This window comes from Blautia wexlerae DSM 19850 (assembly GCF_025148125.1).
GTDB classification, from domain to species: Bacteria; Bacillota; Clostridia; order Lachnospirales; family Lachnospiraceae; genus Blautia_A; species Blautia_A wexlerae.
This window is the reverse complement of the sequence record NZ_CP102267.1, coordinates 990,001-1,047,671: the sequence shown is the minus strand read 5'-3', so window position 1 is coordinate 1,047,671 and position 57,671 is coordinate 990,001. Positions and strand designations below refer to the sequence as shown.

48 protein-coding genes, 6 tRNA genes, 1 rRNA gene, 1 pseudogene and 1 riboswitch (2 of these 57 only partly in view) are annotated in these 57,671 nt (G+C 41.4%); of the genes and pseudogenes, 11 read left to right on the top strand and 45 right to left on the bottom strand.

Annotated elements, in window-relative coordinates; all coding sequences use genetic code 11:
- The 6 genes from NQ550_RS04870 to NQ550_RS04845 all read right to left on the bottom strand — a co-directional run.
- Window positions 1–487, bottom strand: partial view of an AraC family transcriptional regulator gene (locus NQ550_RS04870; protein ID WP_025580572.1) — the 5' portion only. 449 nt of this gene lie to the left of the window's left edge; 487 of the gene's 936 nt are visible here — the first part of the coding sequence; the start codon lies at window positions 485–487; its stop codon lies off the left edge, out of view.
- 87 nt (window positions 488–574) lie between these two features.
- On the bottom strand, window positions 575–1,630 hold the full coding sequence (locus tag NQ550_RS04865; protein WP_259839399.1) for an ABC transporter substrate-binding protein: 1,056 nt from the start codon (window positions 1,628–1,630) through the stop codon (window positions 575–577).
- 210 nt (window positions 1,631–1,840) lie between these two features.
- The gene (locus NQ550_RS04860; RefSeq protein ID WP_025580569.1) at window positions 1,841–2,950 is read right to left on the bottom strand and encodes a glycoside hydrolase family 172 protein; all 1,110 of its coding nucleotides are present in this window, start codon (window positions 2,948–2,950) and stop codon (window positions 1,841–1,843) included.
- 34 nt (window positions 2,951–2,984) lie between these two features.
- The gene (locus NQ550_RS04855) at window positions 2,985–3,842 is read right to left on the bottom strand and encodes a carbohydrate ABC transporter permease (protein WP_025580568.1); all 858 of its coding nucleotides are present in this window, start codon (window positions 3,840–3,842) and stop codon (window positions 2,985–2,987) included.
- 13 nt (window positions 3,843–3,855) lie between these two features.
- A complete protein-coding gene (locus NQ550_RS04850) occupies window positions 3,856–4,752 on the bottom strand; it encodes a carbohydrate ABC transporter permease (protein ID WP_044996795.1) in 897 nt (298 codons plus the stop codon).
- Between the two features lie 107 nt (window positions 4,753–4,859).
- The gene (locus NQ550_RS04845; protein ID WP_025580566.1) at window positions 4,860–6,095 is read right to left on the bottom strand and encodes an ABC transporter substrate-binding protein; all 1,236 of its coding nucleotides are present in this window, start codon (window positions 6,093–6,095) and stop codon (window positions 4,860–4,862) included.
- A 273-nt stretch (window positions 6,096–6,368) separates the two neighbouring features.
- On the opposite strand from NQ550_RS04845, the gene NQ550_RS04840 reads away from it, so the two are divergent.
- From NQ550_RS04840 to NQ550_RS04820, 5 genes are all read left to right on the top strand, one after another.
- Window positions 6,369–7,424, top strand: coding sequence for a hypothetical protein (locus tag NQ550_RS04840; protein WP_025580565.1), 1,056 nt, complete (start codon window positions 6,369–6,371; stop codon window positions 7,422–7,424).
- 268 nt (window positions 7,425–7,692) lie between these two features.
- A complete protein-coding gene (locus NQ550_RS04835) occupies window positions 7,693–8,898 on the top strand; it encodes an IS110 family RNA-guided transposase (RefSeq protein WP_172678354.1) in 1,206 nt (401 codons plus the stop codon).
- Window positions 8,899–9,121: 223 nt separating this feature from the next.
- On the top strand, window positions 9,122–9,832 hold the full coding sequence (locus NQ550_RS04830; RefSeq protein WP_326929080.1) for a sensor histidine kinase: 711 nt from the start codon (window positions 9,122–9,124) through the stop codon (window positions 9,830–9,832).
- Window positions 9,807–11,411 (top strand): AraC family transcriptional regulator, encoded by a 1,605-nt coding sequence (locus NQ550_RS04825; RefSeq protein WP_025581244.1) that lies wholly within the window; start codon window positions 9,807–9,809, stop codon window positions 11,409–11,411. Before NQ550_RS04830 ends, NQ550_RS04825 begins: the two co-directional genes overlap by 26 nt.
- 180 nt (window positions 11,412–11,591) lie before the next feature.
- Window positions 11,592–12,398, top strand: a complete 807-nt coding sequence (locus NQ550_RS04820; RefSeq protein ID WP_025581245.1) for a sirohydrochlorin cobaltochelatase — start codon at window positions 11,592–11,594, stop codon at window positions 12,396–12,398.
- Between the two features lie 174 nt (window positions 12,399–12,572).
- On the opposite strand, the gene NQ550_RS04815 is transcribed toward NQ550_RS04820, so the two are convergent.
- From NQ550_RS04815 to NQ550_RS04795, 5 genes are all read right to left on the bottom strand, one after another.
- On the bottom strand, window positions 12,573–13,082 hold the full coding sequence (locus NQ550_RS04815; protein ID WP_025581246.1) for a VanZ family protein: 510 nt from the start codon (window positions 13,080–13,082) through the stop codon (window positions 12,573–12,575).
- Complete coding sequence (locus NQ550_RS04810; protein WP_025581247.1) at window positions 13,079–13,561, bottom strand: hypothetical protein; 483 nt, start codon at window positions 13,559–13,561, stop codon at window positions 13,079–13,081. Before NQ550_RS04810 ends, NQ550_RS04815 begins: the two co-directional genes overlap by 4 nt.
- 229 nt (window positions 13,562–13,790) lie before the next feature.
- Window positions 13,791–15,119 carry an IS200/IS605 family element transposase accessory protein TnpB gene (locus NQ550_RS04805; protein ID WP_020993408.1) on the bottom strand — a complete coding sequence of 443 codons (1,329 nt, stop codon included), beginning with the start codon at window positions 15,117–15,119 and terminating at the stop codon, window positions 13,791–13,793.
- 187 nt (window positions 15,120–15,306) lie between these two features.
- Window positions 15,307–15,456 carry a hypothetical protein gene (locus tag NQ550_RS04800; RefSeq protein WP_155513426.1) on the bottom strand — a complete coding sequence of 50 codons (150 nt, stop codon included), beginning with the start codon at window positions 15,454–15,456 and terminating at the stop codon, window positions 15,307–15,309.
- A gap of 122 nt (window positions 15,457–15,578) precedes the next feature.
- A complete protein-coding gene (locus NQ550_RS04795; protein WP_025581290.1) occupies window positions 15,579–16,502 on the bottom strand; it encodes an alpha/beta fold hydrolase in 924 nt (307 codons plus the stop codon).
- A 242-nt stretch (window positions 16,503–16,744) separates the two neighbouring features.
- Between NQ550_RS04795 and NQ550_RS04790 the strand changes: the two genes are divergently transcribed.
- Together NQ550_RS04790 and NQ550_RS04785 are read left to right on the top strand one after the other, a co-directional pair.
- The gene (locus tag NQ550_RS04790; protein WP_025581289.1) at window positions 16,745–17,806 is read left to right on the top strand and encodes a DUF5067 domain-containing protein; all 1,062 of its coding nucleotides are present in this window, start codon (window positions 16,745–16,747) and stop codon (window positions 17,804–17,806) included.
- Window positions 17,807–18,001: 195 nt separating this feature from the next.
- The gene (locus tag NQ550_RS04785; RefSeq protein ID WP_025581288.1) at window positions 18,002–18,217 is read left to right on the top strand and encodes a DUF378 domain-containing protein; all 216 of its coding nucleotides are present in this window, start codon (window positions 18,002–18,004) and stop codon (window positions 18,215–18,217) included.
- A 143-nt stretch (window positions 18,218–18,360) separates the two neighbouring features.
- On the opposite strand, the gene NQ550_RS04780 is transcribed toward NQ550_RS04785, so the two are convergent.
- From NQ550_RS04780 to epsC, 5 genes are all read right to left on the bottom strand, one after another.
- A tRNA-Gly gene (locus NQ550_RS04780) sits at window positions 18,361–18,433 on the bottom strand.
- 3 nt (window positions 18,434–18,436) lie between these two features.
- Window positions 18,437–18,507, bottom strand: a tRNA-Gly gene (locus tag NQ550_RS04775).
- A gap of 17 nt (window positions 18,508–18,524) precedes the next feature.
- Window positions 18,525–18,597, bottom strand: a tRNA-Gly gene (locus NQ550_RS04770).
- A 3-nt stretch (window positions 18,598–18,600) separates the two neighbouring features.
- A tRNA-Gly gene (locus tag NQ550_RS04765) sits at window positions 18,601–18,671 on the bottom strand.
- 339 nt (window positions 18,672–19,010) lie between these two features.
- Window positions 19,011–19,937, bottom strand: a complete 927-nt coding sequence (gene epsC / locus NQ550_RS04760) for a serine O-acetyltransferase EpsC (RefSeq protein ID WP_008705761.1) — start codon at window positions 19,935–19,937, stop codon at window positions 19,011–19,013.
- A gap of 202 nt (window positions 19,938–20,139) precedes the next feature.
- Here epsC and NQ550_RS04755 point away from each other — a divergent pair.
- Window positions 20,140–20,227 (top strand) — tRNA-Ser (locus tag NQ550_RS04755).
- A gap of 110 nt (window positions 20,228–20,337) precedes the next feature.
- Window positions 20,338–20,408, top strand: a tRNA-Trp gene (locus NQ550_RS04750).
- 190 nt (window positions 20,409–20,598) lie between these two features.
- Here the strand turns inward: NQ550_RS04750 and ppk1 are convergent.
- The 22 genes and pseudogenes from ppk1 to hflK all read right to left on the bottom strand — a co-directional run bounded on the left by ppk1 (window position 20,599) and on the right by hflK (window position 45,432).
- Window positions 20,599–22,707, bottom strand: a complete 2,109-nt coding sequence (ppk1, locus tag NQ550_RS04745; protein WP_025580452.1) for a polyphosphate kinase 1 — start codon at window positions 22,705–22,707, stop codon at window positions 20,599–20,601.
- A gap of 355 nt (window positions 22,708–23,062) precedes the next feature.
- Entirely contained in the window at window positions 23,063–23,989 is a 927-nt protein-coding gene (locus NQ550_RS04740; protein ID WP_025580451.1) for a cation diffusion facilitator family transporter, read from the bottom strand.
- A 305-nt stretch (window positions 23,990–24,294) separates the two neighbouring features.
- Window positions 24,295–24,401, bottom strand: a riboswitch (NiCo riboswitch).
- Between the two features lie 195 nt (window positions 24,402–24,596).
- The gene (locus tag NQ550_RS04735) at window positions 24,597–26,006 is read right to left on the bottom strand and encodes an MATE family efflux transporter (RefSeq protein ID WP_022380860.1); all 1,410 of its coding nucleotides are present in this window, start codon (window positions 26,004–26,006) and stop codon (window positions 24,597–24,599) included.
- A 497-nt stretch (window positions 26,007–26,503) separates the two neighbouring features.
- Window positions 26,504–27,364 carry a carbohydrate ABC transporter permease gene (locus tag NQ550_RS04730; protein WP_008705790.1) on the bottom strand — a complete coding sequence of 287 codons (861 nt, stop codon included), beginning with the start codon at window positions 27,362–27,364 and terminating at the stop codon, window positions 26,504–26,506.
- Window positions 27,364–28,416 (bottom strand): carbohydrate ABC transporter permease, encoded by a 1,053-nt coding sequence (locus tag NQ550_RS04725; protein WP_025580448.1) that lies wholly within the window; start codon window positions 28,414–28,416, stop codon window positions 27,364–27,366. Before NQ550_RS04725 ends, NQ550_RS04730 begins: the two co-directional genes overlap by 1 nt.
- A 157-nt stretch (window positions 28,417–28,573) precedes the next feature.
- Window positions 28,574–29,815 carry an ABC transporter substrate-binding protein gene (locus NQ550_RS04720; RefSeq protein ID WP_416386325.1) on the bottom strand — a complete coding sequence of 414 codons (1,242 nt, stop codon included), beginning with the start codon at window positions 29,813–29,815 and terminating at the stop codon, window positions 28,574–28,576.
- A 434-nt stretch (window positions 29,816–30,249) separates the two neighbouring features.
- On the bottom strand, window positions 30,250–30,864 hold the full coding sequence (locus tag NQ550_RS04715) for an ECF transporter S component (protein WP_025580445.1): 615 nt from the start codon (window positions 30,862–30,864) through the stop codon (window positions 30,250–30,252).
- 387 nt (window positions 30,865–31,251) lie between these two features.
- The gene (locus NQ550_RS04710; RefSeq protein ID WP_019160940.1) at window positions 31,252–32,424 is read right to left on the bottom strand and encodes an NAD(P)-dependent malic enzyme; all 1,173 of its coding nucleotides are present in this window, start codon (window positions 32,422–32,424) and stop codon (window positions 31,252–31,254) included.
- A 209-nt stretch (window positions 32,425–32,633) separates the two neighbouring features.
- Window positions 32,634–34,373 carry a DUF4179 domain-containing protein gene (locus NQ550_RS04705; protein ID WP_022380864.1) on the bottom strand — a complete coding sequence of 580 codons (1,740 nt, stop codon included), beginning with the start codon at window positions 34,371–34,373 and terminating at the stop codon, window positions 32,634–32,636.
- A gap of 60 nt (window positions 34,374–34,433) precedes the next feature.
- On the bottom strand, window positions 34,434–35,030 hold the full coding sequence (locus NQ550_RS04700; protein WP_022380865.1) for an RNA polymerase sigma factor: 597 nt from the start codon (window positions 35,028–35,030) through the stop codon (window positions 34,434–34,436).
- 317 nt (window positions 35,031–35,347) lie between these two features.
- On the bottom strand, window positions 35,348–35,854 hold the full coding sequence (locus NQ550_RS04695; RefSeq protein ID WP_025580443.1) for an HD domain-containing protein: 507 nt from the start codon (window positions 35,852–35,854) through the stop codon (window positions 35,348–35,350).
- A 123-nt stretch (window positions 35,855–35,977) separates the two neighbouring features.
- Window positions 35,978–37,132, bottom strand: a pseudogene (locus tag NQ550_RS04690) (FprA family A-type flavoprotein); the annotation flags it as partial.
- A gap of 177 nt (window positions 37,133–37,309) precedes the next feature.
- Window positions 37,310–37,798: a hypothetical protein gene (locus NQ550_RS04685; protein WP_259839388.1), complete on the bottom strand. Its 489-nt coding sequence runs from the start codon at window positions 37,796–37,798 to the stop codon at window positions 37,310–37,312.
- A 212-nt stretch (window positions 37,799–38,010) separates the two neighbouring features.
- On the bottom strand, window positions 38,011–39,339 hold the full coding sequence (locus NQ550_RS04680) for an IS200/IS605 family accessory protein TnpB-related protein (protein WP_259839386.1): 1,329 nt from the start codon (window positions 39,337–39,339) through the stop codon (window positions 38,011–38,013).
- Between the two features lie 30 nt (window positions 39,340–39,369).
- Entirely contained in the window at window positions 39,370–39,801 is a 432-nt protein-coding gene (gene tnpA, locus NQ550_RS04675) for an IS200/IS605 family transposase (RefSeq protein ID WP_119251576.1), read from the bottom strand.
- A gap of 101 nt (window positions 39,802–39,902) precedes the next feature.
- On the bottom strand, window positions 39,903–41,099 hold the full coding sequence (gene ltrA / locus NQ550_RS04670) for a group II intron reverse transcriptase/maturase (protein WP_259839384.1): 1,197 nt from the start codon (window positions 41,097–41,099) through the stop codon (window positions 39,903–39,905).
- 51 nt (window positions 41,100–41,150) lie between these two features.
- The gene (locus NQ550_RS04665) at window positions 41,151–41,291 is read right to left on the bottom strand and encodes a hypothetical protein (protein WP_259839382.1); all 141 of its coding nucleotides are present in this window, start codon (window positions 41,289–41,291) and stop codon (window positions 41,151–41,153) included.
- A 602-nt stretch (window positions 41,292–41,893) separates the two neighbouring features.
- Window positions 41,894–42,103 carry a hypothetical protein gene (locus tag NQ550_RS04660; protein ID WP_025580781.1) on the bottom strand — a complete coding sequence of 70 codons (210 nt, stop codon included), beginning with the start codon at window positions 42,101–42,103 and terminating at the stop codon, window positions 41,894–41,896.
- A gap of 412 nt (window positions 42,104–42,515) precedes the next feature.
- Window positions 42,516–42,950 carry a HEPN domain-containing protein gene (locus NQ550_RS04655; RefSeq protein WP_025580780.1) on the bottom strand — a complete coding sequence of 145 codons (435 nt, stop codon included), beginning with the start codon at window positions 42,948–42,950 and terminating at the stop codon, window positions 42,516–42,518.
- Window positions 42,941–43,294 (bottom strand): nucleotidyltransferase domain-containing protein, encoded by a 354-nt coding sequence (locus NQ550_RS04650; protein WP_008705807.1) that lies wholly within the window; start codon window positions 43,292–43,294, stop codon window positions 42,941–42,943. Before NQ550_RS04650 ends, NQ550_RS04655 begins: the two co-directional genes overlap by 10 nt.
- 157 nt (window positions 43,295–43,451) lie before the next feature.
- A complete protein-coding gene (gene hflC, locus NQ550_RS04645; RefSeq protein WP_025580779.1) occupies window positions 43,452–44,318 on the bottom strand; it encodes a protease modulator HflC in 867 nt (288 codons plus the stop codon).
- Between the two features lie 85 nt (window positions 44,319–44,403).
- Complete coding sequence (gene hflK / locus NQ550_RS04640) at window positions 44,404–45,432, bottom strand: FtsH protease activity modulator HflK (protein WP_025580778.1); 1,029 nt, start codon at window positions 45,430–45,432, stop codon at window positions 44,404–44,406.
- Window positions 45,433–45,919: 487 nt separating this feature from the next.
- Between hflK and pepT the strand changes: the two genes are divergently transcribed.
- Both pepT and NQ550_RS04630 read left to right on the top strand, forming a co-directional pair.
- Window positions 45,920–47,149, top strand: a complete 1,230-nt coding sequence (gene pepT / locus NQ550_RS04635) for a peptidase T (RefSeq protein ID WP_025580777.1) — start codon at window positions 45,920–45,922, stop codon at window positions 47,147–47,149.
- Window positions 47,150–47,187: 38 nt separating this feature from the next.
- Window positions 47,188–47,397: a hypothetical protein gene (locus tag NQ550_RS04630; RefSeq protein WP_025580776.1), complete on the top strand. Its 210-nt coding sequence runs from the start codon at window positions 47,188–47,190 to the stop codon at window positions 47,395–47,397.
- Between the two features lie 89 nt (window positions 47,398–47,486).
- Here NQ550_RS04630 and NQ550_RS04625 read toward each other — a convergent pair whose 3' ends face one another.
- From NQ550_RS04625 to NQ550_RS04595, 7 genes are all read right to left on the bottom strand, one after another.
- Complete coding sequence (locus NQ550_RS04625; RefSeq protein ID WP_049947387.1) at window positions 47,487–48,320, bottom strand: carbohydrate ABC transporter permease; 834 nt, start codon at window positions 48,318–48,320, stop codon at window positions 47,487–47,489.
- 18 nt (window positions 48,321–48,338) lie between these two features.
- Complete coding sequence (locus tag NQ550_RS04620) at window positions 48,339–49,226, bottom strand: carbohydrate ABC transporter permease (protein ID WP_025580774.1); 888 nt, start codon at window positions 49,224–49,226, stop codon at window positions 48,339–48,341.
- 15 nt (window positions 49,227–49,241) lie between these two features.
- Entirely contained in the window at window positions 49,242–50,528 is a 1,287-nt protein-coding gene (locus NQ550_RS04615) for an ABC transporter substrate-binding protein (protein WP_025580773.1), read from the bottom strand.
- 82 nt (window positions 50,529–50,610) lie between these two features.
- Window positions 50,611–52,170, bottom strand: a complete 1,560-nt coding sequence (locus NQ550_RS04610; RefSeq protein WP_025580772.1) for a response regulator transcription factor — start codon at window positions 52,168–52,170, stop codon at window positions 50,611–50,613.
- Between the two features lie 20 nt (window positions 52,171–52,190).
- Window positions 52,191–53,939 (bottom strand): cache domain-containing sensor histidine kinase, encoded by a 1,749-nt coding sequence (locus NQ550_RS04605; RefSeq protein WP_025580771.1) that lies wholly within the window; start codon window positions 53,937–53,939, stop codon window positions 52,191–52,193.
- 21 nt (window positions 53,940–53,960) lie between these two features.
- Window positions 53,961–55,427 (bottom strand): GH39 family glycosyl hydrolase, encoded by a 1,467-nt coding sequence (locus NQ550_RS04600; RefSeq protein WP_025580770.1) that lies wholly within the window; start codon window positions 55,425–55,427, stop codon window positions 53,961–53,963.
- A 300-nt stretch (window positions 55,428–55,727) separates the two neighbouring features.
- Window positions 55,728–57,671, bottom strand: a 23S ribosomal RNA gene (locus NQ550_RS04595); it runs 939 nt beyond the window's last position.

The window sequence follows — 57,671 nt, the reverse complement described above, 5'->3', positions numbered from 1 at the left end:
CGCCGTCATAATAATTCTCCCGGAAAGAATCTCCGCCAAATACATTACGGATTTCTTCATAAGATTTTCTTACCGGTTCAAATGCCGGTTCATTCTTTCGCAGACATCTCGGAAACTGGATACTGCCATTTTGCACCGGCTGGATCAGATTAGTCTGAATCTGATCCAGAGCATATGCAGAGCTTAGCATATCCATATGAAAAACCACCGCATTTTCCACACAGCCGCCGTTTTTTTCAACAGAAATACTGTGCAGTTCCCCGGGATTAATAAAATAAAAACATTCCTCCGAAATTTCAAAACGCTCCATATTGATTTCCAGGCAGAACTCTCCACCCGAAAAATAAAGCAGTTCTACTTCTTCATGCCAGTGGTGCTTCACCATATTTCCTCTTATCCTGGTTCCTGTCTGATAAAATGCACAGGGAAAGTCCTGCGTGCCATGGACACGTATTTCCTTTAAAGTTGATGGTTGTTGATTCTGCATGAAGCTGCCTCCTGTTGTCATTGTTATTGTTATTATAAATCCGGCATCAAAAATCCGCAACTAAAAAGGACATCCGAAGATGCCTTTTTAATAGTAAGTATTTATACAATTTTGTGCCTGCTCAAAGAAACTGTCCTCTTCACATTGTCCAAGAACATATCCCTGAAACAGTTTTCCCATATCTGAGACAGCTCCCATGGAATTTTCACATAACGGACGTGCATTCAGTGTATATTCCCGGAGATATTTCCGTACCATATCTATTCCTTCCAGATCAATATCTTCATTTTCGATCACATCCACTCTGGCAGGATAACTTTTCATTATTTTTGCATATTCAGTACTACCTTCATAACTGGCTGTATACTGAAGAAATCTGAAAGCTGCATCTTTATTTTCTGAAGCATTGTTCAGAACATACTGCCAGGTTGCAATATTAGTGGATTTTTTCTCATGAAACATGGGAAGCGGTGCCATATGTATTTTATTTTTCCCATATACATCAGCATCAAGAAATGTACCCAGAGCCCCCGTATACATAAAAACACATCCATATTTTCCCCTGATAAATTTCTCTTCCATCTGCTCATACTGATCCACAAACTGTGCAGGAGATGTAATTTTCTCATCCAGCATACTCTTCATATATCTGGCTGCATCTTGGGTTTTCGAATCAGTCCAGTCGAAATAATCGCCACCCCAGAAATTAACAAATTGTGCAAGACTGTTATAAACATGTGTATTTTCCCATGCATCTCCATAAGCGTACTGATCTGAATTTTTCAAACTCTTCTGTAGAATATCAAAATCACCGGTATCCTTTATCTCATCGAGTCCTGCCTGTTTCAGCAGTTCCTGATTTACCCAGAACATCATAATGTCCATCTGAAAAGGGACAGAATATATATGTCCATTCTCTTCACAGATGCTTTCCAGATACTCCTGTGGAAAGCTGTCCCTTACTTCTTCTGTCATAACGTTTTTTTCCAGTGGTTCCAGATATCCCTTATGTTTAAACTCAGAAATCATCTCATCATTCACGGAAATCAAATCAATATTTTGGTCCCCAGAAGCCAGGATCGTGGATATTTTTGCCTGACGATTATCCGCATTGGATGGACATTTTTCCACAGTGATTTCCATATCAAGTTTTTTTTCTGTTTCCGCGATAAAATCCTGAAATCTTTTATTATCTGCATCAATATGCATGATCGTCAACTTTTGTTTATCTTCGTGAAACGACGATGAGGGGAGCTTAGATAAGCTCCCCGTACTTCCACATCCTGTAATAAGCAAACATACTGCAGTTATGAAAATTACAACACTTTTTTTCAAGCATTTCACCTCTGTTTTTTATCTTGGCCATCTGTCCTCTTTTGACATCAATGGTGCAAACGGTGCATGTGGGTGTGTCTGATACCAGTAAGCCACGCTTGCCACATCATCCTGACGTTCAAATAATCCTCTGTAACCTACTCCAATCTGCTGAATGGTCACACGCAGATCCTCATCAAAACAAATCGGATCCTGAATATGCCAGCGATAGAAACCTCTCATCGGCGGACAGTCATCATTATGATAGAAATTATGGATCAGCTCATCATGAGCAGAATAGTATGGGTAGCCCAGATATGGTGTATTATAATTCTGCTCCACAGTCTTTCCGTCCACCTGCTTTGCAAAACTCCAGGAGCCTCCAAAATAATCTTCTGTTCCGGTTCCGCAGATTGTGGGATATTCATCATCACCGTCAATATAGAATTTCATTTCACCTTCGCCCCACCAGTAACGTTCCAGTGTGGTAAGTGCAATATAAGTTCCTACATAATGACCTTTTCCTTTTACTCCGTCAAGGATTGTATAATCTTTCTGCTTCTCTGTCAGTCGCTCTCGCCTCCACTGTGCATGGAAATAAGTGATATCATCCGGAAGCTCATCATACAGACAGTAATCTACCTGATAGAAGAATGCCGGAATTTTATTTGCATGCTGATTTTCCAGAGTGATTTTTGCTTTTTTCTTAAACGGCATCGGGAAGTAACAGTTAAATCCTCTGCTTGGCACCACTGCCATTGGGACAGAATTTACAATACACTCTCTTCCAAAACCACAGCAGAAGAAATCTCCGAGAGGACTTTCCACAGATGGCGTTTCCTCATCATCCCAGTACATACGGATGACCAGATCTCTCAATACAAAGCAATCTGCATCGGTTGTCTTATTATCCACAGTGATCCAGATATGATTGATCTCACCAGGACCTTCCATCTCTGCAAGAGTTACAGTTGCACCTGGCTCAATATCCTTCAGGCAGGGACTTCCTTTTCTGGACGGTCCCAGATGGCTCGCTGCCATTCCGCCTTTACCTTTTTCTCCGTGTGGATTCTCTGCATTGATTGCACGGCTTCTTCCATGCTTTGCCAGAGCAATTCCACCAAGTCCACCTTTAAATGACTGATACATAATGTTTTCCTCCAATATCTTAGCATTCAGATAATCAGGCTTTTACTCCTCCTGCCATTATACCATCCATAATTTGTTTTTCAAAGACTGCAACAAAAATAATAATCGGTAAAAGAATAATCCATCCCATTGCACTTACCAGATCCCACGGAACTCCATACATGTTGTCACGCAGCGGAAGCTGTACAATGGCAACGGAAAGAACCTGAATGCCATTTGAATAAAATAACGGTGTGAAGAAGTTATTCAAGCAGGTAATAAAGTTGATAATACATACAGTTGCAATTGCAGGTTTCATAAGTGGCAATACGATTGTAAAAAGTCTCTGTGAAAAAGTTGCACCGTCAATCGCTGCTGCCTCTTCCAGTGAAATAGGGATTTCCCCCACAAAGTTTCTCAGGATCAGAACCGTAAACGGGATAACAGTACTGATATACAGCAGAATCAATCCTGGATATGTATCATATAATTTTACTTTCTGCATGAACTCATACAATGGTCTTGCTGTAACAACCTCAGGAATTAACATAGTTGCAATAATAAATGCAAAAGCAATATTGATTCCTTTTGTAGTGAAACGTGAGAATCCGTATGCAGCCATTGCACAGAATACAGTACTGATAACCAGTGTAAGACCTACGATCAATACTGTATTTCCCACTTTTGACAAAAGTCCTACATTCTCGAGCAGGAACTTGTAGCTTTCCAGTGTCGGATGATCCGGCAGATAATCAATCGGTGTTTTAAATAATTCTCCGGAAGGTGTAATAGAGGAAATAAAAATCCAGTATACCGGGAACAGGATAATAAATGAGACAATTGCAAACAGTACCCATCTTCCACCAGCCACTACACCATGATATATGTTATATTTCTTTGAATCTTTTTTCATGGTATTTCCTCCTCTAGTTATCAATCTTGTTCATAACATGTATATTCAGCCAGCTGAATACTGCCATCACAACAAACAGTAACATTGCCAGTGCAGATGCATAACCGACATTCAGATTGGTAAACGCTTCTGTCGTGATTCTGTATGCGATCAGTGCCGTATCTTCTCCAGGACCACCTGAAGTCATAGAATATACAATATCAAAGGTTGTCAGTCTCCATAAAGTAAATGGAATAGTTAAAGTCAACACATTTTTCAGTATCAACGGTAATGTAATCTTGAAGAAACACTGGATTCCATTTGCCCCGTCTACTTTTGCGGCTTCATAGATATCACCCGAAATAAACTGCAGACCGGATAATACAAGAATCGCAAAGAACGGAAGATCTTTCCACAGATCCATGGCAATTACAGCAGCTCTTGCAGATCCTGTATTGATGAGCCAGCTATTCTGGTATCCATGGACAAACCATCTGATAAAGTCATTGATCAGACCATAATCATTATTGAATGCCCATTTTGCAGCCATACCTACAACAACTGCCGGCATTGCCCAGGGAATCAGTACAATCGTACGAAGAAAGCGGCGTCCCTTAAACTTCATATTTAATATCAGAGCAAGACACACGCCTAATATTACATGTAATATCATAGATACCACTACAAATACTACTGTAAATCGTATGGATGTAAGCACTTTTGGATCTGAAAAAACTTTCAGATAATTTTTGAATCCGCAGAATTCGTCCACTCCTGCCAGAATTCTGATGTCACAAAAACTATTTTTAACAGTCATTAAAATAGGATATAATGTTGTGAATCCACGGATGATAACTACAGGCAAAACCAGCAGCCATGGAATCCATTTCATCGATTTTTTACTGATTGTCACAGGAACTCCCTCCCTCATATCTTTAAGCACAGGTATAAAGCAGATTGTTCTGCTTTATACCTTCATTTATTATGTCAGTTTTTATGTATCAGTATTTCCAAATTCTTTAAACGAGTAATTGTTTTTTACTGATATGTCTCAACTAATTCCTGAGCTTTCTCACAGAACTCATCTACTGTGATCTCATCTTTCATGCAGGACTGGAAGATTGTTCCCATATCACTGATGAATTCCATTGTCTGCGCTACCATCGGACGTCCCTGTACATTGCACTCTTCTGCATACTGGCTGTACATTTCTTTTGCAGGATCAGTATCCGGAACAACTTTTTCTGCAACATCCTTTCTTGCAGGATATCTGTCAAATGCTTTATAGGATGCTTCCATTCCACCTTCATCTGCCATATACTGCAGGAATTTAATTGCTGCATCTTTATTCTTTGAGGCACTGTTAAGTACATAGTTCCAGGAATCTGTAAAGATTGCTCTTTCTCCGTTTCCACTGAAATCAGGTACCATTGCCATATGAATCTTGTCTTCACCAAGCATATCTGCCTTTGCATAATCAGTGCCCAGACCCCACATAAACCAACATCCGTATTTACCATCGTTTATTTTTGGATTCATCTGGTCATATTTGTCTGCAATCTCATCAATTGGTGTTTCATTGTTTGCTACCAAGTCATGCAGAAACTGAATTGCTTCCTTATTTTCCTCTTTCGTCCAGTCAAAGTAATCTCCACCAAACATATTTACAAACTGTGCAATTTCATTAAATGAATAAGTTTTTTCCCAAGAACCACCATATCCGTAACGTCCATCTTTAGAAACCGCTTCCATGTACTTCATAAAGTCTTCTTTTGTATCAATCGATTCAATTCCTACTTCATCCATAATTTCCTGATTTACCCAAAAGGCAAGATATCCGGAATATCCAGGAACACCTACGATGTTTCCGTCTTTATCTGTAATCATGTCCGCAATATAACCCTGAGCAAACTGATCAACGATATCATCTGTCATAACTGTATCGTTGAGTCCATCCAACCATCCGGAGTTCTTGAATGCAGCACTCATTTCATCGTTAATCTCAATAACATCCACGGAAGAATCTCCCGTAGAAAGAATTGTTGTGATCTTCTGCTGACGTGTGTCTGAATCGGTGGGTGCTGCAACAACATTGATATTTAATCCTGTTGCCTCTTCTACATTTGCAAGCCAGTCATCAAAATCCGGGTCTGTAGTATTGACACTATATAAAGTAAGATCATACTTCTCTTCTGCGGATACACTTACAACATTTCCCATCATTCCTGCTACCATTGTTGCAGCTAAAACTGCACTTAACACTTTTTTCCTCATATTCTCTCCTTTTCCGAACAGTTCTCTCGCATCAACTGTTCTGTGTTATTTGGTAATTAAAGAATAACAAAAACACTCTTTTTACTAAATACAATTTCTTTTGATTGATTTATATTATTTTTCGTTCTATTGTTTTTTTCATTCTGATTTTTTATAATACAGATAGCAGATGAACACTGTGTTGCATCTTTACAGAATTGCTGTATAATATGGCAATCTTCAAAAAGATACCTGATAAAATCAAACCTATTCATATAAGGAGTATTATGTGTAATGAAACTCAACTTGAAAAAAATAAATTATCATAAATGGATTCCTTCCAGATTTTCCTCATTTCAGGCAAAACTCCTGATTGCCTTTCTGGTTGCAACCCTGCTTCCTCTGACACTTGTTGCACTGGTCAGTTACCATGTTTCCTATAATCTTGCCAGAGACCGAATCACAAACTCTGCATTGATGTCTGATGAACAGCTTATTTTTCAGCTTAACAGCCGTCTGAACCAGACCGAAAACGTTGCTGACACCATCCAGTATCAGATGTACGCTTTTGAACACTCTTCCCCAGATCAGGTTGGCACCATGCAGGCATTAACATCCATGAGAAGCAATATTTCATTATATAAATCTACATTTGATTTCTTTCATATATATGTTTTTTTAAAACCGGAACAAACCGGAGCTGATGAGGGTATATATTTCTTTTCCACAGATAAACTTTTCAATTATGGAATCAGCGAATCTGAATTACATTCCATAGGTTCTTCTTCCCTGTGGCTGTTAAAGAAAAATACCACCTTACCCAGAGTTATATCTGCTTCCAAAAGAAGCGCAAATACACTGCTGTGTTTTCGTGCTCTTCAGGACAAATCCAGCAATGTTCTCGAATATGCTTATTGTATTGCACTTGACTGCGATGAATTTTCCCGGTATCTTCAGACTTCTGCTTCTGATACCGCAATTTCCAGTTACATTCTGACACCACAGGGACAAATTGCAGCTCACAGTGATTCTTCCCGTAATCAGACCTGGATTTCAGATTCAATAAAACAGATGTTTCTGGAAAATACCAATTCCTTCTTTAAAGACAATGACATCTACTATAACTGCCGCACTCTGGATAACGGTTGGCTGCATATTACGGAAATCCCGGAAAACTATATCAAAAGCAATACACAGGTACTGATCAAAACACTGTTGATCACTGTAATTATTTCTCTGCCGCTGACTATTTTTATTGTAATCCTTTTTTCCAGGAAACTGACAAGCAGAATTGCCGCACTGTCCTATGCCATGGAATCCTTTCATCTACTACAATATATTTATGGTTAATATCCCTTACAGCCAGTAAGGAATTATCCATCTTGTTGCTTAAGCTGTTAAAATGTATGGAGCAATCGGTATATCGTCTTATTCATCTTGGACTTCGCGTCCGTTGCCGAGACTGATAACCAGCTCCTCATTTGCAGCGTTCGTTTTATGCAGGTTGAACTGCCTTCGGTACGTTCGTGTCACACCACAGTAGATGGAATAGGCAATGAGTAAAACTGGTCTTTATCCATTGCATAATCTGATTTTAAGGAGTGACAAATTTATGAATATGAATGCAGTAGGTATTGATGTTTCCAAAGGAAAAAGCATGGTTGCTATCCTTCGTTCTTATGGTGAGATCATTTCAAAACCATTTGAAGTCAAACACACAGTCAGTGGGATTCGCTCTCTCATTGAGCAGATCCAATCCATTGATGGCGAATCTCGTATTGTCATGGAACACACCGGTCGTTATTACGAACCTCTTGTCCGTGAACTTTCGAAAGCTGACCTTTTTGTATCTGCCATAAATCCCAAACTCATCAAAGATTTTGGAGACAACTCTCTCCGCAAAGTAAAGTCCGATAAAGCGGATGCAGTAAAAATTGCACGCTATACTCTTGACAGTTGGACGGAACTCAGACAGTATAGTCTCATGGATGAAATTCGTAATCAACTGAAAACCATGAACCGCCAGTTTGATTTTTACATGAAACACAAAACCGCTATGAAAAATAATCTAATCAGCATCCTTGACCAAACTTATCCGGGAGCTAACACTTATTTTGACAGCCCTGCCCGTGAGGATGGAAGTCAAAAATGGGTTGACTTTTCAGCCACCTACTGGCATGTGGATTGTGTTCGTAAACTCTCTCTAAACGCCTTTATCGACCACTATCAAAAGTGGTGTAAACGCAGGAAGTACAACTTCAGCCGTTCAAAAGCTGTTGAAATCTATGAAGCATCTAAGGAGCTTGTTTCTATACTTCCAAAAGACGATCTGACAAAGTTAATCATCAAACAGGCTGTAGAACAATTAAATACGGCTTCACAGACTGTGGAACAGCTTCGTACCATGATGAATGAGGCTGCTTCTAAACTGCCGGAATACCCTGTTGTCATGGCTATGAAAGGTGTAGGTAAATCGCTTGGTCCACAGCTTATGGCAGAGATTGGTGATGTCTCCCGATTTACCCACAAAGGAGCCATTACAGCCTTTGCAGGCGTTGATCCCGGTGTAAATGAATCCGGTTCATATGAGCAGAAAAGCGTTCCTGCTTCCAAGCGCGGTTCCAGTACTCTTCGTAAGACTCTGTTTCAAGTCATGGATGTTCTCATCAAAACAAAGCCACAGGATGATCCTGTCTACTTGTTTATGGATAAGAAACGAGCACAAGGAAAGCCTTATTACGTCTACATGACAGCCGGTGCGAATAAGTTTCTTCGCATCTACTATGGTCGAGTGAAAGAATATCTGTCTTCACTCCCAGAATAAATATCTCGTCAATACCTTTATTTTAGACCAGCGAATATCGGTGGTCTTATTTTAATGTTCAAAATCTTGCAAAAATTTTTGCCTGAAATCATCAATTTGCTATTGACTTTTTATTTGCAGGCTCGGACATGATCCGGAGCACCTTTCCATCATCACACTCCCGCATCCGGCCGATGCTTCCAATTATGATGAAATAGACAATCTGGGGATTACCTTTGAAGATATGCAGCACACAATTGCCCAGAATCTGAAATCAATTGTCAGTCTCTCCATTAATGAAGAACGGCTGAAATATCAGTTATTACAATCACAGATCAATCCACATTTTCTCTACAATATCCTTGGAACCATCCGAACCTGCCAGGCACTTGGCAAATTGGATATTGCAGATCAGATGCTGACAAATCTGACTGCCTTTTACCGACTGACGCTGAGAAAATCAAAAGAACTGATACCGATCAAAGACGAACTGGAAATTACCCGCCTGTATCTGGAAATGGAGAAACTCTGCCATAAAGATAATCTTAACTGGGAGATCAATGCCGAAGACGGAATAGAAAATTTCACGATCTGCAAATTTACATTACAGCCATTCCTGGAGAATTCTATCCTGCACGGTCTTTCAGCCGATACACCTGAAGTTTTTATTTCCATTCAGGTACTCTACGGTGATGATACCGTAGTGATATCCATTGAAGACAATGGAGCCGGAATGTCTCCGGAGACACTGGAACAGCTCCGATATGCCATAGACAACAAAGTCATAAATTACGAAAAACATTTTGGAATTTCAAATGTAAGCGCCCGCATTTCCAATCCTTTGTACGGTAACGGCTCTGTGCGTATTGACAGCCATCCCGGAAACGGTACCTATGTCACAATTGAATTTCAACAAATGGAGGATACAGATGAGGAAAATAATGATTGTAGATGACAATTATCTGTCAGCAGAAGGAATTGAAAAGAACATAGACTGGGAAGTTCTGAACGCAGAAATCGTACATATCTGCTACAACGGAACCTCTGCGATAGACGCTATGAAAAAAGAACCTGTAGATTTGATCATCTCAGATATTGAAATGCCGGATCTGGACGGAATTTCAATGAGCAGGCAAGCACTGGATATTAATCCAATGGTAAAAATCATACTGATCAGTGCCTATGATAAATTTGAATATGCAAGACGCGCTCTGCTTCTTGGTGCATTGGATTATATTGAAAAACCTCTGGATTACGCATATCTGATCCAGAAAGTAAAAAATGCTTTTGCCCTGATGGAACGTGAGCAGAAAAATCTGCAGTTGCTTAAACAGAGCAGGCCTTTGCTTATCGAAAAATTTTTCCGTGATATCACTCACCGTTCCAGGCAGGAGGCTTCCTATCGTCTCAAACCTTATCTGAACTACCTGAACCTTAAACTGGATTATGATTTTTATAACGTAGTGATTCTTGAACTGGAAAATGCACAGTCTCTCAGGGATTCCTATGGCATTGAGAAATTTCAGATGGAACTGCTGAATCTTCGTGATCTGATCACAGAACAAACCTCAGAATTAAATTATATTTATCCCCTGCAGGATATTGATGGTTATCTGTGTGTGATCGGACAAAGCGGCTGCCAGTCCGGAAATTTTCGCCAGCTTACCTATAAAATCATTTCTGCACTTGTAGATAACTGCAATTCACAGGGACTGGTTCTGAATGCCGGAATCGGTGCCATTGTACAGGATCTGTGGGATCTGAACCGTTCTTATGAAAGTGCAGTTCATGCACTGGATTATCGTTTCTTTTTCCCACACCAGAACGTATTTGACGGACGTGAGGCTCTTGGACATGACTTATCTGCCACTGATTTCTCCGATTCCAGAGAGGAGGAATTAATCCGCCTTCTGTGTAAAAAGGATGTTTCTGCAATTGACTCCTGGTTTCAGGATTTCTCCAGATGGCTTACTGAGAACTTCCGCACCAAAAGTTTCGCATTTATCCAGATCTACTCTCTGCTTGGAAGGATTCTGAAGTTTTTCTATGAACTAAACCTGGATACCCATGATCTGGAAGCAAAGATCCTGTATGTATACAATCATCTGGAAGAATTTCATACCACAGAAGAACTATGCGGCTGGCTCAACGAACTCTGCCGCCTTCTCTGCCGGAAACTGGATTCTTCTCTGAATGATTATCACCAGAAATTATGCGAATCTGTAACTTCATATATTGACGAAAACTATGCCAGCAATACTCTGTGCCTGAACGATATCGCCAGCGAAGCCAATGTCAGCCCGGCTTATCTGAGTGCCCTCTTTAAAAAGAAACAGGGCGTGAGTATCAGTGACTATATCACTACTCAGCGAATCAACGCCGCCTGCCGTTATCTTACAGCCACAAACATGACTCTGAAGGAAATCAGTATGAAATGCGGTTACGCCAATCAATATTATTTCAGCACAAGCTTCAAGAAAAAAATGAATGTCACTCCATCTGCATACAGAGATACTCAGACGTCAAAATCTTAGCTTTTACTTGTGTTTCCCTATAACTCCCTGTATAATAAAAAACAATGTCTATTATCATGACATCTTTTTTATATGAGTGCGCAGTCAATTACCTTTTACCGCCACTACATCTGTTTTGCGGAAAACCTGTCAGTGGCAGTTGTGGTAAATGCCAATATACTTATTATAAGGAGATTTAAAATGGGGGTAACTGAAAAAACAGCAATTCTTGTTATCAGCTTCGGTACAAGTTATGAAGAAACACGAAAAAAAACAATTGAACAGATTGAATCTGACCTGCATCATGCATTTCCGGAATATCCGTTATACTGCGCATGGACAAGTCCCCGTATCCGCGCCAAACTCCGGAAGCGGGACGGGATCCACATTATGGATATTGATGAGGCAATGACCCAGCTGAAAGCGGACGGAATTCGAAATGTCGTTGTACAGCCAACCTATGTGATCACCGGATTTGAGAGTGATGCTATGAAAGAAAAAGTTCTTGCACATAAAAAGGATTTCGATTCTGTCATTATCTGTGATTCTCTGATGGTTACAAAACAGGACAAAGAAGAGGTCTGTCAGGCTATGGCACAGGAATATCACCCTGATTCTGATGAAATTCTCTTATTTATGGGACATGGAACAGAGCATGTTGCCAATGAACTTTATCCTGAGATGGACGAACTGTTTAAGCATTTCGGCTATTCCAATATGCATATGGGAACGGTTGAAGGGGATTTCTCCATTGAAAGCTTTCTGGATAAATTAAAAAATCTGCATCCGGCTCATGTTCATCTGGCACCTTTTATGATCGTCGCAGGTGATCATGCTACCAATGATATGTCCGGAGAGGACGATGATTCCTGGAAAAGTATTCTGGAAAAAGAGGGATATTCTGTCAAATGTACTCTGAAAGGTCTTGGCGAGATCCAGGCGGTCAGAGATATTTTTATCCGCCATACCAAAGCCGGACTGGACAGACTTTCAGAAATCCAGGCTTAAACGCAGCAGGAAATCAAGTGTACATTCAAGTCAAAAATTACTGTTCACAACAACACGCTTCGCAGGATATTACCAGTGAACCAATGTCAAAAGGAGCATACCACATTAAGTTCTTATTAATGTGGCAGCTCCTTTTTGTCTTTCCTTTTTTGAATATGTATTTTTCCTGATTATTTAATGACTTCTTTTTTTCTTCTTTTTATTAGGATTATTCAGTACAGACCAGCAGAATGCCTGAACAAGAAGTATTCCGATAAACGCCCCTATACTGTCGATTCCCACATCCTTTACCGCAGGTGTACGGGCATCCACAAAAGACTGATGATACTCATCCAGCCCTGCAAATCCCACACAGACAATTCCCGCAAGAAGCATCAGCCAGATTCCTCTCACACCATAGACATATAAAGGAAAAGAAATAGCGATAGCCAGCAGAAAATACTCTGTCATATGTGCCGCTTTTCTCACATAGTAGTGAATTCCATCTGCCTTATAGGCAATCTCTTCACTGCTCAGATTCTCTGACAAAAGCTCGCTCTTCGTTTCTATGATCTCATAACTTATTTTATAGCTCAGATTACCTGAAACTTCACCCGGCTGGGCTGAGAACGAAAAGATGATATACATCATCAGCAGTGCCGGTAAAAAAGACAACGGTTTCAGCAATGTGATCAATATTTTCATTCTTTCTCGTTTTCCCCGTCTTCCTCTTCGTCTTCCAGATTCTTAACCATATTAGCCCTTTCAGCAATGCTCATTGATCTGTTCTGCCCGGATGCATCCTCTTTCTTCAGTTCTCCGCCTGCGGCAGCTTCCATTGCCGCATTCTTCGCTGCTTTTGCTTTCTTGATCTTCTCTTCTGAGAGCATATTTTTAATGCCGAAAAACAGCAGACCAGCACCAATAGCTGCAAATGCAATTCCGGCAAGCATAAATCCCATACTGGTTCCTTCTTCGCCTGTTACATATCCCTTACAGAGACTGTAACTTGTATACAACAGATACACTCCCGCCAGACTCCAGAGTATAAATCTTCCATTGGAGACTTTCTGTTCTTCTGTATCCGGCTCTTCTTCCCCGCTCTTTGCAATTTTCTGCGTATCTTCCTGCTGAATCTCTGCCGGGCTTTGTTCCAGCAGTTCTTCGTTTTCGTTTTTCTCCATAAAAACCTCCTCATATTTATAACTGTTCAACACCTTAACAGATGAAACTATCTTATCATTTTTTCTGTGAACCTCACATGACTGAAGTCACGTGCTTCCAGACGCTTTAGGCGTCAGACTGAATATCGGCGGATACGCCTGTAACTTAGGTGCGCAGTTATGCGCATTTCCCATGCCAGATATGGCTGGTTCCCACATTACAGGTAGTCCGCTGTATATCTGCCTGTATCTATGCTGCTTTTAAGAATTCCATTTCTGAATGGAGTTTTCTCAGATCTGCATAGACGCATGAGGTTCTACGCTTTACAGGAGGGACTTTTGCCTCCAGCAAAGACCTTTCCGTTACCGGAAGGGGTTTTAAAAGTTCTCTTATAAAATATCTGGCTCCTATATTATAGGATGCTGACAGGTCACAATTATATCGTTTTCCTGTCTGGAAAGTACAGAGGCTGTAATCTTCCCAGTCACGTGTTACCGCCCCGGAACCATCATAAGCCAGTCTGCTGGTGTTCCATGCACAGATCCGGGATACCCGCATCCTTTTCCTGTGTGCCTGATGTTCACAGCGTCTTTGGATATCCCGCTTTCTCCACAGGTGCAGTTTCTGCTTTTTCTTTCCCGGTATCTTCCCCTGCATCTCCAGATACTCGAACACGATCACATCTGCATGGTTTTCTTCCGCATATCTTACGATCGCACCTGCAATCTTTTTACCCAGTTCTGTGTTCAGACGTTTCGTATACGTCCATCTTCCCTGTGTCTGCGCAGAACCATGTTCCCTCTGGAATCTGCGGATCCGTCCCAGTGCGCGGTACATCCGGTCTTTTTCACTGGGATGATCTATGAATTTTCTTCCCAGGACAGTTCCGTCTGCCCGCATGATGGTACAGACTGCATCGGTATTGATCCCCAGGTCCACGCTGCAGATGACCTGTTCTTTCACAGGTGTTTTGGTAAGTGTTACTTCTTCTGTATAGGTAAAACGCAGGAAATATTTATGGTGTCTTTTCTCCAGTGTCGGGGCAGATGCTTTTTTTCCTGACCAGTATTTTCTCAGATATTCCATATCCGTATGCTCCAGACGTACACAGAACCATTTCCAGTCATGGCCGTCATAGATTTTCAGGTATGCTTCGTCTTTCCTTTCCGCTCCCTCACGGTACATGACATCACGGTAGAAGACCGGCATGGCGTGGTTTTCATATACAAGCTTTGGTTTCCCACTCTTTCCGTCTGTCTTTTCCCATAGATCCAACCGTGTTTTATAAGAGGATACTGTCCCCAGTGCATGCTGGATGGCAGATCTGCGCAGATAGGAAGGCATCTTTGGGAACCGGATATCAAAATCAAAACAGGCATGGTTTTTCTTCGTAGTATGTACCAGATGTTCTGCAGCATTAAAACGCCTCTTTGCATCCGGGATTTCTGCTAATTTTTCCCATACCTGCACATAAATCCCAATCAGATAACTGACAGCAGAACGGTAGATCTCCAGTGTCTGGCGGACCGGAATATTCTGTTTTCGTAATTCCACACCATAACTGGATATTATCTGCATTTTTATTTCTCCCTGATAACTCTTTTCTCAGATTCTGTTGTTTTTTCTACTACCTATGGCTATATTTTAGCACATATAGTGCCAGAAGTAAACATCCGTTCTTTCTTTTGGTAAAAAATTTGCGCGTTTAACTCATCAAAGTAACGAGAATGCGACGCACAATTATTCAAACGTAAAGTCTTATACCTTAACAGCGAGAAAGACTGCCGAATTGCTCCGACAGTCTCTCATTTTTTACAAGTTCTCCCTGTTCTGCCGCCGGATTTTTCTCCGTACAGCCTGCACAGCCAATGCTGAAAACAAGTATCAGCAACAATATCATTTTGTTTTTTCCCAATATCCGGTTCTCCTCTCTTAAAATGGATTTTAATGGTTCTATAGCAATTCGCAGCCATCAAACAACAAATAGTTACAGATCGTTATAGTTTAACCGGATATCTCTCCATTTTATACATCCACTCAGAAACCTTTTTTTCTCATATAGACAGCAATATCATGATAAACCTGCTCCCTGCCGATCTCATTAAGAATTTCATGACGCATTCCCGGATACAGTTTCCCCTTTACATCTTTATAACCGGCCCGTCGCATAGCCCGCACTGTCTTTGCAAAATGGCGCACATTGATCAGACAGGGATCCTCAGCCCCACTTACAAACAGTACCGGCATATCTGGATTTGTACAGGAAAAATGCTCCACATCATAGGCACGCTTCATCAGTTCAAATAATGCCAGATACGCATCGTCCGTAAAAGTGAAACCACACAATTCGGATTCCTCATATTCTTTCGCCACATCAGGATCAGAACAGATCCAAGCTGTACACCTCTTATCCTTTCGGAATTTCATCGCCCCTGCACCAAAGGACATTGTTTCTATCAGTTTACTTCTGTGTCTCGGTCCAAAGACTGCTTTCTCTGTCTTTGCAATGGCAACTCCCAGAGGCATGGCAGTATTGTAGCTTGGAGAACCGCACACAATCAGCATATCTACGCAGCTGTCATGTTCTGCCACAAATGCCCTCACTGCCAGCGAACCCATACTGTGCCCCATCAGAATCAGCGGAAGTTCCGGATAGTATGCATGGATTTTCCTGTTCACTGTTCGGATATCCTGAAGCATCGCCTGTGCTCCTCCACCGTATGTAAAACCGAGATCATCCTGATGTTTTACACTTTTTCCATGTCCTCTGTGATCATGGATCACCACCACATATCCAAGCTTTGCCAGATACTGCATAAACGGGATATATCTATCTTTATGCTCACTCATTCCATGAACCAGCTGTACAATTGCACGATAGGGTTTCTTATCCGGTATCAGTGCCATGACCGAAATCTCAAGCCCGTCTGCTTCTGATTTAAAAGAACTCTCATACTTCATAGATCCACACCTTCTTTCTGTATTTTCTTATATATTTATATTATCCGCTCTGATTTCTATAATTTTGATTATAAGTAAGACAATTGCCATTGTCAACGCATTCTGATATAATCAATTATATCGTTACTGTTCACTCTGTTCTCAGTAACATTACATCTGCACGAATGTTGTTGCAGATATAAAATTGAAACTTTTTAACATAATACGTTTCAGAGCGGTTATGCTCTAAGGCAGGAGGAAATATGACAAAAGGTAATAAGAAAGGACATGCCGGGCTGATTATTTTCATTCTGATCCTGGTTCTCGTCATTGGCGGAGGTACAGGTTTCTATTTCTATCAGCGACAGCAGCCACGCAAGGCAGTTGAAAATTTTCTTGACAGTATGAAGAAAATGGACTTCAATGCAATGGAATCCATGATCCAGAGCAGCGATCTCACAGCACTGGACAATGCAGATATCCGCGATGCCGCATACACGGATTTCTTCTCAGAAATTAACAAAAAGATGACCTATAAGATCACCAGAAACAGATTCGACATCCAGAATGGTACAGCTTCTGTCACAGCACATATCACTTACATTGACGGAACCAATATTTATAAAGCGACTATCACTGAATTTCTCCGTCAGATCGTTTCCAACGCTTATGCCGGAAACCAGCTTACAGAAGAAGAGACACAGGCAAAACTTGCTTCCATTCTGAATGAACAGGCAAAAAAAGTGGAAAAGGATGTATTCTCCGAAACAGATATCACCTATCCGGTGATCAAAACAGATTCCGGATGGAAAATTGTTTCTCTGGATGATGAGACAGTAAAAATCATGTCAGCAAACTTCAAGAGTGTTGAAGAGGAAATAAACAACTCCCTCAACAATATGGATAACGAAGATTCCTCAGGTTCTTCTTCCAATGCACCGGAGGCATCTGCAGATGATACGCTTAATCTCACAACAGAAAAATTTACGATCAAATATACCAAACATACGATCACCAAAGACTTTGCCGGAAATCCATGTATTATGGTTTATTACGATTACACCAATAATTCTTCCTCTGCATCCAGTGCAATGGTTGATGTCAGCCTAAAAGCTTACCAGCATGGAGAATCCTGCGAGGCAGCGATTCCCGAGAATAATGACGATGCCATCGATCATTTTACAGCTGAGATTCAGCCCGGACAGACCGTTAATGTATGCCAGGCATTTACACTGACAGATGAGAGTGATGTAACGGTTCAGGCACAGGAGGCATTTTCCTTCGATGAAGACGCAAATGCCAGACAGATACTTAAAGTAAAATAATCCGATTGTCAGACAGATATTCTCAATTGAAGCAGAAAACTTATTTAATTCTGTTGAAATATGCACAGTGGTTCAAATTTAATTTGAACCTGCTGTGCATATTTTTTGTCTTTCATGGCACAATATGAAATGTAATAGCTTTATGATTCCTGTAAAAGCTGTATACAGCGACAGGTTATGAAAGGATGGTGACTTATGGGAAGCAAATGTTTAAGATATACGGCGCTGACTATCGCCATTATCGGAGCTGTTAACTGGGGACTGATTGGTTTTTTCAATCTGAACCTGGTCGCTCTCCTTTTCGGAAGCATGAGCTGGGTTTCCAGAATCGTATATGGTCTGGTTGGAATCTGCGGACTCTATCTTCTGACCTTTTACGGTGATTCCGACACTATCTCAGAACAATCCTGAGTACAAGCCGACATCTGAAATTATAATTCTATACTATAATCCTTCCTAACGGACTGCGGCATATTTATCAAATGGATATGCCGCAGTTCTTTTATAGTGGTTCTTAAAAGAAAAAAGGACTTCGGAAAATCCGAAGTCCTAAGAGCGATAGACGGGGCTCGAACCCGCGGTCTCGACCTTGGCAAGGTCGCGCGTTACCAACTACGCCACTATCGCACAAGCGGGTGATGGGAATCGAACCCACGTATCCAGCTTGGAAGGCTGGTGTTCTACCATTGAACTACACCCGCAGATATTCAGTTAAAAGAGCGATAGACGGGGCTCGAACCCGCGGTCTCGACCTTGGCAAGGTCGCGCGTTACCAACTACGCCACTATCGCATAAGCGGGTGATGGGAATCGAACCCACGTATCCAGCTTGGAAGGCTGGTGTTCTACCATTGAACTACACCCGCACAGCTTGTTGTCTGTGCATCTCTGTCGCATCAACGAAGATTAGTATATATGATGAAACTGTATTTGTCAACATTAAATTTAAATTTTTTTCTGTTTTTTTAACAACACATACAAATTATCATCTGGCAGACAATTTGGTCAGGCGGATAAAATCATCCGTTTCGCTACTCAGCTCTATACCGAATAACTGCTACGCAGTTTATCAGAAGGAGCTTTCACTCCTCCTGATATAAGCAAATTTCCACCTGCTACTTATTACTTTCCACGCTGAAAGCCTGGACTTACTGTATATGATGGAACCTGTCAGGAAAACAAAATTTTACAGTGTTAACCAGAGATCAGTTCTCCCAATCCCATACATTCGTAGCTTCCACTGAACTTCTTGGTTTCTTAATCACAAGTTCAGGACTCTTCGCACTGACCTTGGTGTTTGCCGGAATAGATGCTGTAATAAAGGTATTACCTCCGATGATTGTATTCTCTCCTATCACAGTCTCACCGCCCAACACAGAAGAGTTAGAATAAATCGTCACATTATCTCTGATCGTCGGATGTCTCTTCACATTGGCAAGCAGTTGTCCCTGACGGGTGGAAAGTGCGCCAAGAGTCACGCCCTGATACAGCTTCACATTCTTTCCAATCTCCGTAGTCTCACCGATTACAACACCGGTTCCATGGTCAATGAAGAAATATTCTCCAATCGTAGCACCCGGATTGATATCGATACCTGTATAACCATGTGCATATTCAGACATAATTCTTGGAATAAACGGCACATTTTCCAGATACAGAACATGTGCAAGTCTGTATACATAAATTGCATAAAATCCAGGATAAGAGAAAATGATCTCCTCTTTACTCTTGGCAGCCGGGTCACCGTCAAAACCTGCCTGCAGGTCAGTCAGCAGCATACGCTGAATTTCCGGAACATTTGCAAAAAATCGCTCTGTGATCTGCTCTGCATGTTCTTTGGCCTTCTGTTCTTCTTCACCCTGATATAAAAATGCAATCTCAATCTGCTCCTGCAAGCAGTCATACAGATCATTCAGGCGATATGCCACATAATGCTCCGGAAACACGCTGGCACTGGAATCCACACTGAAATATCCGGGAAAAATAATAGACCTCATATCTTTAATGAAGTTAATAATCTCTTTCTTATTTGGAAGACGTTCTCTGTCCTTTCCCAGAAAGAGTTCTTCTTTACGGTAAGTATCTGTCAGCTTCTCCACAGCCTCCAGAATTGTTTTCTTCTTATCTGTCATAATCGTCACCTATCTGCTTTCCTCGCAGCTGCTTATTATCCCCAGACAATAGCAATCCAGAGGGTACACAACCGCATTTTGTTATTATCTTATTACAGCAAAACCAATTCGTCAATAAAAAAAGAATTGACCTTTCCGTAGATTCCTTATATAATAAAAAACAGTTCCAGTTACACTTCAGAACTGTTTCTAATCTTAATATGGAGATGTACCCAAGAGGCTGAAGGGACCGCACTCGAAATGCGGCAGGCCGGGCAACCGGTGCGAGGGTTCAAATCCCTCCATCTCCGCTCTTTCTTTGTAAAATTCTTTATAATAAAAATGCACAATAAGCTTGACAATCGTTGCTTTTATATGTATAATTGCAACAGTAAAAGAAATTTTACAAGTTGGTTTTGATAGGGGATTGGTCAAATGGTATGATAGGGGTCTCCAAAACCTTTGGTGGGAGTTCGATTCTCTCATCCCCTGCTCTTAAAAACGCTCGAAAGCCTTGTATTTACTGGGTTTCGGGCGTTTTCGTTTTATCTCGGATGATCAAAAGTAATCATAGAAGTAATCAAAAAGATACTATATGAATCTATTATACTGATCCACATAGTATCTTTTTCAGGCAATCTACAATATTGTCAACAAATATTTCTTCTTAATCTTCTACTTTTCAATCTTCTCTTTTTTTCTGGGTCTTCTCCGCATTGCTGTATGCCATGGCATAAAAGATTTCCTGGGAATTGAGTTTGACATCATTCAGGCTTCTGTCTGCATAATTTCCTGTTTCTGTCAGTCTCTTTCCTTTTTCATCATCATTCATCATGGTCTCGAACATCCAGTCCAGACGTTCCTTTAATTTCTCATTAAGAACCGGAGCAGCCACCTCCACACGACGGACTGTATTTCTTGTCATAAAGTCAGCAGATGCAATATATATTTTTTCTCTTTCTTTTGTACCGAAGCGATAGATTCTGGAATGCTCCAGATAACGGCCTACAATACTTACAACCTTGATATTCTCTGTATATCCCTTAATCTCCGGAATCAGACAGCAGATACCTCTGACGACCATCTCTATCTTTACTCCTGCCTGAGATGCTTCCACCAGTTTATTGATGATCACCTTATCTGTCAGGGAATTGATCTTGATTCCAATATAGCCTTCCTTTCCCTGTTTCACCTGGTCGATTTCTTCCTGTATCATATCCAGAACTCTGTTCTGCAGACATTTCGGTGCAACCAGAAGAAGATTGGATTTCTCAACAACTTCCCCTTTCAGAAGAGCTGCAAACACTTCTGCTGCTTCTTTTCCGATTTCCTGATTTGCTGTGATCAGTGACAGATCTGTGTAAAGTGCAGATGTTTTTTCATTATAATTACCTGTACCAATCTGCGTAATATAGGACACACCCTTATCTGTTTTTCTGGAGATCAGGCACAGCTTGGAATGTACTTTATATCCATTCAGTCCATAGATTACTCTGCAGCCAGCTTCTTCCAGTTTTCTGGAATATTCAATATTGCTTTCCTCATCAAATCTGGCTCTCAGCTCTACAAGTACAACAACTTCTTTTCCGTTTTCTGCTGCTTCCACCAGAGCATCTACAATCTGGCTCTTGTCCGCCAGACGATATAATGTCATCTTGATGGATACAACAGAATCATCCTTTGCAGCCTCATTCAGAAGATTAATAAAAGATCTGATATTTTCAAATGGATAGGATAACAGTACATCTTTCTTCATGATCTGTGGAATCAGAGCACTCTTGTCATCTAGCTCCGGTGTCATTCTGGGAGTTCTTCTCTGATAGAAAAGTTTGTCCTGGGCAGTATTCCTCAGATATCCCTGAAGTCCGAATACAAAGGACATATCAAGCGGAACCCTGGTCAAAAATACGTGTTCTTTATCCACATGAAGCTCCTTACAGAGTGAACTTATCATCTTTTTATTTAATTCTCTGGATAACTCCATTCTTACAGGATTCATTCGTCTTCTCTGCTTGATCAGATTCTCCATTGCATCCCTGTAATCCAGATCCTCATCATAAATGGTTTCTGTATCAATATCTGCATTTCTGGTAATACGGAGCAGCGCTTTCTCCCTGATCTCATAACTCTTAAACATTTTCGGCAGAAAATGAAGAATCAGTTCCTCTGAAAGCATGAAAGTCCCTTTTCTTGTAGGAATATCGATCAAACGTCTGAATACAGTATTACTGCAAGGGATAATAGCTGTTTTTGTTTTTCCACCCTTGCTCATCAGTGATGCCACTGCATAAATATTTTTATTTTTCAGGAATGGAAATGGCTGCTGTTTGCTCACAATATTTGCAGACAGATACGGTGCGATCTCCTGATCAAAATATGTTTCCAGAAGCTTGCCTTCCTCTGCAGATAATCTGTTAAAATTGATCAGACGCACTCCGTAAGGCTCCAGTTCTCCCATCAGCTGTTCATAGATAGCTGCCTTTTTCTGATCCAGATCTCTGGTGGCCTGAATGATTGCAGTTACCTGTTCTTCACTGGTCATGTTTGTTTTATTCTCACGTATTACTTCAGATGCTTCCATCTGATCCATCAGAGTTCCGACTCTGACTCTGTAAAATTCATCCAGATTTGACTGATAAATAGCAGCAAATGTCAGTCTCTCCGCAAGCGGAACTCCTGGATTTCCCGCCTCATTTAAAACTCTCTCATTAAACTTCAGCCAGGACAGTTCTCTGTTCATCATATATACAGGTGCTGTAATTTCTTTGCTTTTTTTCTGTTGTTTTTTCATTCGGATAATTCCTCACTCTTTTTATTCGTGATATCAGTGGCAAAATTTATCAAACCTTTTGACTCTGACATCCCATAACGTTTAGAATTATAAACTTTGAATATCAATTCCATGGAATGTCCATGTTATATTTACGTAAAATTTCCAGTCAAACAAATAAATTTATCTGTTTCTCAATAAAAAAGTGATTTCTGCTATTCTATAGCAGTCCTTTCGCTACCTGTATTTTCTGTACGCTTCCCAGACTTACTGCCATACAAAGAACAGATAATACGAGTTTCGCTTATAGCATAGATGATTATCCAATAAAAAACAAGACTGCCCAGATTATACTTCGGACAGTCTCGCTTTTCATTTACTCATTCACCGGATTCACATGAACCATGCAGTGTTTTACGTCTTTAAAATTCTTCTCTATACTATGATGAACATTTTCCGCAATGTCATGTGCCTCATCCAGAGGAATCGTTCCATCTGCTGAGATTTCAATATCCACATACATCTTGGAACCGAAAAGTCGTGTCTGGAGAAGGTCGATTCCCTTCACGCCTTTCACACCCATGATCACTTCTCTCATGCTCTCTTCTGTTGCCTCATCGCAGGAATGGTCAACCATCTTATCAATAGCATCTCTGAAAATATCTACAGATGCTTTCACGATCAGTACACAGATTGCCACACTGGCAATTGGATCCAGGATCGGGAAGCCAAGTCTTGCACCCAGGATACCAATAAATGCACCAACAGAAGACATTGCATCTGAACGGTGGTGCCATGCATCTGCCATCAGTGCGCCAGAGTTTATTTTCTTCGCAGCACTTCTGGTATACCAGAACATCCACTCCTTCACTACAATAGAAACAACTGCCGCAATCAGTGCCAATGTTCCGGGAATTGCAATGCTTGCTCCTGAAGTACTCTTAATAATGTTCTCAATTCCATTCATACCAATTCCGATACCGGTTGCCAGAAGTAACCCGGACAAAATAATGGAAGATACACATTCCATCCGCTCATGTCCATACTGATGCTCCTTATCGGATTTTTTGCTGGATAAATTCACACCGACTATTACTACGAAAGTACTTCCCACATCAGATGCTGAATGAATCGCATCTGAGATCATGGCACCTGAATGTGCCAGAATTCCGGCAAGTAATTTAAATAAGGAAAGTAACAGGTTTACTGCAATACTCACACCTGATACCTTCATTGCCACCTTATGTTCCCATGCAGGCTCTTCCTTCTTAGCTGTCGTGTTACTGTTTGTCTTGTCTGACATTGCTGTCATGTTTAATTTTTTTGTCTGTTCCATAACCAGGACCTCCTAAATTTTCTTTTCAAATATATAAGCTTTTGTACTTTCCTATATTTGAGTTTACAGGTTCTTCTTATGTCACATACATTGCGCCACAGTCAGAAAACATATTTCCTTTCTGTGACTTATCAAAGTGCGGTCTTACAGGGGTCTTTTTGTATTTCGGAACTGCACCTGTCTCAGAAAATCCTCCTAAAAAAATCCCTCTAAAAGAAAATCTTTCCAAAACATACTTTTCAGAAAACAAAAAGACACACCTGCGGAACATACACTGTCCCACAGATATGTCTGAAAATTTTCATATCTGCTGCCGCTTCGCGCGGCCCGGCCCCACGCCCTCGAGCATCTCGGGCATCGCCTGCTCAGTTTGTACTGTTGATCTCGCATTCTGTTGAATGTAATGCAGTGCAAAGAGAATTAATGTTATATATATCAATTCACAAATAGCATGATGTGAATCAAACAACAAGTCATATTATAATAGTTTTATAAGACTGTTTCTAATTGACTTTCACTGATAATACACTATAGTATATCGGTTAGTCAAGCCAAATGTTATTGAAAATTTTTATCATGATGAAACAATATTCTGCAGCCACACACCCTTCTTAACCAGCACAAATCCAATCACACACTTAATCAAATCCGCCAGCTGCACACATGCATAAATCACAAGCACATGAATCCCTGTATAACGACTCAGCACAAACGCGATTGGCACACTGACGCACCAGATAAACACACTGTCAAACAGGAACGTAATAATCGTCTTCCCACCGGAACGCAGAGTAAAATAGGTTGCATGCAAAAACGCATTCTGCGGCATAAAGAATGCAGTGATCATAATCAGATACTTCGCCAGCTCCCTTGCCTCATCATTGGTATTATAAAGCATTGGAAACAGCGGCGCCATAACAAACATCACCATTGCCACACAGGTACAACACATCACTGAGAACGCGATCATCTTGTTATCTGTATCTCTCGCTTTCTTCATATCTCCCGCACCCAGAAGCTGTCCCACAATAATCGCAACAGAATCTCCCAGCGCAATAAACACAATATTAAACACATTGTTGATGGTATTGGAAATATTCAGCGAAGCAACCACATTCAGCCCTCGAATCGAATAACACTGAGTCAGCATCGCCATGGCAGAAGCCCATAAAGTCTCATTAAACAACAGCGGTGTACCCTTGACCAGAATCTTCTTTGTCAGATTCGCAGGAACCTTAAGCGTGCTGTACAGCCCCTTTGCAAATGCATTCTTCTCCGTATGCCTGTGTGTCCAGCCTATTACAATTGCCGCCTCCACATAACGTGACAGCACAGTTGCGATTGCCGCACCTCTCACACCCAGTCTAGGGAAGAAAAATACACCATAGATCAACAGATAATTAAACAACAGATTCACACAGATTGCCACAACCCCGGCTTTCATTGGCAGAACAGTCTCTCCGCACTCTCTCAGAGTACTGGAATAAATCTGCACCATCATAAACGGCGGCAGTCCCAACAGCATAATATCCAGATACTGCTTTCCATACTTAAGCGTATCTGCGATCTGCTGCGCAGTACCCTCTCCCTGAAGATACATACTGATCAGATTCTCTCCAACAGTAAAAAACAGCAAAATCGTTCCAATCGTCAGAATCACAGCCATCCAGAACTTATACCTGAATGTCTGCCTCACACCCTCGTGATCCTTCTGTCCAAAATACTGTGCCGTGAAAATACCCGCTCCGGATACCCCTCCGAAAATGCACAGATTATAGACAAAAATCAACTGATTCACAATGGAAGCCCCCGACATCTGCTCCGTACCGATCCGCCCGATCATAATATTATCCAGCAGACTCACGAAATTCGTAATTCCATTCTGAATCATGATCGGAACAGCCACAGCCAGAACCATCATATAAAACTTCCTGTCACCGATAAACTTCTTACGAAACGATGACCTTTCTTTCGTCCTCTCCATAAAACTTTTCCTCATCCTTCTTCACAAAAACAGACTGTCCCGAGACAGCCCTCGCCTTAAGCGTTGTATCACCTACATTACTATAAACCCCCCAACATTTCAACCCCATATCAATAAATTTATACTACCATTTTCTATTCCGTTTCTGTTCCGTTTTTTCTCCACTCCATATCTGATAACACACTTCCATACTATCATTCACAGTCCCAGCCAGTTCACAGCGAAGAAAAATAAATGTTTTTAACCACATCTACAGGGGGTGTAGCAACTCTTAGTCTTTGGGAATTTGCGTTATGTCAGAAAAATTCACTGTCTGAGCGAAGCGAGTTTGAATTTTTCTGGCATGGTTTTAGCAAATTTCCAAAGGCTTAGAGTTCCTGCCCCCGCAGCCGTGGTTCAAAACATTTATTTTTCTTCGCGTCCCCTTTGAAACCATAAAAAAGCTGTCGTCCCCAATAAATGAGGAAACGACAGCTATTCAAAAAGTATTTGCAAGCCTATTTAATAGCACCCTCAACCATACCATTCATAATCTGCTTCTGAGCAAGCAGGAATACGATGATCATCGGAATCATTGCCAGGAGTGCTGCAGTAAGGATCAGATCCCACTGCTTAACATAAGAACCAACAAACGCCTGTACAGCAACCGGAAGAGTCTTAACCTTACCATTCTGTCCTAACATCAGAGAAGGAAGAAGGTAATCGTTCCAGATCCACATACCATTCAGAATAGTAACAGTAACAATAACCGGTTTCAGAAGCGGAAGGATAATGCGGAAGAAAGTTCCCTCAGGAGAACATCCGTCAATCGCTGCTGCTTCTTCCAGTTCATATGGAATACCTTTAATAAAACCAGTTAAGATAAATACTGTCATAGCACCACCGAATCCACAGTATGCAAATACAATACCAGGAACAGACTGAAGCATGTTGATTCCAAGGAATTTACCTACATCACGGAATGTAGAAACCAGAGGAAGCATAACTACCTGGAAAGGAATTGTCATGGATGCGATGAATGTCATGTAAATAGCTGTGGACCATTTTGTCTTGTTACGGCAGATAACCCATGCAGCCATACCACCGAATAAAGCAAGTAATACAAGGGAAACAACTGTAATGATCGCAGATGTTCCGAATGCACTCCAGAAACTGAAGTTGGAGTTGTTGACAACGTTTGAAATATTTGTCTTAAACTGTGCAAAGCTTGCACCTGCAAAGCTTACAGGATTTGCAACAATACCGTTTGCATTCTTAAATGTATTAATAAGTACCAGATAGAAAGGAGATAATATGTACGCTGCGATAACAATCGCAACAGCTGTAAGCACTACCTTTGGAGTTTTCTTCGTAACCATTACATTTCAACCTCCTTCTTATTGGAAATTCTGACCTGAATAATAGATACAGCAGCCAGGATAATGAAGAACAGAATAGCTTTCGCCTGACCAAGTGCATAATTGTTCTTGGAGATCGCTGTATTATAAATATTCAGAGCCAGCATCTGAGTACCGTTTGTCAGATAGTTTCCGAAGAAACTTGTGACAGAACCTGTACCATTTGTCAGAGCCATGTTAACATCGAACTGTTTGAATGCAGATGTTAAGGTAAGGAATGTACAGATTGTAATTGTAGCTGCGATCATCGGAATCTTGATCTTAAATAATGTTGTAACAGCATTTGCGCCATCGATCTGAGATGCTTCCAGTACATCTTTAGGTACCTGTGTCAGACCTGTTACATAGATCAGCATGATATAACCTGCATACTGCCAGATATAAACAACGATGATAGCCATCATAGCTGTGTTTGTCTTTGACAGAAGTGAAATATTATTTGTCATCTTGATCAGTACGTTATTAAATATGAACTGCCATACATAACCAAGTACGATACCGCCGATCAGGTTTGGCAGGAAATAGGAAGCTCTGAAGAATGAGAGTCCCTTAACCTTAGAGGTACAGAGTAAGGCCAGCATAAACGCTACTACATTTACCAGAACCATATTCAGAACTACAAACAGAATTGTGATGATCAGTGACCAGAGGAAACTTGGTTCACTGAACATTGCCTTATAGTTTGCAAATCCTATAAATCCTGTCATCTTGATTCCATTCCAGTCTGTAAAGGAATAGAATACACCAAGGCATAATGGAATAATAACTGTTACTACAAATGTAAATAACAACGGAAATACAAATATAAAGTTAACGATGCTTCTGTGATGTTTTAATGTCGGGAATAAATACATTCCCAGTAAGATGCCGATTGCACCGATGATCAGCGCCGGACCTCTCCAGCCTGCTCCGCTTCCGGAAATATCCTGGATCAATGATGCTGCCAGTAAAATAATACCGGCGATCAGGCATACCATGGAAATTGCTTTTTTACTAGCACTGTTTGTATTCATTTTGCCTTCATCCTTCCTATTTCTTATTTCAAAGCAAAAATCAATGCGTCTTAAACTTTTTGCGTACCTGGATAAAGGTCTGCCGGACCTTTACTCAGGTATGCAGCGCAAATAAAAGTGGGCGGCAACATAAGCGCCGCCCGTTAAGTTTCAATTATTAGTTTGCATATGCACCCTGGATAACCTGTTCCAGTGTCTTAACAAATCCGGCTTCATCAAGGCTGCCAGATGCATAGTCAGCAAATACCTGACCTGTATAGTTCTGTGCAAGACCTTCTTTCATACCAAGCCAATGCCAAGCAGATGTCTTTCCGGAAGATACATAATCAGTGATTGTCTGAGCAAATGGATCATCACCAACGATTGTGCAAGACTTGAACGGACTTACGAAACCTGCTTCTTTAACAAGAACTTCCTGAGCTTCATCTGTTGTCAGCCACTGAAGGAATGCTTCTGCTGCTTCTACATTACCATCTTTATATACTGACCACCAGGATGGAGAGTTTGTAAGGATTGTATCAATTCCGTCTTCAAATGCGTATGGAATCATACCAACTTCGAAGTTACCAGCTTCTTTATAAGCATCTGCATCATCACCTGTCATAGTTGCACCGATCCAGGAGCCCTGAGTAACGAATGCATATTTACCAGATGAGAAGTTAAGGATCTGCTGATCATATGTACCGGATACAAGAAGTGCCGGATCTGAATACTGATTCAGAAGACCTACAAAGTTAGCAAAATCTGTTAAACGATCTTCGTCAACCTTACCGCCATCATTGAGCATATCAATATAAGTAGTGTCATCTCTGTCAAGACCTGAATCCAGATAGTTTCCAAATAAGTGGTTACCTGTTGACCAGTAAAGGTTAACTGGTTCTGCACCATAACCTACAACTGCTGTCAGTCCAAGCTCATCTTTCTTGGAATCAATTGTCTCAAATGCTTCTTTGATTGCATCAGGACCTGTTAATGTAGAAGGATCAATTCCTGCTTTGTCAAGGATGTCTTTGTTATAAGCAAGACCGATTGCTTCTGTTGTATATGGGAAACCGATTGTACCCTGGCTCTCATCAACATAAGCTGAATCTGTGTCAGAAGCCCATTCCTGATCACTCATATCTACTAAAAGGTCTGTCCAGTTAGCGAAGTCTGTAGCACCGCCGTTTACGAAGATGTCAGGCATGTTATCTGACTGATAGTATCCTTTCAGAGTACCCTGAATATCGACTCCACCGCCTATGGATTCGATTTCTACTTTAGTTCCTGTTTCTTTCTCATACATTTCAGCTAATTTCTTCAGCTGAGCGTCAACTTCGATCTTACCGTTTACAAGACGAATACTGTCACCGTCTGCTGCCTGTACGGATACTGCTGCCGGAACCATTGATGCGATCATAGATACTGCTAAAAGTGTTGCAAATACTTTTTTCTTCATTTTCGTCACCTCGTCATTTTTTTAACTGTTTCTTTTTACCTTTTGCGCATAAGGTTTTTTGATAGTTGTATAATACCACTTTGTTTCTGAAATAGCAATACCTTTTTCGCATAAGTTTGAATTTTTTTATCTTTCTTTTTCGTCATTTGTTAAATATGCACAATTTATTTTTTCTATCTTATTACACTATGTCCAAAAAAGTGCTACTTTGAGGTCAAAAAAGTGCATCCTCTTTGAATTGTATCCTATGGCTTGTGCCTGTTTTTCCTTCGTCAGACAAGTAAAAACTTCTGCGCAGAACATTACGGAATAATTTCCTGTAACATAATAAAACAGCATTTCAGGTTCTGCACCCGAAATGCTGTTTTATTATGTCGTATTCATTTTGTATCCATTTATGCTGCCTGTTCTTTTTTCTTACCGGTGATTGTAAGCAGATGGCTCTTGATCAGTACCGGACGTACTGCATTGTAAATCACTGCTACCAGAATCACCGAAACAACTGCATTAAATAATGTCGCTACAGCACTCATTTTTGCAAGTGCCTGTGCCAGTTCCTGAGGCTGTCCGAGAATATACTGTTTGTAGAAATATCCTACGATCGGATCTGCCACAACATTAAATGCAAGACCTGCTACAGAAGCAATCACACTCCATTTGAAAACATATTTCTTATCTGTACTTTCATTAATCTTTGCAATCTTATGTGCTACCAGACCTGTGATCAGGCCAATACAGAATTTCAGTACAAATGTCTTTGGTGCGCCTGTGATATATACAGGATCCATCAGGTCTGCGATTCCCATTCCGATGGCACCGGACAATCCGCCGTATACACCGCCGATCAGAAGTGCTGCCAGTACGCAGAATGCATTTCCGATATGGATGGATGTTGCATCACCGCCCGGTACAGGGATCTTAATCTGCAGGAATGTAAAAGATACATAGCATAACGCAGCCATAAGAGCTGTCTCTGCAAGTTTTGTAATTGTGCTGTTCTGAGTATTCATAATAACTGTCCCCTCTCATATGATCTGATAGAAGGCCCATATCAATAAGCCAGATTGCCTGTTTGATTTTCACTATCAGATTTTTTATATTTTGACGCATCAATATGTTGAAGTTATCATACGTGAAATGTGTCATTATTTCAATGACCAATTTTTTGAATTTTTTAGAGGTCAGATTGAATATTCTGTAAAAGAATCCTGCTTGCAGGATTCTCCGCCTGCGGCGGGTCGCTTCAGCGACATAATTCCTCTCCGTCGCAGTGCGATCCTGCCCGGAGGGCCTTTTTGTGTTATAGGAACATTACGGAGTAATTTCCTATAACACAAAAAAGCCCTCCGTCTGCATGCTGCTCACATGAAAACAGAGGGCTTCATTATTCTATTTGCTTAGATTCTTGCTACGCCTGATTTTCTTGCTGCTTCTGCTACAGCTTTAGCTACAGCGTCTTTTACACGTGGGTCAAAGGCTGCCGGAAGAATATATTCCGCTGTTAATTCTTCGTCGCTTACCAGACCTGCGATTGCATATGCTGCTGCAACTTTCATTTCATCGTTAACATCTGATGCTCTTGCGTCCAGTACACCACGGAAAAGTCCCGGGAAGCAGAGTACGTTATTTACCTGGTTCGGATAATCAGAACGTCCTGTGGACACCACTGCTGCGCCTGCTGCTTTTGCTTCGTCAGGGAAGATTTCAGGTACCGGGTTTGCACATGCAAAGATGATAGGATCTTTTGCCATTGTGCGGACCATATCCTGTGTCAGTGTTCCAGGTGCGGATACACCGATGAAGATGTCTGCGCCTTTGATCACTTCTGCAAGAGTACCTTTCTCTTTGTTGAAGTTTGTGATCTTAGCCATCTCTTCTTTGATCGGGTTTAATCCTTCTCTGCCTTCGTAAATCGCACCCTTTCTGTCTGTCATGATTACATTCTTAAGTCCCATGGACATTAACAGTTTGATGATAGCGATACCTGCAGCACCTGCTCCGGAAGTAACGATCTTCACTTCATCAAGCTTCTTGCCAACCAGTTTCAATGCGTTGATAACACCTGCAAGTGTGATAACTGCTGTTCCGTGCTGGTCATCGTGGAAGATCGGAATATCACAGCATTCTTTCAGTTTCTTTTCGATTTCAAAACATCTCGGTGCGGAAATATCCTCAAGGTTGATTCCGCCAAAGGATCCGGCCAGAAGGCTTACTGTCTTAACGATCTCATCAACATCTTTACTGCGGACGCAGAGCGGAATCGCGTCTACACCGCCAAATTCTTTAAAGAGTACACATTTACCTTCCATAACAGGCATACCAGCTTCCGGTCCGATATCTCCCAGTCCAAGTACCGCAGTTCCGTCTGTTACAACAGCAACTGTATTCCAGCGTCTTGTCAGATCATAACTCTTGTTTACATCCTTCTGGATCTCCAGACAAGGCTGAGCAACACCCGGTGTGTAAGCAAGGCTTAAAGCATCTTTGGAATCTACTTTGGCTCTTGATACAACCTCAATTTTACCTTTTAAGTCATAATGCATTTTTAAAGATTCTTTTGCGTAGTCCATTTTGTTTTGGCTCCCTTCTGCACTCTTTTTTTGAGACGCCTACATTGTAACATTAACTTGGCTCAGATTCTACTGTTTTTCTGACCTTTTTTCTCAAAATAATTAAAACAGCATCTTTCTGTAGAAAATTGGAAAGATGCTGTCTCAGTTATGATACTTTATTTTTTGATATCAGGTTAGGGGCAAAATACCTTTTGACCCTAACATCATTATTTATCTGTATCAAAATGCACTTCTGCGCTGGCAACTGCACGCTCATCCAGGAGTTGTTTGAAAGTCTTGGTCTTTGCTTTTTCTTCGTAGTCATCGGACCAGTAGTAGCCTTTCAGCTCGTCCATATACTCATAGTAGTCACAAAGATAAATATATACAGTGGAAATGTCTCTGTCCTGTATCGCATATGTGTTATTGCTGTTTGACACGCCTCCATATGGCATGATATCTCCATTGGCATCCAGCATAACTGCAAAATACTTTGCTTCCGGATCCTGCATTTTCATAGTGATCTCAAATGGTGTTTTCGTAATGGAGAGAACACCATCTCCATTTTCATCTACCACATTTACATCCTTTTTAACCGTATCGGAAGTATTTTTCTCTACATCTACGTTGAACTTCCAGTCACCCTTCAGTGTCCATGAGTTATATCTGTTATTACCTTCAATTGCCTCAGGATACCGTTCAAAATACTCATTCCACATCTCAGTGAAAAACTGATGTTCCAGATCCTTCTGTTCTTCTGTCAGGCTCTCATAATCTGCATCATCTGTGCTGATTCCATGCTCTGCCATTTTCTGATTATATTCATCCCGCAGATCCTGAGGGATATCCGGGGTAGTATCCTGGTCATCCGGAAGAGTACCCACAATATCTTTCAGATCCAGCTCCATGGCAAACCTGTCAGGTACTTTGATGTCTTTGACATAATCGCTGATTGCCGGACCTCCCACCTGAGGAAGGTTCTCATCACTGTATTCATCCATTCCCAGTGTCTGGGCTAACTTGTCAAAACTAAAGTCCTCAGAATCTACATCAATCCCTTTTTCTTTGAAAAATGCGTTACGCACCTCATAAAATTTTGTCCATCCTGCATCATCCACTGTCATATCTTCTACAGGAATACGCAAAACTCCTGCATAGGTGTTATCATCCAGCATTTTTCCATCCAGATAAGCATTGAACAGATTACTTTTTTCATCCATGTAATCATATTTCACTGTAGAATTCTCGCTGAGCTTAATATTGGGTTTTCCATCAGATGTAATGAATGTATCCGGGAATTTATCCTCTGTATGGATTGTCATGGACAGGTACAGAGCCATTTCATTACAGTATACTTCTGAAAGCGTGACAGTTGTTCCATCTACTGTTTTACTGTATGATTCATTGTCTTTCGTTTTATCTGCATTGTTATTTTCTGTTGTATTCTGATCCTCAGCCTGAGCACTTTGAGGATTACCTCCGTCCTCCTGACTTTCATTAGTATCTGCCAACTCTGCATCTTCTGCAGAATCTGTCAACTGCTTTGCATATTTCGAATAATCACCATAAAATCCCATGGAATTACCGAGCTGCTTAAATACATTTCCAACCAGAGGGATGTTCTCTGCAAATGCCGGATTTGTGATACATACTGTTGAAAATACAGCTGCAGCTGCAGTCAGTCCCAAAGCTGTTTTGTATACTGTTTTGAATTTCTTGTGCGATTTTGCTGTTCCTGTGGATTTCTTTCCGGAACTTCCTGTTGATTTCTCCTGTAATCTTTGCACCATATTCTCTGTATTTTCCGTATGTCCAGAAGCTGCTGCCATTTCTCTGATTCTGGAAAATGCTTCGTTTTTTGCATCTTCTGCCTGCTTTGGCAACGGAAAGTCTGCCTGCATGATTTCCTCTATCACATTGTCATTTCTGTTATTCTTTTCTTTATCAAAATCCAACTTCTTCGCCATGATCACTTCATTCCTTTCTTGAACTTACTGTTATGTTTCCTGCTGTTACTGATCCTGTTCTCAGATTTTCATTCTGATATTCTGCAAACCTTCTGCTATACCTGTGAATTCTCTGTTTTTCTTTTTTTTCTGCTGCAGTCTCTTCTTCTGAATATTATCTTCTGCTGAAGTATATTCCTGCTTTAGCTGCATACGGGCTCTGACCAGTCTGGTTTTTACTGTGTTTTCATTCATATTTAATATAGAAGCAATGTCTGCGATCCGAAATCCCTCTACATAATACAGAACCAGTATGATCCTGTAGGATTCGTCCAACATTCCAAGCATTTCCTTGAACTCAAATTCCTCAATGGACATATCCTGTCCGGGGACTTCCGGAAGTTCTTCGGCTCTGCTGAAGTTTTTATAATGTCTGTGGATTTTATTGCATTCATTGATCAGAATACGAATCATCCAGGTTTTGAAATATTCCGGATTCTTCAGTGTATGTATTTTTTCAAAGCAGGTAAGTATGGTATCCTGCATGGCATCTGCGGCATCCTCATCATTATCCAGGATTCCCCGCGCCACCTTGTACATTGCCAGAGAATTCTTTTCCATCAGTTCCAGAAATGCATCCGCATCTCCTGAGATGGAGCGTTTTACCAACTGTATCAAATGCTGATCCTCCTTGCTTAGAGTTTTATGTGTTACTGTTTACTTCATGTCCAGTAGCTCTTATGTTTTTACAAATATGTTTCATTCGAATGAAGCTTTGTTGTTTTGTTTTACACTTATTAGATGGGGAATTATAGAGAAAAGTTTCATATCTTTTAAATAAATTTTCAGGTATCGGATTTTTATAGTTATTATAACTTCTCGTCCGCATATAATTGTAATACAACCAGATTATAATCTCTGGGTTTTCCTACAAAAAAAGCGGCACATTTCTGCGCCGTTTTTTTATCACTCATAATCTTTCTTAACGTTTTTTTTTATTCTTCAACATTCAACCTCTTCTGATACATAGACTGGAGCAGGAATTTTCCTGTCTCTGTTTTGAATATTTTTTCCAGCATATTTTTCACATTATTTCCGGAGAAATTACTCTCATCTGCATTTACCAGATAATCTGCCTCTATCATGATCTGATAATCAATACCATCGATTCCGGTTATTGTATGATGATGACTTACAATATAAGAAACACGATCTACAAATTCTTTCGGCAGATCTGAATCTGCGAAAAATTCCTCTATCAGTGCCGCACTTTCTTTCTCCTGATGTTTGCCGTTGGCATTTCCGTATTTTACTCTGCAGAGAGGGCAGGCAATGTCGTGGACAACCGCAGTCACCTCCACCAGCTTCTGCTGCTCCGGTGACAGATTTTCGCCCTCTGCGATTGTTTTTGCATATGCGTATACTTTCATGAAATGGTTGATGTCATGAAGATCTCCCTTGGAATACTCTACCATTTTCTTTACAACTTCTGCTACTGTCATGCTTTGTTCCTGCCTTTCTCTTACGGGTTTAGTTACTTGTGCACTCCGTTCTCAGTAACCGGGTTTATCTTATTCTGAAAAACAGCAGAATCTTTCGATCCTGCTGTTTACAATTATCAATTATTTGCAGAGTTCCTCTGCCATAGCCTCAATCTCCGCTTCGTTTGCTTCGCTTAAGGAAGAAGTGATCTTTACATTATTTTCCAGCCATGTAATGTTTTTGCTCTTTTCGAACATTCCCTGCATGATTCTTGCTGCTGCAGGTGCCCAGCTTCCGTTTTCGATGAGACCGATAGTGCGGTTCTGGTAGCTGCGTTCTGTAAGGTTCTCAATGTAGGTACGCATAAATGGGAAAATATCTCCGTTGTATGTAATTGTGGCAAGTACCAGTTTGCCGTAACGGAAAGCATCTTCCACTGCTTTTGCCATGTCATCTCTTGCAAGGTCAAATACAGTTACTTTCGGGCAACCTTTTTCTTCCAGTTTCTGTGCCAGAAGTTCTACTGCTTTCTTTGTGTTTCCATATACAGATGTATAGGCGATCACAACACCTTCGCTCTCCACTTTGTAGGAGGACCAGATATCGTATTTCTCAATGTAATGTCCCAGATTCTCTGTAAGGATCGGTCCATGAAGCGGACAGATTGTCTGGATATCCAGAGTTGCGGCAGCTTTCAGAAGTTTCTGAACCTGTGCACCGTATTTTCCAACAATTCCGATATAGTAACGGCATGCTTCGCAGTCCCAGTCTTCTTCTACGTCAAGTGCTCCGAATTTGCCGAAACCATCTGCTGAAAACAGAACCTTATCAGTGCTGTCATAGGTAACCATAACCTCCGGCCAGTGAACCATTGGTGCAAATACAAAGGTCAGCACATGTTTTCCAAGTGTCAGGCTGTCACCGTTTGCAACCACCAGCTTCTTTCCGTCCAGATTCAGGTTTCTGAAGAAATTTCCCATCATAGTGAAGGTCTTGGTATTTGCAACTACAGTTGTGTCAGGATATGCTTTCATGAAGTTCTCGATATTTGCGGCATGATCCGGCTCCATATGCTGTACTACCAGATAATCCGGTTTCGCACCGTCCAGGACTTTGGCTACATTTTCAAGCCATTCATCTTTGAAATTAGCATCTACGGTATCCATAACTGCGATCTTTTCATCCATGATCACATATGAGTTATAGGACATACCGTTTGGCACTACATACTGACCTTCAAACAGATCTATCTGATGATCATTTACACCTACATAATAAATATCATTTCCGATTTTCATGATAACATGTTCCTCCTTAGCGATATCAGGACCGGTAAAATCCGGTTAAAAATTCCAATTTTTTTATTTCTGAACCTATTATATCCACATTCATATCGTTCGTCAAGTTTCATTTTATCCTAAAATTTCACCCCTTAACTCATATATAAAAAGTAATACTGTCGTTTTATTTAATACTTATTCTGGTAAAATTCCATATTCCTTATATAACCATTTTCGAGTCTCTGCATTTGTCACAACAGACTGTATTTCTGCACTTCTTCCATCCATAATCAGACGATTAAGTAAAGTGCTTAATCGTTCTTCGCCGATTGCTTCTCCAATCGCTATGCCCTTTGCTTCTCCAATTGCCCTACCCCTTGCTTCTCCAATTGCTTTTGCCTCTGCTTCCGCCTCTTTTTGAAGCCGTTCGAGCCTTTCAGATTCCAGTTCAAGAACTTTTCCACCCATAATCTCACCTATTCCTTTCCGGACTGTTTTTTCATTCCTACATATATAGTCTGCTATTTTTATGATCAGTTTATTTAAATTCATGTATAAAGCCGTCTTATCTGCTCCTGAAAGTTCTCTTTCCAGATTTATCCGGATTTCCTCATAGTCATTTAGCAAACTCTGGAACATTTCCGGATTCTCACTCATTTCATGAATATCCTTTTCATATCGCATAATATAAAACGGCAGAAGCATCAGTAAATTTTTGTGAATTAAAAACTTTATCCTCACACGACTGAAGTCGCGTGCTTCCAGACGCTTTAGGCGTCAGACTAAATATCGGCGGATACGCCTGTAACTTAGGCCAGCGCAGTTATGCGCATTTTTCCATGCCAGATATGGCAGGTTCCCACATTGCAGGTAGTCCGCTGTATATCTGCCTGCATTTATGCTGCCTTTAAGATTTCCATTTGTAAATGAAGTTCTTTCAGATCTGCATAAACACATGAGGTTCTACGCTTTACCGAAGGGACTTTTGCCTCCAGCAAAGACCTTTCCGTTACCGGAAGGGGTTTTAAAAGTTCTCTGATAAAATATCTTGCTCCGATATTATACGATGCCGACAGGTCACAGTTATATCTTTTTCCTGTCTGGAATACACAAAGACTGTGATTTTTCGGGTCACGGGACACACTTCCGGAGCCATCGTATGCAAGCCTGCTCGTATTCCATGCGCAGACTCTGGATACCCGCATTCCTTTTCTGTGTGCCTGATGCTCACAGCGTTTCTGGATATCCCGTTTTCTCCACAGATGCAGTTTCTGTTTTTTCTTTCCGGATATCTTTCCCTGCATTTCCAGATACTCGAATACGATCACATCTGCATGGTTCTCTTCTGCATTTTTTACAATCGCACCTGCAATTTTTCTTCCCAGCTCTATGTTCAGGCGTTTCGTATATGCCCATCTTCCCCGTGACTGCGCAGAGCTGTGTTCCCTCTGGAATCTTCGGATTCGGCCCAGCGTGCGGTACATCCGGTCTTTTTCACTGGGATGATCGATAAATTTTCTCCCCAGGACAGTTCCGTCTGCCCGCATAATGGTACAGACCGCATCGGTATTGATTCCCAGGTCCACACTACAGATGATCTGTTCTTTTACCGGTGTCTTCGTAAGTGTCACTTCTTCCGTATAAGAAAAACGCAGGAAATATTTATGGTGCCTTTTCTCCAGTGTCGGGGCTGATGCCTTTTTCCCCGACCAGTTCCTGCGCAGATATTCCATATCTGTATGATTTAAACGCACACAAAACCATTTCCAGTCATGACCATCATACAGTTTCAGGTATGCTTCGCCTTTTCCTTCTTTTTCCTCTCTGTACATGACATCACGATAAAAAACAGGCATGGCATGATTCTCATACGCCAGTCTGGGTTTCCCTGCTTTTTCTCCTGACTTTTCCCACAGATCCATCCGTGTTTCGTAAGAAGATACACTTCCCAATGCATGCTGGATTGCGGCTCGCCTCAGGTAGGACGGCATCTTCGGAAAGCGAAGATCAAAATCAAAGCGTGCAGGATTCTTTTTTGTAGTATGCACCAGATGCTCTGCAGCATTAAACCGCCTTTTGGCATCCGGTATCTCTGCCAGTTCTTCCCACACCTGCTCATATATTTCTGTCAGGTAACTGACCGCAGACCGGTAGATTTCCAGTGTCTGGCGGACTGGGATATTCTGTTTTCGTAATTCTACGCCATAGCTGGATACGGTCTGCATCTCTTTTCCTCCAACAAATCATTTCTTCTGTCAGGCTTTTTTCTTTTCTTTTTCCTTTTGTCCTTCGATGTAGGCAAGCACCTGGTCTCTGCTCCTGTCACTGACCGTTATGGCACAGTAAGACGGATTCCACAGATGCCCACCCCACAGTTCCTTTTTTAACTCCGGATGCGCAAGAAACATCTGGCGTGCAAGATTTCCTTTCATGATCTTGATCATATCTGAAATATAAAACTGAGGTTTACAGTCCACAAGCAGATGGATATGATCCGGCATCACCTCCATTGCCAGGATCTGAAATTTATATTCTTCTGCAAGATTCTGTAACATTTCTTCGCATTCTGTATCGATTCCGTTTTTTAAAACCTTTTTTCTGTATTTTGTACACCAGACAAGATGATACTGCAAGGAATAGACATATCCCCTACCATATGAAAGTTTGTTTTTATCTATATTAAATATATCTTTTTCTCTAGTAGATATGGGGATTACTCCCCATACCCCTACGCAAAACCGTACGTGCGCTATTAACGCATACGGCTTTTCACTTTATATTTCATACTTTATCTATAAAACAAACTTACCTTAATACTTGGTTCTAACAATGGGAATGTTCGAAGCAGTCCATTAAAGAAAGTATCCGACGCATAACTTCTTTTCTGGCTTCTCCGATTCAGCCATTTATACAATAACCATTTTGTCTGTACTAGGAAATTCTTCACTTCCCTTGTATTGTCGGTCACTCCATAATACTGGTAATGTCCCCGCAATTTTGCATTCACTGTTTTAAATATCGATTCCAATGGTATTGTCCTATGTGTCTTTATCCACTCTTTCATTGCTTTAATTTTACTGCGGAATTTCTTTTTGCTCGTCTTTACCCTACAACGGAAAAACTCTCTCTTTCCGTCCATTCCGCAATAAAACGTGAAACCAAGGAAGTCAAAGGTATCTGATTTTCTCTCTCCTCTTGCTCTTCTGTTGTGCCTGGCAAACCTCCCGAATTCCAATATCTTCGTCTTTTCTTCCGCCAGCTCTAGTCCGTATTTAGCAAAGCGTTCTTCCAGCCTCTGCTTAAATATTTTTGCTTCATACTGGTTCTGAAAACAACAGACAAAATCATCACAGTATCGGATAAGATAACACTCTCCTTTACACTGTCTCTTCACGATTACATCAAACCAGTTATCCAATACATAATGCAGATATATATTTGCAAGTATCGGACTTGCTCCATTTCCCTGTGGGGTTCCCCGTTCGCTGTCGAGATATTTGCCATTTTCCATGACTCCGGCTTTCAGGAATTTATCTATAATCTCAAGAAATTTCCGGTCTGCTATATCATGTGCCAACATCTTCATCAGCCATTCATGGTCTACATTATCAAAGAAACCTTTAATGTCTGCTTCTACCACATAGTTTGTCTTTCGATACTGCACCATTTCTATGATTTCCCTTACTGCCTGATGGCAGTTCCTGTTCGGGCGGAATCCAAAACTCTCATTATAAAACTTCGGTTCATAAATCTGCTCCAGTATCTGTGCAATCGCATTTTCCACCAGTTTATCTTCATAACTGGAAATTCCAAGCGGTCTCATTTTGCCTTTTGTTTCCTTCGGAATATAAACACGCCTTGTTGGATTCGGGCGATAGCTTCCGTTTTTCATCCTTTTCACAAGATTTGCGAGATTTTCTTCCAGATTCTTTTCGTAATCCTCTTTTGTCACCTTATCAATCCCATACGCTTTCTTTCTGTCCATAGTCTTATGGATTGCTCTCAGCGTATCCGCATTGATGTAGGCTGCAAGATTCTAAACCTTTCTGTCGGTTCTGTTTGCTTTTGCGATATTATACTGTATTCCAAGTAACTCATTCACCATGTTCATCAGCTCTCTTTTGTCTGCATAGTTCTTTGTTCTTGAAGCTATAAAGTGCACAGCCCTTTTCTCCATCTGCTTTCACAGACTTCTGCGATAATATGGCTGTGTCGGACTTCCTGCCATTCATTTGGATTCCTAACGCATTTCTTTGTTTTGGTTTCCATACCTTTTTTAAGGAAATGACAGGATCTCAGCTGTTCCGATAACATACTTATCATCAACCTCGCCAAGCTCTCAGACTGGGGGATGCCGCTATAACCTTGCCATATCGGTCATAACAGTATTGTCTGCTGTGTAATAGAGCACATCGACCATTTCCAACCTCATAATAATTTCCCAGCTCAATCACTTCACTTTCGTTTCGGCTCTGTTGCTCCCTGTCCTACGCTTAAACCTAATGTTACCATTTCGGTTCCAAGGACTCGGTACAGGCGGTTGGCTAGACCTTACCTGATAGGATTTTTTTTTTTTCCTATTGTATGATTATCAGCTTACCAAAGCTTACAGAATTTCTTCCGCTCGCTAGGGGAAATCAACTATGCTGATTTCACAGCTCGCACCCATATAAATATTGTACCATATGTATTGGTTTATGTAAACATTTGTTCTGTTGTTTAGTAAAAAAATTTGCGCGTCTAACTCATCACTGAAAGTAACGAGAATGCGACGCGCAGTTATTCAATATGATACAATTTACCAGCAATCTTTAAACAGGAATCCGTGATAATCTCTCCGTTTTCCTGCTGATGTTCATTGCGCAACTGCACAATCGGTACATTCTCCGGATAAGAAGTATGGAATACTTCATTAATCAAAGGTACTGCCAGATATGGCATTTTCTCAATCATTGTACGAAATACATCATCAAATATCGTATTATTCATTAGATACCTCACTTCTATTCTAACATACGGTAACAATGTTTGAATACCCAATTTGCACAAATATCATAAATCGGATAATCTTTATCTTTCGTACATGCTTTCATAAAGGGAAATAGATGACCGGCTGGTCTGGAATTTGAATATGTAAATTCAGTGTAACAAATACATACAGTTCCGTCAATCAATAGTTTTCGACACATCAACACTACTTTTGAAAATTTATTCCTTACGTTTCAGTAACAAATTCTCAGTTCACAATACACAAGGCTGTCACACTACATAAGCAATTAGTGTAACAGCCTCTTTTCTATTCTCTGAGATCAGGCTCATGAGATCTTGCCGTCTTTCATTTCAAATACAGTATCAACGATATTCATAGTAGATTTTCTGTATTACGTAACGTGATTTCTGTTTATACCTCATCCTTTTTTAACTTTCGTTCTAACTCTAAAACTTCTTTTCTGCACAATTCTATTGCATCATTACAGGTTTCCACATCATCACCATCTATCTCTATGCTATCGTCACCAGGATATCTGGTTGAAAAATAGAAACCATCTATCATTCTCATATGTGTCTGCGTATTTTTTGAAAACTCTGTTCCCATATTTCCTTTTAGAAATTTCATCAATCTGTTCAGACTATGTGTACGCAAAATATTTTCAAAATCTTTCTGTTGTATAGCATCATCCGGTTTATAGTATTCTGATATCAGATGCTTCATATATTTTTCGCATATTCCCTGCGCCATGGCACCCATCATATTTGCAACTATCCCCGCATCATAAGAGGCTTTAAAATATTGAAAATCATTTTCTGCAAAATCAAAATAACTGTTCAAGGCCATATCTGAATTCCTTCCTTTCGCACATTTGTATAATACAGCATTTTGTTCCTTTTCCAGTCATCGCCAACTACAATTTTCAGATCCGTTTCTGCATCATCCAATTCCTCAGAGGATACTTCTGATTTTAGAAGATAAAGATATTTTTTAAGTTCCGGCCGGGAGCGGAATGACTCTGACAGTTCCAGAAACAGATCAACATCACTGCTATATTTCTCTTCTCCCCGTGCACAACTGCCATACAGATATATTGTCTTAATATAAGGCCTTATGCATGATGACTGAATAGTTCGTAAAGCATACTCCGCTGCATCTCTCTGCCGTTTTGATCTGATACATGTCAGCATTTTCTATTCCTCCGTTTTCTCTGTATATTATTTCCAGATTATGCTTACATTTTCTGCTTCAGGATTTCTTTGTAAAAAAATTATAACATTCCTTATCTTCTATGTCTATCTTCCATTTATCTGGTGAAAAATTAGAGTGTATTATTGTTACTTTCTTTTATTTTCCTTCAAAGATCTGAGCGATCGGTGAATCTGCAGACAGTATCACTGTTTTGTCCTCACCTTTCATAGATGTCTTCAGCGCATCCAGGCTTCTCACAAATGAATAAAACTCACTTCTGTCCTCTTCTCCATAAGCCTGCGCAAGAATTTTCATATATTCCTGCTCCCCTTCCGCCCCCAGGATCTCTGCCTGTTTTTTAGCATCAGAAATCTGAATTGCTACTTCTTTGTCGGTTTTATTTCGAATCACCTTTGCTTCAGAGTTTCCCTCTGCCTTGTAAGTCGCTGCAATATTATCTCGTTCAGAAATCATTCGTTCATATACAGCTTCCTTATTATCATCCGGCAGGTCCAGCTGCTTGGTTTCGAATTTGAGAAGTTCGATTCCATACTGATCCATGTTTGTTCCTATTGCCTCCATGACCATATCAGACAGTTCTCCGTCACGACTTGTGATCACCTGATCCTGTGACATACTGCTGATCGCATTTTTGGTAGCATTATACACAGCAGTATTAATTCGACTTTCGCCGCTTTCCACAGAAGAGTTTAATGTCTGTGCAAATTTAAGCGGGTCGCTGATTTTCCAGAGAACATAGCTGTCGCTGATCATTGTTTTCTTATCTTTTGTAATTACATCAGATGCTGCAAGATCATACAGCAGTGTTTCCTTTGGCAATGACTGTGTACTCTCTATAAACGGAATCTTAAAACTGATTCCCGATGAGCTGATCACCCTGTCAACCTTGCCAAACTGACGGATCAGCTTATATTCATTTTGCTGAGTTACTGTTACCGACGCTCCGACAGCTACAACCACTGCAGACACACCAATTAATATTCCAATTTTCTTACCTTTCATAAATTAGTCCTTTCCAAATTATATCTCTATCCTTCGTATTTCATTTACCAAAACACTTTTATATGAAATATTTTCTGTCATTTCTTTATTCGTTCTCAGAATCATTTATATTTTGTGTATCCTGAGCACTCTGCGGGTCTGTGTTCAGTGTTTCTGTTGAATTCTCTGAACTATCCCCTGTAAAAGAATCTAACGGCAGAACCTTCTGCACTCCATCTCCATTATCAATCACAATCTTCATTCCCGGCAGCACATCTTCCATTGCCTCATAGAACATACGCTTCTTTGTGATCTCCGGATTCTTAACATACTCCTCATACATGGCATTAAAACGTGCAACCTCAGCTTCCGCCTCATTAATCCTTACCTGCTTCTGCGCCTCAGCATCCTGAATGATCTGGTCTGCTTCTGCCTCAGCCTCCGGAAGCTTTTCGTTTCTGTATTTATTGGCATTATTCAAAGCAGTTTCTTTTCCCTGCTTGGCAGTTTCTACTGCTTTAAATGCTTTCATAACCTCCTGTGTGGGCGGTTCTGAATCCTGGATTGTGATATTCACAAGCTGAATCCCCAGATCCTGTTCCTCCATCTGCTTCAGGATCATTTCTTTAATCTTACTCTGGATCTCACCTTTTCCGGTGGTAAGCACTTCATCCACATCATAACTTGCGATTACTGTACGGATACAGCTTTGAGAAATATTTTTTAGAATATCTTCCGGTTCCTCTGAATTATAAAGATATTTTACCGGTTCTAAAATTCTGTACTCAACAAAGAAATCTACATCAATAAAGTTATAATCCGAGGTAATCATAATGCCCTCATTCTCAACCACCGAATTATCTCCCATACTATATCCAATAGGAAATCCCTGGATCGTTGTATTTACTTTCTGTACTTTCTGTATAAAAGGAATCTTAAAATGCAGTCCTGTTTCTGCCACTGCCTTCGGCACTCCGAAAGTTGTCAATACTGCCTGTTCCTGCTCCTGGATCTGATAGGTAGCATCTCCCGCAAGCCCTGCAATAATCACCAACCCTGCTGCTCCTATTACAATACGTTTCACATGTTTTCCCGGCTTCTGTAATTTTTTAAATGGATTTACTTTTTCGTTCACTTTTCTCCTCCGTTTCACCATTTGACATAATTAAATTTTTTGCTTCTAAAAATTTCTGAAGAAAAGAAAAAGACTTTCATTTCAGACATAATATGAGCTCTTCTCTTAATGTCTAAAACAAAAGTCTTGCCGATTATATCATAATGCGGGCATTCTTAATCTGCCGTTCTGACGCATTTATGTACCATTTATAGGAAAAACAAGTCCAGTTCTTCATAACGATGGCCGCTACTCCCTTTTCTTTGAGCAGCATCATATCATAACTATTTACAAAATGCAAGAAATATTTTTACGTAATCTCAGTCGCATGTTATACTTATGTTACTGTTCACACACCACTATCCCGAGACATACAAACCAAAATTCCATTGCCACAGGCAATCTGGAATAAATTTGGGCTACGTTACTGAGAATGGAGTGAACAGTAACATACTTATTATATTAAAGCCGAAACTTTTTCAAATAATTCGGTCTCAGGAGGTTTTTCATGAAAGCATACGAACGCCTATTATCTTATGTAAAAGTATTCACTCCAAGCAGTGAAGAAACCGGTACTTCCCCATCTACACAATATCAGTTTGACCTTGCCAGACTTCTGGTTCAGGAATTAAGGGAACTGGGTGTGAAAGATGCCGATGTAGATGAACATTGCTATGTCTATGGACATATTCCGGCAACCAGAGGATATGAATCCTGCCAAAAACTGGGCTTTATCGCTCATATGGATACAGTCTCTGATTTCTGCGATCATCCGGTTACTCCGGTTATCACTCCGAATTATGACGGCAAAAACCTTGCACTTGGAACCAGCGGCAGAGTTCTCTCCCCGAAAATGTTCCCTCATCTCTCCACATTAAAAGGCAGAACTCTCATTACTTCCGATGGAACCACCATCCTCGGTGCAGATGACAAAGCCGGAATTGCCGAGATTATGACAATAATTGAACACCTCAATGACAATACTATTCCGCATGGTCCTCTCTGCATTGCATTTACCCCTGACGAAGAAATAGGAATGGGACCAGCCCATTTTGATATAAAAAAATTTGGAGCTGATTTTGCTTATACACTTGATGGTGATACAGAAGGTGAAATCCAGTATGAAAACTTTAATGCTGCCAGAGCAGTAGTAGAATTTACCGGTGTAAACGTACACCCGGGTTCTTCTAAAAATACAATGGTCAACGCAGCACTTGTTGCCATGGAGTTCAATTCCATGCTCCCTTCCGCTGACACACCAAGAAATACGGAAGACTATGAAGGATTTTTCCATCTCTATTCCATAAAGGGAGATGTCTCACACGCTGCTCTCGAATATATCATTCGTGACCACAATGCAACTACTTTTGATGTCCGTAAGAAGAGTATGGAACACATCACTAAAATTTTAAATGAAAAATGGGGAAAAGGAACTGTCTCACTTACCATCACAGAACAGTACCGAAATATGAAAGAAATCATCGACACCTGCATGGAACTGATTGAGCATGCAACTGCAGCATGCAAAGAATGCAATATCCCGCCGCTTATCACCCCGATCCGCGGAGGCACAGACGGTGCCCAGTTAAGCTTTATGGGACTCCCATGCCCGAATCTCGGAACAGGAGGACATGCTTATCATGGACCTTATGAACACATTACTGTTGAAGGAATGGATATTGCTGTAGATGTAGGATTAAAGATTATCGAATTATTTTACAAATATCCATTCATATAACAACAAGAGACCTCCATAGACAGTCCCTTATTTTCCTAATGAAATCTGATATTCATGAGTCAGCGTATGGCATTTCAAGTATTATGAGCATGAGCAGGAAGTTCAAAGTTCCAATCTGCGATTACCTTTCCCCGCCATTCCGGATGTACATGGAATCCCTGATTGTAAACCCCTGTGGACCAATCATACTTGGAATTGATCACTCCTCTGCTGCCATGGTACAGGAGACAATGGTATGTGTAAACTGATAAAAGGGATTAAACACGAAAAAAGAAACTGCATCTCCTAGTCCATGATCCTCTGATCAGAAAATACAGTTTCTCTTTATGTTCACTATTTAACCTTTTACAGCTCCAACTGTAAAACTCTCCTGAACCTGTTTGCTCAGTAACAGATAAATCACTACTGTCGGCAGTGTAGCGATCACCATACCGGCTCCGATAATTCCCCAGTTCGTGGAATGTTCTCCTACAAAAGACATAATTCCTACAGGAAGTGTCTTGTACTGTGAACTGTCTACAAATGTGTTTGCAAATAAAAGCTCGTTCCATGTATTCAAGAATGCGAAGATACAGGAAGTGGCAATTCCAGGACGTATCATAGGCAGGATGATTCTGAAAAACATGTTGAAAATATTACATCCATCAATACATGCAGCCTCTTCGATCTCTCTTGGCAGAGCTTTGAAGAATCCGCTTAATATCATAACCGTCATCGGCATGGCAAATGTAATATACGGAAGCATCAGTCCCAGATATCCGCCTCTGATTCCCAGTCGATCCAGTCCCTGAAACAGTGGAAGCAGAGTTGCCTGTACAGGAATCATGATTCCCAAACTGAAGATTGCTGCCACAATTCCTTTTGCTTTCCAGTACATTCTATTTATCGCATATGCAACCATGGATGCCAGAAGTGTTGAAACAACAACTGTCACTGCTGCATAGAAAACAGAGTTCAACAGATATCGTAAGATTTCTCCTCCCATAAGGGCCTTGGAGTAATTTCCAAAATGCCATACTTTCGGCAGACCCACCAGGTTGTTGGAATCAAATATTTCCGTGTTACTTTTGAATGAAAAAGTTACTAGCCAGTAGAACGGGAATATCTGAACAAAGGTAAATACAGCCAGGAACAGATAGATTAAGGTCTTTTTTAATTTCATAGCACTCATTTTCATCTGCGTCTCCTCTCAAATCATTGATGCATTTTCTTCAGATTTTTTGAAAATGCGATTGAGCAGGAAGCTGAACAGCAGACATTCAAACACGATGAAGAACGCCTGGGCGCTGCCGTAACCATAGCGGCATTTTACAAACAGATTATCATACATCAATGTTGCAGGAACTTCACTGACATGGTTCGGGCCGCCGCCTGTCATAACATATACCAGGTCAAATACACGCAGAGAACCAACCAGTGCAAATGTGGCACATACTTTAATCGTCGGCATCAGCAGCGGGATCGTGATCTTCGTAGCTGCCTTGAATCCTGTAGCTCCGTCCAGTTTCGCAGCTTCATAATATTCCGGCGAAATATTCTTCACACCTGCATAGAGGATGACCATATGGTATCCGATGCTCTGCCAGATTGCCGGGATCACCGTTGTCATATAAGCAGTTTTCGGATTTACCAGCCATGCAGTATCGTTTACCATTCCCAGTGCACCCAGGATCGCATTCAGAAGTCCCTCACTGTTGAAGATCTTGCACCAGAGCTGTCCGATTACCATACTGGAGATTACTACCGGCAGGAAAAATACAGTTCTGTAAAAGCCCTCTCCCTTGATCCCGTTTGCCAGGAGGATGGCCAGGAATAACGCGATAGGGATCTGAATAAACAAAGAACCTGCTGCCAGAATAAATGAGTTCAATACAGATCTCAGGAAATAAGGATCTGTTGTAAATAGTTCTTTGTAATTTTTTAATCCAATAAAGACTTTTTCTCCGATTCCGTCGTAATTGAACAGTCCGTAATATCCTGTGGTAAACAGCGGGATCACCGCCATTACCAGAAACAGGATCAGGCCCGGTGCGACGAAAACAGCGATATAGGCCTTATTACTTAAAAGTTTTTTCATAGTTTCATCCCTACGTTATTCTGCTGCGCTGATTGCATCCTGATGTGCAGTCATAAAGCTGTCAATATCTGCGTTTCCGGAAAGTAAGGACTGAGCCTGCTCCAGATGAACAGCTGCTGCGTTTGCATTTATGATACCATCCCAGTTCTGTACACCTGTTTTTACGCCATCATAGAGATCCATTAATTTTACAAATGTCGGGGAGATCGTGTCTGTGTCAACATCTGTATTCCAGCATGGGAATCCTGTGCCAAGTTCCAGAGCCTGCTCGCCCATTTTCTCAGAAATATACATTGCGAAATCTGCGGACTCTTCCGGTGTATCTGTGTTTTTGTTTACAAAGAAGGAAGCACTTGCACCGCCTGCATAATCAGCTGCATCCTGCTCGTCAGAAACTACAGGGAATGTGATCACTTCTACATCTTTAACAGCGCTGTCTTCTGCATTGTCGATAGTTCCTGCGAACCAGCTTCCGTCAAGCTGCATTGCAACTTTTCCGTTGAGGAAGTCTGCGGTAGCTTCTGCTTCGCCGTCTTCCAGAGGGTTCTTGCCAAGGATTCCTTTGTCGTATAATTCAACAACATCTTCTGCTGCTTTCTTGAATCCCTCGTTTGTGAATTCTGTTTCGCCCAGAAGTGCGGACTGTACTTCAGAAGCACCTACTTCTCTCAGTGCAAGTGATTCATACAGAGCACCTGCAAGCCATGCATCTTTTGCGCCGACAGCCAATGGTGTTACTCCGTCCAGTTTCGCAAGCGCTTCGCCGGCTGTGATCAGTTCATCATAAGTAGTAGGAATCTCTACTCCTGCCTGGTCAAATAAATCTTTGTTGCAGAACAGGCACATCATATAGCTGTCAATCGGAAGTGCATATAAATTTCCATCCAGTTCAAAGTTGCTTGTGGAACCTTCTTTAATTCTGCTCTTAATATCATCTGTTACATAATCATTTAACGGTAAAACTTTATCAGCATCTGTAAGCTGTTTCAGTTTTCCAGGTGCCCAGTAATAAAATACATCTACTCCAGAAGCGCTGCTTGCGAATTCTGTAGAGATTTTTGTCTTATAGGATTCTGTATCCAGACCGTGAAGTTCAATTTTGATATTTTCATGTTCTTTCTCGTATTCTTCTACCGCTGCCTCGAATGCCTGTGTCTGTGCACTTTCCGGGTCTGTAAACTGATGCCATACATCCAGTGTTACTGTATCAGCTGCGAAAACTGTTGCAGATGCTCCGAAAACTGTTGTTCCAACCATTGCAACACCCATGCACGCTGCTGTAAACTTTTTCCAATTGTTCATTTTTTTCCTCCCTGAATTATGAACTCTAAGTGACTTGTTATGTTGATATTATAAAATCCGGAAGGCGTTTTCTCAATTCAGATTATTTACCTGAAAGGGTGCGATTTTTACTTTTGTACTCATTTACTGTTTTTCCGGTGTACTTTTTAAAGGATGTTCCGAAGTAATGTGCATCAGGCATTCCCACGGCCGCCGCTACTTCATATACTTTCAGATCCGTAGTATCAAAAAGCTCCATACTCTTCTCCACGCGCTTGCGCATAATATATTTCGTAATACTTTCCCCTACAGACTGTTTGAAAATACGGCTGAGATAACTGGCATTTACAAACAGATCCGATGCGATCAGGTTCAGGGACAGTTTCTCCCTGTCCAGATTCTGTTCAATATATTCCTGTGCTTTCTGAGCTACTGTATTTCCTCCTGCATTCCGTGAAATCGTCTGTATGGTTCCCTCGATTAGAGCATACAGTGTTCTGCAGAACTCCTGCAGTGTATTAATCCCTGAAATATTTTCCAGGATCTTTACCTGTTCTTCATTATCCAGATGTTTATTGCTTTCCTTCAATACAGACATCGTATTGTGGAAGAGCAGAACCCCCAGATTACGAAGCTGAGAGATCATCAACGGACCGTTAAAAATATACTGTTCCAGATAATGGTCTATAAATCCAACAGCCGCTTCCTGGTCACCACTTTTCACTGCGATCCTGTAACTGTCGAAATTCACCGGGTAAGAATGACTGATCTGCTGCATATATTCAATATAATCCTCGTAGAAGATCAGGGTCTTTCTCTCATCCCGCATAGTGTCTACCAGTGCTTCCTCACATTCTGAGAGTATTTTCGGACTGTCATCTATTTCTTCATAATAACAGCTGACTGATGTAGCTACTGTGCCGTCTTTGCCCAGTTCAGTAATCTGTTCAAATGCATTCCCGAGCAGCTTTTTAATCTCCGGCGTTTCTTCTACAACAAAAAATATCTTGTTCTTCTCCAGGGAGAAATACCCGTAATTTTTTTCACCCAGAGCTTCATTCATGATCTCCAGAAGTTTCAGCAGAATATCGTGATCTTCCAGATCCATGATGAGCAAAGCTCCCCGGACTCCTTTGTTTTTCCACAGCCGGATCTGATATTCAGAAAGCTTTTCCTCAGCTTCCTCAGATTTAATATACCCGGTGACGATCCTTCGAAGCAGTTCCTGGCAGAGAACCGGATAGATTTCCACATCTTTCGACTGCTGTTCCCGTTCCTTCAGGATCTGTTCCCGCAGCTTCACCGCAGCAGCCAGAAGTTCATCTGACTGGATAGGTTTTAACAGAAATTCTTCCACTCCTATGTGTATGGCTTCTCTGGCATATTCGAACTCCCGGTATCCGGTAACGATCACAATATGCACTGCCGGATATGTCTCCCGGATGCGCCTGCTCAGTTCCAGTCCATCTATTCTCGGCATATTAATGTCTGTATACACAATATCTGGCGTCTGTTTCTCCATCAGTGCCAGCGCATCCTCTGCACACTGGACATTGCCCATAATGTGAAACCCCTCCGATTCCCAGGCTACGCTTTTTTCCATTAATATGCCTTCATATTTCTCATCATCTACTATTAGTATATTAATAACATCCTTCTCCATTACTGTCCCTCTTCTTCGTATTAACCATCTGTTTTGTATGAAAAACGTACCCTCACTTCCGTCCAGCATCCCGGCTGGCTAGATATGGATACTGCATCCTCAATCCCATAAAATAGTTCAACTCTCTGTTTCACACTGTGAAGCCCGAATCCTGACTTGGAAGTTTTATATCCGCCTTCCAGGATCAGCCGGATCTTATCCTCCGGAATCCCTACCCCATTATCTCTCACAGAAACTTCCATCAGTTTGTCGTCCAGTGCCTGCACAGAAATACACAGTTCCCCTTTGCCCTCTTTCTGGCGCATTCCATGATGGACTGCATTCTCCACCAAAGGCTGCAGGATCAGTTTCAGCATCAGAATATCCAGCAGATTTTCATCCACTTTATATTCAATGCTGATTTCATTATTATACCGGATATTGATGATCGTCATGTAACTTTTGATAATATCCAGTTCTTCCCTCACCGTGATCACCTGACATCCACTGTTTAAGCTGTTTCTGTAAAATCTTCCCAGCGCCTGTGTCATCTGGAAACTTTTGTCCTGATCCCCGATCAGAGTAAGGCCGCTGATCACATCCAGAGTATTATACAGGAAATGGGGATTGATCTGCTCCAGGATCAGATCCAGTTCATTTTTCCGAATGATCTTCTCTTCTTCCTTGGTTCTCTCCAGAAGCTTACGGATAGAATTCAACAGATTATTATAGGTCCGTTTCAGGTTGGTGATCTCATCCTCACATTCTTCATCCACCTCCAAGTTCTCAGGAATAGATTTAGAATACATCATCTGTTCTTCCATTTTCTGGATCGGTCTGCTCACTGTATGGGAAATAAAAATCCAGCACAGGATTAGCATACCTATATTGACGATCAGGACGATGAGCGTATCGAAATAACTGATACTGTTGGAAAAACTGCTCATAGGTGTCTCTATAGCTAGGGTCCATCCATCTATCATAGATGAGATCTTTTTATACACCATGGAATTCTCTTCGCTGCGTACAATCTTTGTCTCATTTTCTTCCAGGGATCCGATAATATCCTTGCTTACATCATAGTTTTCTTTTTCCTTCGGTCCGAAGATCAAAATGTCATTCATCAACACATAAAAATTGGAATTCAGATTTCCGCCCACAGAATCGAAGATCTCGCGGATGGTTTTCTCATCGATATTTACCATGAGGATTCCCAATTTGGAATAATCTGTTTTTTTCTTGATCACACGGATCATGGAGAGAATATTTCTGTTTTTGCTTTTATAGCTGACGATTCCTCCACCATCTGTCTCAAAGATCCAGTCCCCATCCTTTTTTATGGCTTTTTCATACCAGTAGGCATCTTCTACAGCAATTTCTTTCTTCGAAACAACCTCTTCTCTGTTGCACATAAAAGAATTTCCTATATTGTCATAAAATACAATAGAGGAAATATAATCTCCTGCCAGCATGATATTGGTCAGGCAGTCCTGCAATTCTGTTCTAGTCTTCACAGTCAGATTTCCTTTGGATACCTCTTCCAGAGTATCCTGAAACATTTTGCTCCAGAACACTGCATAGGTATCCTGATTTACATGATCAATCATCAGCTCCAGGTTGCTGTCGATGGCATGAAGAGTCTGTGTTGTCATTTCACCGATATGCTTCAGATTGGATTTCTGACTGCTGTATACCACTGTTCCTATGGAAATGACAGACGACATTAAAATGCAGGCAAGGAACAATACCCATATTTTTGTCTTTATCTTCATCCTTTTCAAACCCTTCATGCATCCACCTCTTCTTATTTCTTATACCAATTTTATCAATGCCACACCATATGCCGGAAGAGCAAATTCCAGCACTGCTTCTTCTCCTTCTACCTTAACAGGTAATTCCTCTGTTTTCAACTCAGAAGCCTCTTTTAATTCCTTCACCTGAGCAGGTGTGGGATAAGTAGGGCATCCCATTTCTTCCCATTGTTTTTTCGCATTTGCATGGTTATCATCGATCCTCTGAATCTCTGCTTTTTTACCGGGGGCATTTTTGATATGAATTTCTACTTTTTCTTCAGAAACTGATTTTCCGATCATTTCCTGATTATAGACCAGAATTGCAAGGCTGCCTTCTTTGTCCACAATCGGGCAGATTCCCACATGTCCCTGTTCTTCTACTTTCGGAAGCCGTTCCTCTCCCAGCTGATGCATCAGTTCAAAGGCACGGTATACAGGTTTCGGAATTCCATGAATGGTCTGCAGTCCGAATCCACCCCTGAACTCTCCCGGAACCTGTCCATGTTCTTCGAAGATATCAGAAAATGTCCAGAATGAATATGCTTCTACATATCCATAGTTATCAATGAGAGTCTTGGTTACCAATGCGGAGCTGTAAGGTGTATCATGGAATTCGTCTCCCTCATTGGCTGAAGTGTTCCATTCTGTATAATATAATGGAAGGTTTCCTGCTTCATGCTTCGCAATACGTACCATCTTGGTCAGCAGTCCTCTACGGTCTATCTCATCGCTGTTTAAGTTGACTTCTTCTCCGAAGAAATTATCCAGATGCATATCTGCATTCCAGTTGGGATCATCTGATGGATAGTGATGAGTGGAAATAAAATCAAGCGGTACGGAATTTTTCTCACAGTAGTTGACAAAATCCGGGATCCACTCATTATTGGCAGTGGCCGGTCCGCCGGTTCTCAGGTTTGCGCCTACACTTTTTACTGCTCTGGCAGTATGTTCATATAATAAGAAATAATCTTCCTGGTCTCCTGCAAAAAAGAAATCCAGATCCGGTTCATTCCACACTTCGAAGAACCACTTCTCCAGTTCTTCCATTCCGTATCTACTCTCCAGATGTTTCAACAACTCAACGATCAATCCATCCCACAGTTCGAAGCTCTTAGGCATGGTAACGTTTCCTTTATAATAGAAGCAAGTCTGATCACCTGATGCAAATGGTGTGGGCATGAAACTCAATTCCACAAATGGCTTCATGTCAATACTTAATAAGAAATCAAAGATATTGTCAATATTGACGAAATTGTATTCGTATTTTCCAGGCTCAACTTCTCTGACCACACTCATCTGATCATTAAAAAGTCCATGAAAACGTACATACTGAAATCCCAGATCCTTCTTGGCTTTTCTCAGCATCATTCTGTAATCTTCACGCAGTGCAGTATATGCATGGCAAGCACCTACGCATTTCTCCCAATAGTGATCAAATTTAGTTTTCGGCGCATTCTGATCTACATAAAACTTCAAATTCTCCATCTTTTCCTCCTGAAAGTGCATTTTTATTTTTTATTATAAACATGCCATTTCCATCCATGCAATACGCCCTGACTGCAAAGTCAAAATCCCGACCTATTCTGTAAAAAAATTACCCCTCTTTCTTAGTAATCCCCATATCCAGCTAACTTCCTAGTTTTCGCGAATCCCAGCCAGAAAAAAGAAATGGTTTCCCCTTTGAAACACATAAAAAAGGCCAGCTATCATCTAGCTGGCCTTTCCTATATCTTCAAAACTACATACATGCTGACATTTCCTTGAGATTCATTCTTCCTGCGATTCTTGGTCAAGCCCTCACCCGATTAGTAACAGTCAGCTCCATGCATTACTGCACTTCCACCTCTGCCCTATCTACCTCGTCGTCTTCAAGGGGGTTTACTTCTTTCGAATGGGATATCTCATCTTAAGGGGGGCTTCACGCTTAGATGCCTTCAGCGTTTATCCCTTCCGGGCTTGGCTACTCGGCCGTAGACTTGGCAGTCTAACCGATGCACCAGCGGCCCGTCCATCCCGGTCCTCTCGTACTAAGGACAGCTCCTCTCAGATATCCTACGCCCACGCCGGATAGGGACCGAACTGTCTCACGACGTTCTGAACCCAGCTCGCGTACCGCTTTAATGGGCGAACAGCCCAACCCTTGGGACCTACTACAGCCCCAGGATGCGATGAGCCGACATCGAGGTGCCAAACCACTCCGTCGATGTGAACTCTTGGGAGTGATAAGCCTGTTATCCCCAGGGTAGCTTTTATCCGTTGAGCGATGGCATTCCCACTTAATACCACCGGATCACTAAGCCCTACTTTCGTACCTGCTCCACCCGTCGGTGTCGCAGTCAAGCTCCCTTCTGCCTTTGCACTCTTCGAATGGTTTCCGTCCATTCTGAGGGAACCTTTGGGCGCCTCCGATACCCTTTCGGAGGCGACCGCCCCAGTCAAACTCCCCGTCTGGCATTGTCCCACCGCCGGGTCACGGCGGCTGGTTAGAAACCCAATACTGCAAGGGTGGTATCCCAACAGCGGCTCCATGGCAACTGGCGTTACCATCTCCTAGCCTCCCACCTATCCTGTACATGCAATACCGAGTCCCAGTACCAGACTGGAGTAAAGCTCCATGGGGTCTTTCCGTCCTGGCGCAGGTAACCAGCATCTTCACTGGTACTTCAATTTCACCGGATGCATTGTCGAGACAGCGCTCAAATCATTACGCCTTTCGTGCGGGTCGGAACTTACCCGACAAGGAATTTCGCTACCTTAGGACCGTTATAGTTACGGCCGCCGTTTACTGGGGCTTAAATTCAAAGCTTCGCTTGCGCTAACCTCTCCTCTTAACCTTCCAGCACCGGGCAGGCGTCAGCCCATATACCTCACCTTTCGGTTTCGCATAGACCTGTGTTTTTGCTAAACAGTTGCTTGAGCCTATTCTCTGCGGCCTGGTTTCCCAGGCACCCCTTATCCCTAAGTTACGGGGCCATTTTGCCGAGTTCCTTGACAATGCTTCTTCCGCCGGCCTTAGGATTCTCTCCTCATCCACCTGTGTCGGTTTACGGTACGGGTACGGTATAAACGATAGCGGCTTTTCTTGACGCATGGCTCACGGACTTCGTTACTTTATTTCACTCCGCATCACGGCTTCCCATTGCCACCCGGATTTGCCAAAGTGACTGGTACCCCGCTTGCACCGGGCTTTCCATTCCCGGCTTCCGCTTTCCTTACGTGTCCCCACAGTTCTGTCATACCGCAGTACAGGAATCTCCACCTGTTGTCCATCGGCTACGACTCTCGTCCTCGCCTTAGGCCCCGACTTACCCAGAGCAGATCAGCTTTACTCTGGAAACCTTGGATATTCGGCCATAAGGATTCCCACCTTATTCTCGCTACTCATTCCGGCATTCTCTCTTCCATGCAGTCCACAGCTCCTTACGGTACTGCTTCTTCCCGCATGCAATGCTCCTCTACCAACCTTTCGGTTCCTTAGTTTCGGTGGCGCGTTTCAGCCCCGGACATTTTCGGCGCAGGACCTCTCGACCAGTGAGCTATTACGCACTCTTTGAATGGATGGCTGCTTCTGAGCCAACATCCTGGTTGTCTTCGAAATCCCACATCCTTTTCCACTTAACGCGCACTTGGGGACCTTAACTGAAGGTCTGGGCTCTTTCCCTTTTGACCGCCCAACTTATCTCGTGCAGTCTGACTCCCGATAATCGATTACGCGGCATTCGGAGTTTG

Coding starts and splice junctions, on each gene's coding strand:
- NQ550_RS04660 (WP_025580781.1), bottom strand. CDS start 42,103: ATGAATAATACGATATTTGATGATGTATTTCGTACAATGATTGAGAAA.
- NQ550_RS04820 (WP_025581245.1), top strand. CDS start 11,592: ATGGGGGTAACTGAAAAAACAGCAATTCTTGTTATCAGCTTCGGTACA.
- NQ550_RS04630 (WP_025580776.1), top strand. CDS start 47,188: ATGAAATCTGATATTCATGAGTCAGCGTATGGCATTTCAAGTATTATG.
- NQ550_RS04720 (WP_416386325.1), bottom strand. CDS start 29,815: ATGATCGCATCAATGGTTCCGGCAGCAGTATCCGTACAGGCAGCAGAC.
- NQ550_RS04725 (WP_025580448.1), bottom strand. CDS start 28,416: ATGAATACAAACAGTGCTAGTAAAAAAGCAATTTCCATGGTATGCCTG.
- NQ550_RS04705 (WP_022380864.1), bottom strand. CDS start 34,373: ATGGCGAAGAAGTTGGATTTTGATAAAGAAAAGAATAACAGAAATGAC.
- NQ550_RS04740 (WP_025580451.1), bottom strand. CDS start 23,989: ATGTCAGACAAGACAAACAGTAACACGACAGCTAAGAAGGAAGAGCCT.
- NQ550_RS04735 (WP_022380860.1), bottom strand. CDS start 26,006: ATGGAGAGGACGAAAGAAAGGTCATCGTTTCGTAAGAAGTTTATCGGT.
- NQ550_RS04625 (WP_049947387.1), bottom strand. CDS start 48,320: ATGAGTGCTATGAAATTAAAAAAGACCTTAATCTATCTGTTCCTGGCT.
- NQ550_RS04850 (WP_044996795.1), bottom strand. CDS start 4,752: ATGAGGGAGGGAGTTCCTGTGACAATCAGTAAAAAATCGATGAAATGG.
- NQ550_RS04685 (WP_259839388.1), bottom strand. CDS start 37,798: ATGCGATATGAAAAGGATATTCATGAAATGAGTGAGAATCCGGAAATG.
- NQ550_RS04815 (WP_025581246.1), bottom strand. CDS start 13,082: ATGAAAATATTGATCACATTGCTGAAACCGTTGTCTTTTTTACCGGCA.
- NQ550_RS04835 (WP_172678354.1), top strand. CDS start 7,693: ATGAATGCAGTAGGTATTGATGTTTCCAAAGGAAAAAGCATGGTTGCT.
- NQ550_RS04605 (WP_025580771.1), bottom strand. CDS start 53,939: ATGAAGGGTTTGAAAAGGATGAAGATAAAGACAAAAATATGGGTATTG.
- NQ550_RS04810 (WP_025581247.1), bottom strand. CDS start 13,561: ATGGAGAAAAACGAAAACGAAGAACTGCTGGAACAAAGCCCGGCAGAG.
- NQ550_RS04730 (WP_008705790.1), bottom strand. CDS start 27,364: ATGGTTACGAAGAAAACTCCAAAGGTAGTGCTTACAGCTGTTGCGATT.
- NQ550_RS04610 (WP_025580772.1), bottom strand. CDS start 52,170: ATGGAGAAGGATGTTATTAATATACTAATAGTAGATGATGAGAAATAT.
- NQ550_RS04860 (WP_025580569.1), bottom strand. CDS start 2,950: ATGTATCAGTCATTTAAAGGTGGACTTGGTGGAATTGCTCTGGCAAAG.
- NQ550_RS04715 (WP_025580445.1), bottom strand. CDS start 30,864: ATGAATACTCAGAACAGCACAATTACAAAACTTGCAGAGACAGCTCTT.
- NQ550_RS04615 (WP_025580773.1), bottom strand. CDS start 50,528: ATGAACAATTGGAAAAAGTTTACAGCAGCGTGCATGGGTGTTGCAATG.
- NQ550_RS04655 (WP_025580780.1), bottom strand. CDS start 42,950: ATGGCCTTGAACAGTTATTTTGATTTTGCAGAAAATGATTTTCAATAT.
- NQ550_RS04710 (WP_019160940.1), bottom strand. CDS start 32,424: ATGGACTACGCAAAAGAATCTTTAAAAATGCATTATGACTTAAAAGGT.
- NQ550_RS04795 (WP_025581290.1), bottom strand. CDS start 16,502: ATGAAGTATGAGAGTTCTTTTAAATCAGAAGCAGACGGGCTTGAGATT.
- NQ550_RS04790 (WP_025581289.1), top strand. CDS start 16,745: ATGACAAAAGGTAATAAGAAAGGACATGCCGGGCTGATTATTTTCATT.
- hflC (WP_025580779.1), bottom strand. CDS start 44,318: ATGAAAGGTAAGAAAATTGGAATATTAATTGGTGTGTCTGCAGTGGTT.
- NQ550_RS04785 (WP_025581288.1), top strand. CDS start 18,002: ATGGGAAGCAAATGTTTAAGATATACGGCGCTGACTATCGCCATTATC.
- NQ550_RS04865 (WP_259839399.1), bottom strand. CDS start 1,630: ATGGAAATCACTGTGGAAAAATGTCCATCCAATGCGGATAATCGTCAG.
- NQ550_RS04840 (WP_025580565.1), top strand. CDS start 6,369: ATGAAACTCAACTTGAAAAAAATAAATTATCATAAATGGATTCCTTCC.
- NQ550_RS04830 (WP_326929080.1), top strand. CDS start 9,122: ATGCAGCACACAATTGCCCAGAATCTGAAATCAATTGTCAGTCTCTCC.
- NQ550_RS04680 (WP_259839386.1), bottom strand. CDS start 39,339: ATGCAGACCGTATCCAGCTATGGCGTAGAATTACGAAAACAGAATATC.
- ltrA (WP_259839384.1), bottom strand. CDS start 41,099: ATGGACAGAAAGAAAGCGTATGGGATTGATAAGGTGACAAAAGAGGAT.
- NQ550_RS04665 (WP_259839382.1), bottom strand. CDS start 41,291: ATGGAGAAAAGGGCTGTGCACTTTATAGCTTCAAGAACAAAGAACTAT.
- NQ550_RS04805 (WP_020993408.1), bottom strand. CDS start 15,119: ATGCAGATAATATCCAGTTATGGTGTGGAATTACGAAAACAGAATATT.
- NQ550_RS04650 (WP_008705807.1), bottom strand. CDS start 43,294: ATGCTGACATGTATCAGATCAAAACGGCAGAGAGATGCAGCGGAGTAT.
- NQ550_RS04845 (WP_025580566.1), bottom strand. CDS start 6,095: ATGAGGAAAAAAGTGTTAAGTGCAGTTTTAGCTGCAACAATGGTAGCA.
- ppk1 (WP_025580452.1), bottom strand. CDS start 22,707: ATGAAAAAACAACAGAAAAAAAGCAAAGAAATTACAGCACCTGTATAT.
- NQ550_RS04695 (WP_025580443.1), bottom strand. CDS start 35,854: ATGACAGTAGCAGAAGTTGTAAAGAAAATGGTAGAGTATTCCAAGGGA.
- NQ550_RS04620 (WP_025580774.1), bottom strand. CDS start 49,226: ATGAAAAAACTTTTAAGTAATAAGGCCTATATCGCTGTTTTCGTCGCA.
- NQ550_RS04855 (WP_025580568.1), bottom strand. CDS start 3,842: ATGAAAAAAGATTCAAAGAAATATAACATATATCATGGTGTAGTGGCT.
- NQ550_RS04600 (WP_025580770.1), bottom strand. CDS start 55,427: ATGGAGAATTTGAAGTTTTATGTAGATCAGAATGCGCCGAAAACTAAA.
- NQ550_RS04825 (WP_025581244.1), top strand. CDS start 9,807: ATGAGGAAAATAATGATTGTAGATGACAATTATCTGTCAGCAGAAGGA.
- pepT (WP_025580777.1), top strand. CDS start 45,920: ATGAAAGCATACGAACGCCTATTATCTTATGTAAAAGTATTCACTCCA.
- epsC (WP_008705761.1), bottom strand. CDS start 19,937: ATGACAGATAAGAAGAAAACAATTCTGGAGGCTGTGGAGAAGCTGACA.